Annotated in this window: 42 protein-coding genes (1 of these 42 running past the window's edge); 6 read left to right on the plus strand and 36 right to left on the minus strand. The window is 36.7% G+C overall.

Annotation, left to right across the window (positions count from 1 at the left end):
• The 3 genes in view from namA to JUJ52_RS04140 are tightly spaced (at most 16 nt apart) and all read left to right on the plus strand, a layout consistent with a single transcriptional unit that may run on beyond the window.
• On the plus strand, window positions 1–977 hold the 3' portion of the coding sequence (gene namA, locus JUJ52_RS04130; protein WP_205388511.1) for an NADPH dehydrogenase NamA. 49 nt of this gene lie to the left of the window's left edge; 977 of the gene's 1026 nt are visible here — the last part of the coding sequence; its start codon lies beyond the left edge, outside the window; the stop codon is at window positions 975–977.
• 16 nt (window positions 978–993) lie between these two features.
• Window positions 994–1911 (plus strand): ribonuclease Z, encoded by a 918-nt coding sequence (rnz, locus tag JUJ52_RS04135; RefSeq protein ID WP_026681085.1) that lies wholly within the window; start codon window positions 994–996, stop codon window positions 1909–1911.
• 13 nt (window positions 1912–1924) lie between these two features.
• Window positions 1925–3295 carry an aldehyde dehydrogenase gene (locus JUJ52_RS04140; protein WP_026681086.1) on the plus strand — a complete coding sequence of 457 codons (1371 nt, stop codon included), beginning with the start codon at window positions 1925–1927 and terminating at the stop codon, window positions 3293–3295.
• A gap of 335 nt (window positions 3296–3630) precedes the next feature.
• On the opposite strand, the gene JUJ52_RS04145 is transcribed toward JUJ52_RS04140, so the two are convergent.
• The 4 genes from JUJ52_RS04145 to mce form a co-directional block, all read right to left on the minus strand.
• Window positions 3631–4878: a DNA polymerase IV gene (locus tag JUJ52_RS04145; protein ID WP_205388510.1), complete on the minus strand. Its 1248-nt coding sequence runs from the start codon at window positions 4876–4878 to the stop codon at window positions 3631–3633.
• Window positions 4879–4982: 104 nt separating this feature from the next.
• Window positions 4983–6107, minus strand: a complete 1125-nt coding sequence (locus JUJ52_RS04150) for a M20/M25/M40 family metallo-hydrolase (protein WP_026681088.1) — start codon at window positions 6105–6107, stop codon at window positions 4983–4985.
• Window positions 6108–6129: 22 nt separating this feature from the next.
• On the minus strand, window positions 6130–7680 hold the full coding sequence (locus JUJ52_RS04155; protein ID WP_121605069.1) for an acyl-CoA carboxylase subunit beta: 1551 nt from the start codon (window positions 7678–7680) through the stop codon (window positions 6130–6132).
• Between the two features lie 5 nt (window positions 7681–7685).
• Window positions 7686–8108, minus strand: coding sequence for a methylmalonyl-CoA epimerase (mce, locus tag JUJ52_RS04160; RefSeq protein WP_026681090.1), 423 nt, complete (start codon window positions 8106–8108; stop codon window positions 7686–7688).
• Between the two features lie 414 nt (window positions 8109–8522).
• Here mce and prli42 point away from each other — a divergent pair, with 414 nt between their 5' ends.
• Window positions 8523–8630 carry a stressosome-associated protein Prli42 gene (gene prli42 / locus JUJ52_RS04165; protein ID WP_121605068.1) on the plus strand — a complete coding sequence of 36 codons (108 nt, stop codon included), beginning with the start codon at window positions 8523–8525 and terminating at the stop codon, window positions 8628–8630.
• A gap of 328 nt (window positions 8631–8958) precedes the next feature.
• Here prli42 and JUJ52_RS04170 read toward each other — a convergent pair whose 3' ends face one another.
• The 10 genes from JUJ52_RS04170 to JUJ52_RS04215 form a co-directional block, all read right to left on the minus strand.
• Window positions 8959–9939: an aromatic acid exporter family protein gene (locus JUJ52_RS04170; RefSeq protein WP_026681091.1), complete on the minus strand. Its 981-nt coding sequence runs from the start codon at window positions 9937–9939 to the stop codon at window positions 8959–8961.
• Window positions 9940–10039: 100 nt separating this feature from the next.
• Complete coding sequence (locus JUJ52_RS04175) at window positions 10040–10471, minus strand: BrxA/BrxB family bacilliredoxin (RefSeq protein ID WP_026681092.1); 432 nt, start codon at window positions 10469–10471, stop codon at window positions 10040–10042.
• A gap of 108 nt (window positions 10472–10579) precedes the next feature.
• Window positions 10580–11851, minus strand: a complete 1272-nt coding sequence (locus JUJ52_RS04180; protein ID WP_026681093.1) for a dihydrolipoamide acetyltransferase family protein — start codon at window positions 11849–11851, stop codon at window positions 10580–10582.
• Window positions 11852–11871: 20 nt separating this feature from the next.
• The gene (locus tag JUJ52_RS04185; protein ID WP_205388509.1) at window positions 11872–12855 is read right to left on the minus strand and encodes an alpha-ketoacid dehydrogenase subunit beta; all 984 of its coding nucleotides are present in this window, start codon (window positions 12853–12855) and stop codon (window positions 11872–11874) included.
• A gap of 16 nt (window positions 12856–12871) precedes the next feature.
• A complete protein-coding gene (locus JUJ52_RS04190) occupies window positions 12872–13864 on the minus strand; it encodes a thiamine pyrophosphate-dependent dehydrogenase E1 component subunit alpha (protein ID WP_026681095.1) in 993 nt (330 codons plus the stop codon).
• A gap of 23 nt (window positions 13865–13887) precedes the next feature.
• Window positions 13888–15309, minus strand: coding sequence for a dihydrolipoyl dehydrogenase (gene lpdA, locus JUJ52_RS04195; RefSeq protein WP_026681096.1), 1422 nt, complete (start codon window positions 15307–15309; stop codon window positions 13888–13890).
• A 24-nt stretch (window positions 15310–15333) separates the two neighbouring features.
• Window positions 15334–16413, minus strand: a complete 1080-nt coding sequence (buk, locus tag JUJ52_RS04200; protein ID WP_026681097.1) for a butyrate kinase — start codon at window positions 16411–16413, stop codon at window positions 15334–15336.
• Between the two features lie 31 nt (window positions 16414–16444).
• A complete protein-coding gene (gene bcd / locus JUJ52_RS04205; protein ID WP_026681098.1) occupies window positions 16445–17539 on the minus strand; it encodes a branched-chain amino acid dehydrogenase in 1095 nt (364 codons plus the stop codon).
• Between the two features lie 11 nt (window positions 17540–17550).
• Window positions 17551–18465, minus strand: coding sequence for a phosphate butyryltransferase (yqiS, locus tag JUJ52_RS04210; protein ID WP_026681099.1), 915 nt, complete (start codon window positions 18463–18465; stop codon window positions 17551–17553).
• A gap of 117 nt (window positions 18466–18582) precedes the next feature.
• Window positions 18583–20646 carry a sigma 54-interacting transcriptional regulator gene (locus JUJ52_RS04215; RefSeq protein ID WP_205389763.1) on the minus strand — a complete coding sequence of 688 codons (2064 nt, stop codon included), beginning with the start codon at window positions 20644–20646 and terminating at the stop codon, window positions 18583–18585.
• A gap of 139 nt (window positions 20647–20785) precedes the next feature.
• Between JUJ52_RS04215 and JUJ52_RS04220 the strand changes: the two genes are divergently transcribed.
• Both JUJ52_RS04220 and JUJ52_RS04225 read left to right on the plus strand, forming a co-directional pair.
• Window positions 20786–21034: a DUF2627 domain-containing protein gene (locus JUJ52_RS04220; protein ID WP_026681101.1), complete on the plus strand. Its 249-nt coding sequence runs from the start codon at window positions 20786–20788 to the stop codon at window positions 21032–21034.
• Window positions 21035–21172: 138 nt separating this feature from the next.
• Window positions 21173–22519 carry an aspartate kinase gene (locus JUJ52_RS04225; protein WP_205388508.1) on the plus strand — a complete coding sequence of 449 codons (1347 nt, stop codon included), beginning with the start codon at window positions 21173–21175 and terminating at the stop codon, window positions 22517–22519.
• Window positions 22520–22838: 319 nt separating this feature from the next.
• On the opposite strand, the gene spo0A is transcribed toward JUJ52_RS04225, so the two are convergent.
• The 22 genes from spo0A to spoIIIAA all read right to left on the minus strand — a co-directional run bounded on the left by spo0A (window position 22839) and on the right by spoIIIAA (window position 41397).
• Window positions 22839–23615 (minus strand): sporulation transcription factor Spo0A, encoded by a 777-nt coding sequence (gene spo0A / locus JUJ52_RS04230; RefSeq protein WP_026681103.1) that lies wholly within the window; start codon window positions 23613–23615, stop codon window positions 22839–22841.
• A 308-nt stretch (window positions 23616–23923) separates the two neighbouring features.
• Window positions 23924–25219, minus strand: a complete 1296-nt coding sequence (spoIVB, locus tag JUJ52_RS04235; protein WP_051388309.1) for a SpoIVB peptidase — start codon at window positions 25217–25219, stop codon at window positions 23924–23926.
• 239 nt (window positions 25220–25458) lie between these two features.
• Window positions 25459–27216: a DNA repair protein RecN gene (gene recN, locus JUJ52_RS04240; protein WP_121605067.1), complete on the minus strand. Its 1758-nt coding sequence runs from the start codon at window positions 27214–27216 to the stop codon at window positions 25459–25461.
• A 24-nt stretch (window positions 27217–27240) separates the two neighbouring features.
• Window positions 27241–27690, minus strand: coding sequence for a transcriptional regulator AhrC/ArgR (ahrC, locus tag JUJ52_RS04245; RefSeq protein ID WP_026681106.1), 450 nt, complete (start codon window positions 27688–27690; stop codon window positions 27241–27243).
• 31 nt (window positions 27691–27721) lie between these two features.
• Entirely contained in the window at window positions 27722–28552 is an 831-nt protein-coding gene (locus tag JUJ52_RS04250) for a TlyA family RNA methyltransferase (RefSeq protein ID WP_121605066.1), read from the minus strand.
• An 18-nt stretch (window positions 28553–28570) separates the two neighbouring features.
• Window positions 28571–29146 carry a hypothetical protein gene (locus tag JUJ52_RS04255; RefSeq protein ID WP_121605065.1) on the minus strand — a complete coding sequence of 192 codons (576 nt, stop codon included), beginning with the start codon at window positions 29144–29146 and terminating at the stop codon, window positions 28571–28573.
• Window positions 29147–29843: 697 nt separating this feature from the next.
• Entirely contained in the window at window positions 29844–30728 is an 885-nt protein-coding gene (locus tag JUJ52_RS04260; RefSeq protein WP_121605889.1) for a polyprenyl synthetase family protein, read from the minus strand.
• 2 nt (window positions 30729–30730) lie between these two features.
• On the minus strand, window positions 30731–30961 hold the full coding sequence (locus tag JUJ52_RS04265) for an exodeoxyribonuclease VII small subunit (RefSeq protein ID WP_026681110.1): 231 nt from the start codon (window positions 30959–30961) through the stop codon (window positions 30731–30733).
• Between the two features lie 5 nt (window positions 30962–30966).
• Window positions 30967–32307, minus strand: a complete 1341-nt coding sequence (gene xseA, locus JUJ52_RS04270) for an exodeoxyribonuclease VII large subunit (RefSeq protein ID WP_026681111.1) — start codon at window positions 32305–32307, stop codon at window positions 30967–30969.
• Window positions 32304–33158: a bifunctional methylenetetrahydrofolate dehydrogenase/methenyltetrahydrofolate cyclohydrolase FolD gene (gene folD, locus JUJ52_RS04275; protein ID WP_026681112.1), complete on the minus strand. Its 855-nt coding sequence runs from the start codon at window positions 33156–33158 to the stop codon at window positions 32304–32306. Before folD ends, xseA begins: the two co-directional genes overlap by 4 nt.
• Window positions 33159–33176: 18 nt before the next feature.
• Entirely contained in the window at window positions 33177–33557 is a 381-nt protein-coding gene (nusB, locus tag JUJ52_RS04280) for a transcription antitermination factor NusB (protein WP_026681113.1), read from the minus strand.
• A gap of 147 nt (window positions 33558–33704) precedes the next feature.
• The gene (locus JUJ52_RS04285; protein ID WP_026681114.1) at window positions 33705–34091 is read right to left on the minus strand and encodes an Asp23/Gls24 family envelope stress response protein; all 387 of its coding nucleotides are present in this window, start codon (window positions 34089–34091) and stop codon (window positions 33705–33707) included.
• 24 nt (window positions 34092–34115) lie between these two features.
• Window positions 34116–35477: an acetyl-CoA carboxylase biotin carboxylase subunit gene (gene accC, locus JUJ52_RS04290; protein ID WP_026681115.1), complete on the minus strand. Its 1362-nt coding sequence runs from the start codon at window positions 35475–35477 to the stop codon at window positions 34116–34118.
• Window positions 35478–35490: 13 nt separating this feature from the next.
• Entirely contained in the window at window positions 35491–35988 is a 498-nt protein-coding gene (accB, locus tag JUJ52_RS04295) for an acetyl-CoA carboxylase biotin carboxyl carrier protein (RefSeq protein WP_026681116.1), read from the minus strand.
• A 242-nt stretch (window positions 35989–36230) separates the two neighbouring features.
• Complete coding sequence (locus JUJ52_RS04300) at window positions 36231–36851, minus strand: SpoIIIAH-like family protein (protein ID WP_080668668.1); 621 nt, start codon at window positions 36849–36851, stop codon at window positions 36231–36233.
• Window positions 36852–36866: 15 nt separating this feature from the next.
• Window positions 36867–37505 (minus strand): stage III sporulation protein AG, encoded by a 639-nt coding sequence (gene spoIIIAG, locus JUJ52_RS04305; protein WP_026681117.1) that lies wholly within the window; start codon window positions 37503–37505, stop codon window positions 36867–36869.
• Window positions 37502–38122 carry a stage III sporulation protein AF gene (spoIIIAF, locus tag JUJ52_RS04310; RefSeq protein WP_026681118.1) on the minus strand — a complete coding sequence of 207 codons (621 nt, stop codon included), beginning with the start codon at window positions 38120–38122 and terminating at the stop codon, window positions 37502–37504. Before spoIIIAF ends, spoIIIAG begins: the two co-directional genes overlap by 4 nt.
• A gap of 10 nt (window positions 38123–38132) precedes the next feature.
• Entirely contained in the window at window positions 38133–39308 is a 1176-nt protein-coding gene (gene spoIIIAE / locus JUJ52_RS04315) for a stage III sporulation protein AE (RefSeq protein ID WP_205388507.1), read from the minus strand.
• 29 nt (window positions 39309–39337) lie between these two features.
• Complete coding sequence (spoIIIAD, locus tag JUJ52_RS04320) at window positions 39338–39730, minus strand: stage III sporulation protein AD (protein ID WP_026681120.1); 393 nt, start codon at window positions 39728–39730, stop codon at window positions 39338–39340.
• A 6-nt stretch (window positions 39731–39736) separates the two neighbouring features.
• Complete coding sequence (spoIIIAC, locus tag JUJ52_RS04325) at window positions 39737–39943, minus strand: stage III sporulation protein AC (RefSeq protein ID WP_026681121.1); 207 nt, start codon at window positions 39941–39943, stop codon at window positions 39737–39739.
• An 18-nt stretch (window positions 39944–39961) separates the two neighbouring features.
• Window positions 39962–40474: a stage III sporulation protein SpoIIIAB gene (gene spoIIIAB, locus JUJ52_RS04330; protein WP_026681122.1), complete on the minus strand. Its 513-nt coding sequence runs from the start codon at window positions 40472–40474 to the stop codon at window positions 39962–39964.
• A gap of 2 nt (window positions 40475–40476) precedes the next feature.
• Entirely contained in the window at window positions 40477–41397 is a 921-nt protein-coding gene (gene spoIIIAA, locus JUJ52_RS04335) for a stage III sporulation protein AA (RefSeq protein WP_026681123.1), read from the minus strand.
• Window positions 41398–41813: the final 416 nt, after the last annotated feature.

Genomic DNA, 41813 nt, shown 5'->3' on the forward strand with positions numbered 1-41813 from the left:
CATTAAAGAATCGAATTGTTATGTCTCCAATGTGTATGTATTCGTGTATACAGGAAGATGGAATGCTTACGTCATTTCATAAAACACATTATATTTCTCGTGCCGTTGGTCAAATTGGGTTAATTATGCTCGAAGCATCAGCAGTCCAAATGGAAGGTAGGATCTCCGCACAAGATTTAGGCATATGGAGTGATGACCATGTTTTAGGATTAAAACAACTGAATGAAGAACTACATAGTTACGGAGCTAAGACGGCTATACAGCTTGCCCATGCAGGAAGAAAAGCTGAACTATCTTCTGCTATTTATGCACCGTCTGCTATCGCATTTAATGATACTTTCCAAGAGCCGCTAGAAATGTCACAAAATGATATTGACGATACAATTAATGCATTCAAAGACGGTGCGAGACGTGCCGCTGAAGCTTCGTTCGATGTTATAGAAATACATGGAGCACATGGATATTTAATTAATCAATTTTTATCACCATTGACTAATCACCGTACGGATGCATATGGAGGAAGTAAAGAGAATCGATACCGCTTTTTAAAAGAGATTATTGCTTCGATCAAAACTGTTTGGAATGGGCCAATTTTTGTACGAATTTCCACAGATGAGTACGATAACAACGGAAATAGCCTAGAAGATATACTCTACTTTTGTTCTCAGTTAAAAGAGGACGGTGTCGACTTAATTGATTGCAGCTCTGGTGGAGTCGTCCCTGCAACGATCAATACTTACCCGGGTTACCAACTTAGACGCTGTGAAACAATTAAACAAGATGTCTCTATTGCTACTGGAGCAGTTGGTTTAATTACCTCAGGAAAACAAGCTGAAGAGATTATTCAAAACAAACGAGCAGACTTAGTCTTTATCGGTAGGTCATTACTGAAAAATCCTTATTGGGCTAAAGAAGCAGCTGCTGAATTAAACTATGACTTAAAGGCACCTAAGCAATATATCAGAGGCTGGAAATAATACTGGAGGTTATACGATGGAGTTGATTTTTCTTGGAACAGGAGCAGGTGTACCCTCCAAACAAAGAAACGTGTCATCCGTAGCACTTTCCATGCTACAAGAATTAAATAGTGTTTGGTTATTTGACTGTGGAGAAGCAACCCAACATCAAATTCTCCATACATCAATTAAGCCAAGAAAAATTAATAAAATTTTTATCACTCATTTGCATGGTGACCATATCTTTGGTCTACCTGGCTTCTTAAGTAGTCGATCTTTTCAAGGTGGTGAAGATCCGTTAACTATTTATGGTCCTAAGGGAATTCAGCAATTTGTTGAAACGAGTTTAGGTGTAAGTGATACTCATCTTAATTATTCATTATTGTTTGTGGAAATTGAGAATAATATGGTAGTGAAAGATAGTCACTTTTCAGTCCATATACAAGCGTTAGATCACGCAATTCCTAGTTTTGGATTTCGTATTATGGAGCAGGATAAACCTGGAGAATTACTAGTAAATAAATTAAAAGACATAGGGATTAAACCTGGACCTATTTACAAACAAATAAAAGAAAATGAAGTTGTGGTAACGGAAGCTGGTAGGAAAATTTATCGAAAAGATGTTATTGGACAGGATAAAAAAGGGAGAGTAGTAGCTATATTAGGTGATACAAGGTATTCAACAAATTACATATCTTTGGTTAAAGATGCTGACGTTCTAGTTCATGAAGCCACATTTAGCCATGATAAGTCTATTCTTGCTAAGCGATATTTCCACTCAACAACGACGCAAGCTGCAGAACTTGCCAAAAAAGGCAACTGCAAGCGCCTAATACTTACTCATATCTCATCAAGATACCAAAAGGAAGAAAATGAGCAACTTTTACAGGAGGCCCAAATGATCTTCCCACATACAGAAATTGCATATGACTTCTCTAGTTTTTTGATTAATTAAAGGAGGGCTTTCTATGTCACAAATTGAATCGATTATTGCTGACCAACGAGCATTTTTCTTAAATGGCAATACGATGAATTTTAATAGCCGCAAAGAACAACTTCAGAAACTTAAAAGTATGCTAAAGGAAAATGAACCTGCTATATATAAAGCATTAAAAACAGATCTAAATAAATCCAAACATGAAACACTAACAACTGAATTAGGATTTTTAATAACCGAATTAGATCATACACTGAAGCATTTAAGAGATTGGATGGAACCTATTAAGGTTTCTGCTCCAATCACCCATAAAGGAACAAAAAACTTTATTATGAAGGAGCCTTACGGAGTTTGTCTGATCATGGCACCTTGGAATTATCCTTTACAGTTAGCGCTCGCACCAGTAATTGGTGCACTAGCTGCAGGTAATTGTGCTGTAATTAAACCTTCTGAAGATGCACCAGCTACTTCAGCATTATTGCGTGAAATGATTAGGGAATACTTTGATCCATCTTATTTAACAGTCATTGAAGGCGCAAAAGAAATTGCTCAGGAGCTTTTACAACAGCGTTTTGATTATATCTTCTTTACTGGTAGTACCCAGACTGGGAAAATTATTATGAGAGAAGCAAGTAATCACTTAACTCCTGTAACACTTGAATTGGGAGGTAAAAGCCCCGTTATCGTTGATAAAGATGCTAATATTAATCTAGCAGCAAAGCGTATTGTCTGGGGTAAATTTACGAATGCTGGCCAAACTTGTGTTGCTCCAGATTACTTATATGTACACGAAAAGGTTAAATTTAAATTATTAAAAGCCATGAAGAAATATATGAAGAGCTTCTATGGTAAAAGCCCTTTATCAAATAAAGACTATATCCGAATCATCAACGAAAAGCATTTCGATCGGTTACATACTTATTTATCTACAGGAACTATTCTACATGGCGGTGAATCGAATCGAAACCTATTAAAAATTGAACCTACGATTCTTGACAAAATCACGTGGGACGATCCAATTATGCAGGAAGAAATATTTGGACCAATCCTTCCGGTACTTACGTTTAAGGATATAGAAGATGCAGTTGGAGTAGTTAAAATGCAAGAAAAACCTCTAGCTTTATATTACTTTGGAGAAAATGAAAATACGCAACAACAAATTATGCAGTACTTATCATTCGGTGGTGGTAGTATAAATGATACACTTTACCATCTAGCTAATCCACATCTTCCGTTTGGTGGTGTTGGTGCAAGTGGCATGGGAGCATATCATGGAAAATATAGCTTTAATACGTTTTCTCATAAGAAGAGCATCTTAAAACAAACAACAAAATTTGATATTCCATTCCGTTATCCCGGTGGAAAACTGTCACAAACAATTATAAATAAAATTATGAAATAATGACAATGTAAAAATCTCGAGTAATATACATTAAAGAAAAAGCCGAACTTAAATTCGAAACACACTGGTGCGGGCCCTGGTAGTTAGAGTAAAAATCTAACATCTAGGGATAATCACCACTGGAGAAATCGAATTAGTTCGGCTTTTAATTGGATCATCTTGTATATTATTCATTATTCAACTATACTATTTAAATCAGCAATCTGTGTAGAAATATTGAAATATAGCTGATTTCCACTACATTGTTAATTTCATCATTTCATATAAAATGGTGCTTTCTATAGCCTACTATCTTGTTAAGACAAGTATTTAGCTCAATATGTACCTGCCTCATTTTAACGCTTAAAATCATCCAAGAAATCTTTTTGAAAGCTCGTACTTGGACTTTGATTATCCGTATTGGTAGTATTCCATGAGATAAACGGATTTTTTCCGTATTTCTCAGATAGCTCATTAATCGTTTTATATAACTTTTCTTTTCCCGCCACTTTTTCATATGAAAATAGATCGAGTTGCTGTGCAATATTTTGCTTCTCTTCTACATCCTGTACAGTAATTCCCAATAGTCTAATTGGTTCTAGATTCCAATGCTTTTGCAATAATTCATTTGCGATTATTAAGATATCTTCTTTTGACTCAATATAGTTTCTTAATTTTTTGCTTCGTGTAATAGTCTTCCGATCATGATAGCGAATCATTACTTGTATGCTACGTCCAACTGCTTGTTTTCGCTTTAATCGACGTGCTACATTTTCGGCGAGGTAATGCATCAATGCTCTAATTTCTGTTTCATCTGTAGTATCCTGCGGTAGTGTTTTTGAGTTACCAATACTTTTAAATTCATAGACAGCATCAGGATCTACAGGACGTTGATCCACACCATTTGCTCGATTTTTTAGTCGTTCACCATTAATTCCAAGTATTTGTTTTAATTCGTAGACATTCCCACGCGCAAGATCACCTATTGTCTCTATCCCTATTCCTTTTAATTTAGTGGCTGTTTTCCCTCCTACTCCATACATTTCTTCAATTGGTAACGGCCACAGCATTGAGGGCATCTCACGCTTTCTTAATACTGTAATTCCCATTGGCTTCTTCATGTCGGATGCCATTTTTGCAAGAAATTTATTTGGTGCTATCCCAATACTGCATGGCAAATCGAGCTCTCTAGCTATTCTTTTCTGTAAATTGGCTGCTATATCTAAAGGTGTACCCATTCCTTTACTTTCCGTTACATCCATATAGCCTTCATCGATAGATACGGGTTGTACAAATGGAGTTATTTCTGAAAGCATTTTGAAAATCTCTCTAGAGGCTGTTCGATAGCGTTCAAAATTAGGGCGTAGGACAATTAATTCAGGACATAGTTTTTTAGCCTTCCATAGATTCATTGTCGTTTTTACCCCTTTAGCCCTTGCTTCATAACTGCTTGTTACAACAATTCCTCGTCTCTCTTCAGGATTACCAGCAATGGCTACAGGCCTGCCCTTAAGTTTCGGGTTATACGCCATCTCAACTGAAGCATAGAAGCAATTCATATCAATATGGAAGATAACTCTTCGCTTCGTAGCTTGATTCGTCATACATATACTGCTCCTTAATACGGACAATTTAATATCACTTTTAATCCATTATAACATACCAAAGAAAAAACCCTTTAAGCGTTGCACTTAAAGGGTTTACTTTGTTAATTTTTTGCTGCTTCCTGGATAATTGCTGTAACTAACTCTGTTACTTTAACCAAATCTTCTACTTTGATCCGTTCATTTGTTGTGTGGATTTCTTCATAACCAACAGCAAGATTGACAGTCGGGATTCCGTGACCTGCTATAACATTTGCATCACTACCCCCACCACTTTTTAGCAATTTACTTTCTCGACCAATGGCCTTGGCAGCATTACGTGCAACTTCAACTACTAAATCGCCTTCCTGTTGTTTATATCCAGGATACATGACCTTAACCGATACTTCAGCGGTACCACCAAATTCTTTAGCAGTATTTTCAAAAGCATCCTTCATTTTTTTAACTTGTACTTCCATTTTTTTCGGATCCAATGACCGGGCCTCAGCTAAGATCTCGACATGATCTACAACGATATTCGTTTGCTTACCGCCTTCAAATCGACCAATATTAGCTGTTGTTTCATCATCAATTCTTCCGAGTGGCATTTTAGCTATTGCCTTCGCAGCTAAGGTTATAGCTGACACTCCTTTTTCAGGAGCTACGCCAGCATGAGCTGTTTTTCCTTTAATTACGGCAAATACCTTTGCTTGGGTAGGTGCGGCTACAACGATATCACCTACATCTCCATTACTGTCTATTGCATAACCGTATTTTGCATGGAGCATGGATGGATCCAGTGCCTTCGCTCCTACTAAACCAGATTCTTCACCTACAGTTATTACAAATTGAACATCACCATGCTCTAAATTATTTTCATTAACTGTACGGATAGTCTCTAGAATTGCGGCCAAACCCGCTTTATCGTCCGCACCTAAAATGGTGGTTCCATCCGAAATAATGTAACCATCTTTAATACTAGGGTTAATGGCTTTACCAGGAACTACAGTATCCATATGTGAGGTAAAGTAGATTGGGTCTACACTATCTTTGGTGCCTTTCCAATTACAAATTAAGTTACCAGCACCATGCCCTGTTGTTGATTTACTGGCATCCTCTATAACCTCTAATCCTAAATTAGAGAACTTCTCCTTTAACACTTTTGCTATTTCTGTTTCTTGTCCTGTCTCAGAATCAATTTTAACTAGTTCAAAAAATTCTTCTAAAAGACGTTCTTCATTAATTAGCAAAACAAATCCTCCTATACATCAATTATAATGGGATATTACCGTGTTTCTTACTAGGACGATCCTCTGTTTTATTTTGGAGCATTTCCAAAGCTTCAATTAGCTTTAATCTGGTGTCACGAGGATCAATAATATCATCCACCATTCCTAAACTAGCAGCCTCATAAGGATTTGCAAAACGTTGCAGATATGTACGTATTTTTTCTGCTTGTAACTGATCCGGATCATGACTCGTATCAACTTCGTTAGCAAACATAATAGGGACAGCTCCCTCGGCCCCCATAACAGCGATTTCTGCATTCGGCCATGCATAGACAATGTCTGCTCCAAGTGATTTACTATTTAATGCCACAAAGGCACCACCATATGCTTTTCGCAGAATCACTGTTACTTTTGGAACCGTTGCTTCTGCATATGCGTAAAGTAGCTTAGCGCCATGACGTATAATTCCATCATGTTCCTGTTTAATACCTGGGATAAATCCAGTAACGTCTTCTATGGTTACCAAGGCTATATCAAATGCATCACAAAAACGAATAAACCGAGCCGCTTTATCACTTGAATTGATATCTAATCCACCAGCTAAATACTTTGGTTGATTACAAATCATCCCAACCGTTTGCCCATTAATTTTTGCAAATCCAACAACAATATTTTTAGCAAAATGTTGATGCACCTCAAAGAAACTACCTGAATCAACTATATTGTTTATTACTTTTTTTACATCATAAGGTGATCTGCTATCAAAAGGAACTATCTCTATTAAATCACTTCCATTGGATAATTCACAGTAATTTGCAATATCTTCTGCTTTTTCTTGATCAAAAGCAGGCAAATAATGAATTAATTGACGAACGGTTTCCAATGCTTCTTCTTCCGTATTTGTTTGAAAGTGAGCATTTCCACTCTGTTTATTGTGGATGGAAGCTCCCCCCAGTTCCTCTCCTGCTATTTGCTCTCCAGTAGCTTTCTCTATTACTTTCGGACCCGTAATAAACATTTGTGATGTTTGTTTAACCATTATAATGAAATCAGTAAGCGCTGGTGAATAAACTGCTCCACCTGCACTTGGTCCCATAATTACCGATATTTGAGGTATTAAACCAGAATACTTAACATTTCTGTAAAAAACTTGACCATATCCATCTAAAGAAGATACACCTTCCTGTATACGAGCACCACCAGAATCAATTAATCCTACAATCGGAATTCTATTTTTTGCAGCTAAGTCCATAACAGCAGTAATCTTCTTCGCGTGCATTTCTCCTAGTGCTCCACCATAAACGGTAAAATCTTGAGCAAATAGGTAAATAGATCTACCATTAACTTTTCCGTAGCCAGTTACGACACCCTCACCATTACTATCAACGGCTATGCTGTTACACGAAGAACAAACTCTCTGTTTCATGAAAGGATTTATTTCTACAAAAGATTGCTTATCTAGTAACACTTTAATTCTTTCCCTTGCTGTTAATTTCCCTTTTTCATGTTGTTTACGAATCCGCTCTTCTCCACCACCAAGCTTTATTTGCTTTCTCTTTTCATATAATTCCGTGATTTTATCATACATATCCACGATGTTCACTTCTCCTGACATAATTCAAATAATACACCATTTGCTACACTTGGATGAAGAAATGCTATTTGTTGCCCATCAGCTCCTATTTGTATTTCTTCATCTATTGCCTGAATACCTTTCTGCTTCAAAAGGTCTACCCGTTGCTGGATATCGTCGACTGCTAGTGCAATATGGTGCAAGCCTTCTCCTCGTTTGTTAATAAATTCAGCTACTGTAGAAGTTGTGGTGATTGGTTCGATTAATTCTAAATAAGCTTCTCCCACTTTTAAAAAGGCCACTCTAATGGATTGCGAATCGATTGTTTCCATTTGTGTCAACTTAAGACCTAAACACATCATGTAAAAAGGCAAAGATTCCTCTATATTCTTAACTGCTATTCCAATATGCGTAATGTGATTGACAGCTTTCGTATCAGACGAATTCATTTTCAGCCCCCTATTTGTATGTTTATATAAAGTGAAACTTCCATCCAGCTTTTACTAAAACAAATACGTACAAAGGCTTAAATCGCCACGTCCTGTGGCAACGCCTTTGTGACCTACTTCCATGTAGGCCCGAACCAATCGGACATTTACTGGCAGTCGTTTCCTCACTTATCATTAGTGATTTCATTTTATTGCTTGATGTGAGGGTTTTACGACAAGTTACATGTGAAATACATTCGTATGTTGATTCATCCATAAGCAATCACCTATACTAGCTTATTGATCATTTTCACGAGAAAGAACATTGGAGCTGAAAAACGCTTAAATAGTGAGATAAATGTTTATTACCACTTGTCCAAAAGTAGTTTTCAAGGTAAAATAAACGTAGTATTTTAGGAGTGAAGGAGGATTTGTATGTCCCAAAAATCAAAGCGTGCTCGAAGAACGAAAATTATTGTATATATTATGATAATTGCAATGCTCCTATCCACTTTGACAGCAGGTCTAGCATTGTTTATATAAGAATATTAACTATGGGATATCATTAAGAAGGACACTAGCTCATAATTTCCTGAACTTATACCGCTTACTAATGTTTGTCCATAACGAATTACGTCATAAAATGAACAAAAGCGCAAGCGCCCGAATAGAAACGTAGCGACTGGAGCGAGTCAGCGGAGTTAAAGGAATCACGGTGATTTTGCGAACCGCTGATGACTTAGATTAGGACGATTCGTGAAGTCGGCTAGATTCTGGGCGCTGGAGCTAGTCGCGGCTCAACGCGCTCATATTTATCTACACGGTTTTCCTAGACTATTAAAAAAGACTGTACCACACATGGGTCCAGTCTTTATGCTTCTTTGCTTGTTCTTCTCTTAGGTCTAACATCACTTTCTTTAAACCTTTTTTTCAATAATAGATAGTCTTCAATATCATGTAATAATCGAAAAAGGTTTGCTCTCGTTTCAAATTCTTCTCTCGAACATGGAAGGTCCTCTCTATCGAAATCCTTTCGCAATTGCTCTAATTCCTCTAGGTAGATAATTGCTGTATTCCCAGGATGTACAGCTTTCGATAGCCCTTCAAAGAAGGAGGCAATTTTTTCCGTTATCGAGTCTTTTTTGGGCAATTTAGTTACAAGTGGAAGCATTCGCTGTAATAATTCAAATTGTCTTGATCGCATACGAAAATAATCACGATATGGGTGCTTATTGCGTAATATATGATTTTCTTTATCACGCTCTACTAAGTCCGCTGCTTCGACCAGTAGCTGTTCAATTCTTGTTATTTCATTTCCATCCCATACAATATTCCTATTGCGTACATATAATGCGATTTCATATAGCACGGACTGAAAATTTTCTTCCAATTCTCGTTGCTTTTCTTTTAACTTTTTATCTAGGCTTGGCATATATAAGTTTAGTAATAATCCAGTTCCAATACCAATGATTATTAATAGAAATTGATCAACTAAGAAATCATAATCTAAATAATGTGCACCGTATAAATTTAAAATAATAACTGAGCTTGTTGCAATACCCTGTGTAATATTTAAATACACCGTTATTGGGATAAAGATTGCTAGTAATAAGCCAACCACTGCTGGATGATAGCCTATATAATGAAAAAATAGAATGGACAGAATAGATGCAATAATACATGCTAAAAAGCGATTCCATGCACTTAAAAAAGATTGTTTTCGTGATGGTTGGATACATAAAATGGTAAGAATACCAGCTGATACAAAATTTGTTACTCCTAATAATTGAGCTATCCAAATAGCAATAGGTGTTCCTATAGCTGTTTTAATAGTTCGATAGCCTATCTTCACGTTCCATTCTCCTTTACCGTTCCACTCAGGTTACCGGAAAAAAAGGCTGACCTACGATAACATAGAGACAGCCCTCATTTCATATCTAATCAAACAATTTTTAGACTTCTTCACAATGCTTATCAAATATCGTTTGAAGCTTACTTATGACATCCATAGCACTATGTCCTTCAATATCATGTCGTTCTAACATGGTTACTATTTTACCATCTTTCAAAAAGGCAAATGAAGGTGAAGAAGGTGGATAACCTTCAAAATATTGTCTTGCTTTTTCTGTTGCTTCTTTATCTTGGCCAGCAAATACTGTCACTAATTGATCTGGGCGTTTATCATAATGTATGGAATTAGCAGCAGCTGGTCTTGCGATTCCACCAGCACATCCACATACTGAATTAACCATTACTAACGTTGTACCCTCTTTAGTAAGTGCTTGATCCACTTCTTCAGGTGTTGTTAGTTCTTGATAACCAGCCTCTCTAATATCCTTACGCGCAGCATCTACAACATCATTCATAAATATGTTAAAATCCATTAAAAATCAAACCCCTCACTTGAAGTAACTTTTATACTATAGATAGGATACCAGCATCAGTTTGATATTTCAATTAAATACGTTCTCCGAACAAGGAATTATATTGTTCTAATACACATTAATTGTATTTTCATTCATATTCTCTAAAATTTCTTTCACACGTGCGAGGAAGTTGCCGCAAACAAGACCATCCAATATACGATGATCTAAAGATAAGGATAAATTAACCATGTCACGAGCTGCAAACATATCATTAACGATCATTGGTCGCTTCACAATAGATTCAACCTGCAAAATTGCTGCCTGTGGATGATTGATAACGCCCATGGAGTGGATAGAACCAAAGGAACCAGTATTATTAACGGTAAATGTACCGCCCTTCATATCATCGCCAGTTAATTTGTTAGTTCTTGCCTTTATTGCTAGTTCATGAATTTGCTTAGCAATTCCTTTTATACTTTTATCGTCTGCATGATGAATCACAGGCACGAATAATTCTTCGTCTTTCGCTACCGCGATCGATAAATTAATATCCTTACGCTGAATAATCTTATCTTCTGCCCATGTACTATTTAGTTGTGGGAATTCTTTTAAGCTTTGAGCTACAGCTTTCACAAAAAATGCAAAAAATGTTAATCCGTAGCCTTCTTTTTGCTTGAACGAATCCTTTATTTTATTTCTGTATGTAACAAGATCTGTTACATCTACTTCAACAGTCATCCAAGCATGAGGAATTTCTTGTTTAGATCGAACCATATTTTGGGCGATCGCTTTACGCACTCCTGTAACTGGGATTTCGATATCACCTGTTTGCATAGTCGGCTGTGGTTTCGACGGAGATTCTTTTGCTTGTTTATTTTCAACAGTTGGTGTTACAGCTTTATTGTCATGTTCTGTAGGAGCTGGTATCTTACCAGAAGAAATTAGCTTTTCGATATCCTTTCTAGTAATTCTACCTGCTTTACCTGTGCCTTCTACCTGTTCAAGATCTATATTATTTTCTTGCGCCATTCGTAATACAGCTGGAGAATAACGTTTTTTCATAGACTGATCTTTTGCATCATTAGAGCTGTCCATATCGGTTTGCTGCTTATTCTCCTTGCTCGGTTCTGAACCTTTTGCGGCACCAGCACTACTTGCTTCCGTATCGATATAACACATTAAATCTCCAACTGCAATGGTGTCCCCTTCTTGAGCAACTAATTCCTTAATTGTTCCAGTAAAGGAGGATGGCACTTCTGCATTTACTTTATCTGTCATTACTTCAGCAATAGGATCATACTTATTCACTTTATCTCCAACATTAACGAGCCAAGAACTAATCGTCCCCTCTGTAACACTCTCACCCAATTGTGGCATATTAATTTTTTCTTTCGCCATTTGTGGTCTACCTCCTTTAATTAAAATTCTGCAAGTTCCCGCATTGCTTTTTCCACTTTGTCTGGATTAATCATAAAATATTTTTCCATTGTTGGCGCATATGGCATTGCTGGTACGTCCGGTCCAGCAAGTCGTTGAACTGGCGCATCCAAATCAAACAGGCAATTTTCTGCTATAATTGCTGCTACCTCACCGATAATACTACCTTCTTTATTATCCTCGGTTATAAGTAAAACCTTGCCTGTCTTTTTAGCAGCTTCAATAATGGCTTCTTTATCCAGTGGGTATACTGTCCTTAAATCTAGAATATGAGCATCAATACCCTCTTCCGCTAGCTTTTCAGCCGCTTGAAGCGCAAAATGAACACATAACCCATACGTAATAATGGTAATATCTGAGCCTTCACGTTTCACATCAGCTTTACCAATCGGTAATACATAGTCATCCTCGGGTACTTCTCCTTTTAATAAACGATATGCACGTTTGTGTTCAAAGAACAATACTGGATCGTTATCACGAATAGAAGCCTTTAATAATCCTTTAGCATCATATGGTGTTGATGGCATCACTATTTTTAGCCCAGGCTGATTGGCAAATACCGATTCAACTGATTGGGAATGGTATAATGCTCCATGCACGCCGCCTCCATAGGGAGCACGAATCGTCATTGGTACATTCCAATCATTATTTGAGCGATAGCGAATTTTAGCTGCCTCTGATATTATTTGGTTTACAGCTGGCATGATAAAATCAGCAAATTGCATTTCAGCTACAGGCCTCATCCCGTAAATTGCAGCACCAATTCCAACACCTGCAATAGCAGATTCCGCTAATGGTGTATCTAAAACACGTTCCTCTCCAAATTCTTCAAATAGTCCATCAGTAGCACGAAATACGCCACCTTTTTTACCTACATCTTCACCTAAAACAAATACATTTTCATCTCGTTTCATTTCTTCTTTCAAAGCAGTTGTTACTGCCTGGATATATGACATTACTGGCATGACAATTTCCCCCTTTCTACTCTTCGTACACGTATTTTAAAGCATCTTCGGCAGGCGCATAGTCCGCATTCTCAGCATAATCTGTAGCCTCATTAACCTCCGCATTAATTGCATCATTTATTTGTTTTTCTACTTCCTCTGTTAATATGCCCTCATCTTTCAAATACTTAGCAAAGGTAATAACAGAATCTTTCTTTCTTGCTTCATCTACTTCTTCACTTTCACGATATAATCTATCATCATCATCACTTGAATGTGCAGTTAACCGATAGGACACCGCTTCAATTAACGTTGGACCTTCTCCAGCTAAAGCCCTGTCCCGTGCAGCTTTCACAGCCTCATAAACAGCAAGTGGATCATTACCATCTACAGTATATCCAGGCATTCCATAGCCTTGTGCCCGGTCAGCTACATTTTTACTTGCGATTTGTTTTTCAATCGGAACCGAAATAGCATATTTATTATTTTCTACCATTGTAATAACAGGTAAGTCGTGAACTCCTGCGAAATTTAAACCTTCATGGAAATCCCCCTGGTTAGATGAGCCTTCTCCTAGTGTAACAAATGAAACAATCGGTTCTTTTTTCATTTTAGCAGCAAGGGCTACGCCAACTGCATGGGGAAGTTGAGTCGTAACAGGAGACGAGCCTGTCAGAATTCGATTTTTCTTCTGCCCAAAATGACCTGGCATTTGACGACCACCAGAATTGGGATCTTCAGCCTTGGCAAACCCAGATAGCATCAATTCCTTCGTTGTCATCCCAAAGGCCAATACAACGCCCATATCACGATAATAAGGTGCAACATAATCACTTTTCCGATCTAATGCAAAAGAAGCCCCTACTTGTGCTGCCTCTTGTCCCTGACATGATATAACAAATGGGATTTTACCGGCTCGATTTAACAACCACATTCTTTCATCAATTTTCCTTGCTAAGAGCATTGTTTTATACATTTCTAATACCATTTCATCTGTAAGCCCTAAAGCTTTGTGGCGATTTTGTGCCATCACTTAGTCCCTCCTTTTATAAATTAACCATGTATTTGTTTACCATCTACTGCAAGTGCAGCTTCACCAATCACTTCTGCTAAAGTTGGATGTGGATGGATGGTGTGTCCCACTTCCCAAGGTGTAGCGTCCAGCACTTTAGCAAGGCCAGCTTCTGAAATCATATCAGTCACATGAGGACCTACCATATGTACACCTAAAATATCATCCGTTTGCTTATCTGCAATTATCTTTACAAAGCCATCAGCTTCACCATAAACCAGTGCTTTACCAACTGCCTGGAAAGGAAATTTGCCTATTTTAACTTCATATCCATTTTCTTTTGCTTGTTTCTCAGTTAAACCTACACTTGCTGCTTCTGGACTAGAATAGATACATGACGCTACCTGTGAATAATCAATTGGCATTGGGTTCTGATCAGCCATATGCTCCACAGCGACAATTCCCTCATGGGAAGCAACATGCGCTAGCTGCATACCACCAATCACATCACCAATTGCGTAAATATGTGCTTCCTTTGTTTGATAGAATGAATTCGTTTGGACAAATCCGTTCTCTACAATAATATCTGTATTTTCCAAGCCAATGTTATTTGTATTTGCTTTCCTACCTACAGAAACAAGCATTTTCTCTGCATGAAAGCGTTGATGTTTTTCATTGATTTCTGCTTCAATTTGAACTCCATCTTCTTTTAAAAGTGTATCAGCTAGTACTTTTGCACCTTTGACAAAATTAATTCCTTTTTTCTTCAATAATCTTTCTACTTCTTTGGCAACAGCAGTGTCCTCAGAAGGTAGAATATCTTCTAAGTATTCAATGACAGTTACTTCCACATCAAAATCCGCCAGCATCGACGCCCATTCTATGCCAATAACGCCTCCACCAACAATAATAATTGATTTTGGTAGCTCTTCTAACTGTAATGCGTCATCAGAGTTTAATACCGTTTTATGATCAATATCTAAACCAGGCAACGTTTTTGGAGTAGATCCAGTTGCAATCAAAACATTTTTTGGAACTAGCATGGTGTTCTCATCACCATTCGCATATTCAATAGAAATCGTTCCGGGCATCGGAGAAAATATACTTGGTCCTAGTATTCTTCCGTATCCATTATAAACATCAATCTTCCCCTTCTTCATTAACCCTTGGACACCCTGATGAAGCTGATCGACAATAGCTCCTTTTCTTTTTTGAACTCTCGTGAAATCAAGCTTTGTGTCCTTCGTTTCCACACCGAATTCATAAGCGTTTTTAGTTTGTTTATAGACTTCAGCACTTCGCAATAATGATTTTGACGGAATACAACCACGATGGAGACATGTACCACCCAATTCTCCCTTTTCAACAACTGCTACTTGCATCCCTAGCTGAGAGGCTCTTATGGCTGCTACATAGCCGCCAGTACCACCTCCAAGTATTACCAAATCGTAATCCTTAGCCATTTTTCAACACTCCTCTATCAAATTCTAATTAGGGTACGTTTTTGCTATTTCTTCCCCTCTGAGTATCCGAAGAACACCAGCATTTAAAGCTTGTAGCTCATCTTCGCCTGGGTAGACAACCGTATCAGCTATCCAATTGATCCGTCGAATAATCGACTCAGTAAACGATTTTCCATGTGCAAGGCCTCCAGTTAAAACAATTCGATCAACGTCCCCTGATAACACTGCACTCATGGAACCTATTTCCTTAGCTACCTGATAAGCCATTGCTTCATATATTTCCTTTGCCTTTTCATCGCCTGAAGCAATCCGTCGTTCTACCTCGATGGCATCACTTGTATGAAGATAACCCATCATTCCACCTTGCCCTACAATCTTTTTCATTACTTCTTCTCTATAATATTGCCCTGAAAAACAAAGTGCAATTAAATCCCCTGCTGGTACAGTACCTGCGCGTTCCGGTGAAAATGGTCCCTCTCCGTGTAACCCATTATTTACATCAACTACTTTCCCACGTTGATGTGCTCCGACAGTTATGCCACCACCCATATGCGTTACTATGAAATTCAAATCCTCATATTGTTTATTCATATCATTTGCGACTTTTCTAGCAACTGCCTTCTGATTTAAAGCATGGAAAATACTCTTTCTTGGTATTTCAGAAAAACCAGAATACCTAGCAATTTCCGCAAGTTCATCGACTACGACTGGATCAACAATATATGCAGGAATATTAAGGTTTAGAGCAATTTCATTTGCTATGATGCCCCCTAAATTGGAGGCATGTTCACCATTATAGCCAATTCGCAAATCAGTTAGCATTTGCTCGTTCACTTCATATGTTCCACCCTCGATCGGCTGAAGTAATCCGCCGCGAGCACAGACAGCACTTAATTTAGATATATTTATCCCTTCATAATCAAGCTGATTAAGAATGATATGTTTTCGATACATATGCTGTTCGATAATGGATGGAAATTGGTTTAATTCATCGGATTGATGACGAATTGTTTTTTCAAAAATACATGTTTCATTATCAAAAACCCCTATCTTTGTAGAAGTAGAGCCAGGGTTTATCACAAGATTTCTAAACTTAGCTAGCAATACATTTTACCTCCGTTGTCTAAGTTGTACCTTATCTTCTACTAAGAATATGATGTCCATTCAGCAAGAATTGACTTCTAGAATTACGTTCAGACTCAATTCTCTCCTCAGCCATCCGATCAGCCGCTACATAGGTTGGAATGTTATCTCTTTTGGAAATAGCAAATACTTTTTGTAGACTGTCGTAAATGGTTTCCACTTTTTTCATTGCGCGATCATGATTATAACCATGTAATTCATCCGCTACATTTATTACACCACCAGAATTAATGACATAATCAGGAGCATAAACGATTCCTTGTTCATGAATAATATCTCCATGCTTTGAAGACTTTAATTGGTTATTGGCTGAGCCTGCAATGACTTTCGCTTTTAATCTAGAGATTGTATCATCATTAATTGTAGCTCCTAATGCACATGGAGCGTAAATATCACAGTCAACATCATAGATATCGTCCGGATCAACAGCTGTTGCGTCGAAAGCTTCAACAGCTCGATTAATTGCTTCTTTATTTATATCTGTAACAATTAATTGAGCCCCTTCTTCATGTAAAAATTCGCAAAGTGCATAAGCTACATTACCAATTCCTTGGATTGCAATGGTTTTACCTTCTAAAGAATCATCACCATATGCCTCTTTTGCAGCAGCTTTCATTCCTTTGTAAACACCATACGCTGTTACCGGAGATGGATTACCAGATGAACCTGATTCTGGAGAAATACCTGTTACAAAATCTGTTTCCATATGAATTAAATCCATGTCATGAACAGTAGTTCCTACATCTTCCGCCGTAATATATCTTCCATTTAATCCTTGAATATATCTTCCAAATGCCCGAAACATTTCTGGATTCTTATCTTTTTTTGGATCACCAATAATTACTGTTTTTCCACCGCCCAAATTTAATCCAGCTGCAGCATTTTTATATGTCATACCTTTAGCTAAGCGTAATGCATCTTCAATCGCTTCTTCTTCCGATTTATATGTCCACATTCTTGTTCCACCAAGAGCTGGCCCTAAAGTTGTATCATGAATAGCGATAATAGCCTTTAAACCAGAATTTTTATCTTGACAAAATACTAATTGTTCATAATCATATTTTTCCATATAAGTAAATAGTTCCATGTTTATTCCTCCTAAAATGTATGAGCTGATACAAGAGCTAAAGAAAGTGAATATACTTTACTTTCAGCTGAATCTGCTCGTGATGTAAGTATAATCGGTGCTTTTGCACCACTGATAATAGCTGCCACTTTTGCATTAGCATAATAAACAAAAGACTTGTATAGTGCATTTCCCGCTTCTATAGATGGTGCTAATAGTATATCTGCATTACCAGCTACCTCTGATTTGATCCCTTTTTGCTGAGCTGCTTGATACGACACTGCATTATCAAAAGCTAATGGACCGTCAATCAGACATCCTTTTATTTGGCCTCTTTGTTGCATTTGGGTTAATACAGCAGCATCCATCGTCGACTGCATAGCCTCGTTTACCACCTCAACAGGAGTGATAGCAGCAACTTTCGGGACATTAATACCAACAGCGCTAGCAACTTGAACTGCGTTTTGAATAATCTCAACCTTTTGTTGTAAATCTGGCGCAATATTCATAGCTGCATCTGTTAGAAACACTACTTTTTGCTGATTAGGGATTTCAAAAAGCGCGACATGAGATAATACTTTTCCTGCACGAAGGCCATATGCTTTATTTAATACAGCTTTCAAGATATCTTTTGTAGCTATTTTCCCCTTCATAAGGATATCTGATGCCTTATCATTTATAGAGAGAACTGCTTGCTTAGCAGCCTCATGATTATTTTCTACATGACGAATAGTCATGTCGCTATTCCATTGACTAGGTATTAAACCTATATCAGTTGCTAATTCGGTTATTTTCGATTCATCCCCAAATAGCAAGAAAGTACATAAATCTTCTTCGAGTGCTTTTTTCACTGCCAGAAGCACTTCCTTATCAGCCGCATTTACCACCGATACGGTTCGCTTTCTTCCTTTTTTTACTTTAGCTTTTAATTCGTTTAACGATTCCATACATACCTCCTATCTCTGCCCCAAATATAATTAAGCAAAAACCGTGCCAACCTACAAACAATGAAAACGCTTCAATTTGTAGTGCAACCACCTTGCAAATTATTGCAACAATGCAAATTATTGCAGGTTATTTCTTTCAATTTTATACTTATCCATTTTATAGTATAAATTTCTTATCGAAATATGGAGATCTTTTGCTGTTTTCGTTTTATTGTAATGATTTTTTTCAAAAACGTGTTGTATATATTGTTTTTCATAATGTTCAACAGCTTTTTGTAACGGTAAATCAGTCGTAAGCTGTTCGCTATGATGGGAAATACTCTCCGTCTTTGTTGCTAATTCTGGAAGGTGCTTTAGCTTAATGATTTCTTCATTCATATCCATGTATATCATTGCTCGTCCAAGCACATTCTCGAGCTCTCGGATATTACCTGGCCAATGGTATCTCTTTAATTCAGCTAATACTTCATCTGAGACAAACCGAACATTTCTCCCATAATCTTGATTAATCTTCAAAATAATATGCTCCGTTAAGACCGGTAAATCAGACAATCTTTCCTCTAAGGAGGGAATGAAAATGGGTAATCGATTTAAGCGATAATAAAGATCCTCACGAAATGTTTTCGCCATGATCGCTTTCTCTAAATTTACATTTGTGGCGGTAATTATTCTAACGTTAATTGATATTGGTTGTGTGCCACCTACTCTTACAATTTCATTTTCTTGAAGTACTCGTAATAATTTTGCTTGCATATTTAAAGAAAGTTCGCCAATCTCATCTAGGAATATACTTCCATAATTCGCTTCCTCAAATAAGCCTTTTTTGCCACCATGCTTAGCTCCTGAAAAAGCCCCTTCTTCATATCCAAATAATTCACTTTCTAAAATGGATTCTGCAATGGCGGCACAATTGACTCTTATAAATTTATGGTGCTTGCGGTCACTCTCATTATGTATAGCATGGGCAAATAACTCTTTACCTGTTCCTGATTCACCACGAAGTAAAACAGTTGCTGGTGTTTTTGCCCCTACTTTAGCTTGCTCTAGGGCTAATTTCATTTCAGAAGAGGTTCCGATAATATCATCAAAGGTATATTTCGCTTCCAAATTCCGAATAATTTGTCTTGCTCGCTTTAACTCAGTTGTCAGTGCGTGTATTTCGGAAACATCATGAAGTACACCAACGCTACCTTTCATTTTTCCATCCACAATAATTGGAGCTACATTCACATATACCTCTTTCTTTTTAGGGCCAACTTTCATCGTAGCACCTCGGACAGCTCTTCGAGTCTGAAGTACTCTCATATGCATGCTTTCTCCCTCAGAAATATCTGTAGTAGCTGGTTTGCCTATAACATCTGATTCTTCTAATCCAGTGATTCTTGTATATGCTGGATTGATCATAATCCCAAAGCCATTTTCATCTACTACACTAATTGCCTCATCAGAAGAATGAATAATCGCCTCCAACATCGTTTTAATTTCTTTTAGGTCTGTGTTTTCTTCAGCCAAATTCATGACTTCCGTAATATCTTTAAATACTGCAAAAGCACCAACTAATAAGTCATCTGCATTAATAATCGGTATTCGCGTTGTAATAACTTGTTTTTTATTTTCCAGCGTTAATTTTTGATTAACCTCTCTACGTCGATTACGTAATACCTTCGGCAACCTTGTATTTGCAATTACACTCTGGATCGACTTACCTTCAAATTCTCGTTTCTCTTTCCCTACAATTTTTTCAGCGCCTTTGTTGACAAACGTAACGATTCCTTCATTATTAATAACAATCATGCCGTCTCTTATATTATTTAAAATGAGTGCTTGATTACGCATCTGAAGCTTCACTTTCTCCAACAATGTTTCCTTCTCATCAAATAATTCGTAAATAATATATGCGACACTTCCAGGAATAACTACCGTTTTTCGATTTCGTAGCTCAATTAATTTGTCTAATACCTGATCGTCACCAGTTGCTTCAATTATTATATCAATATCCTGATGAATCCAACTTGTCCACTCCACGCCTACTGGGATGTTATATTTTCTAGCTAACTTTAAGCCAGGCGCATCTTTGTTTGTATCAATTACTGCTACTATTTTCATTGTCTGTGTAGCATATAAGATATTTAGAAGGATACTCCCACCTTTACCAGCACCAACAATTAGTACCCGCTTCATTTCATCCCACCTTGCATTTTTTTGCATAGTACTATGATACGTCAGTCTGCACGATTTAGCAAACCGATTCTCTCCACTAATTCCTTTTTATATAATCTTCTGCTATACTTAAGAAAGAGCATACATAAGGGGAAATATAATGATTAGAATCATCGCCGCACTCACATTATTCATTCCTGGAGTCATATCTGCAATCGGAATAAAGCTTATGCGAGATGCATTATTTGATTCCTTTTATCCGATTTTCATTTATACAGGTGTGCAATTTTTTGTTGGATTTATTTTATTTCTTGCTGGAATTGCCTTTATCGGCGGATTTATTATACATCGAGACCGTAAAAGGCAACGCTTAAAGCAAGAGCAGAAAAAAATAATAGAGGATGAATAAGTAACATGAGATGGGATATTTTTCCCATCTTTTATTTTTTCATCCTAAATAAACAAATTCTTTCACCTTTCGCAATGTGCAAAAAAAACTGAATTTATGTTATGATTTTAATTAAAAATATCATCGGGAGGAATTAGCGTGAAAGTAGCAAAATTTGGGGGGAGTTCTGTAGCAAATGCAGATCAATTAAGGAAAGTAGGGAATATTATAAAAGCTGATCCTCAAAGAAGATTTATTGTAGTGTCAGCTCCAGGAAAAAGATTCAAATCAGATAGGAAGATAACTGACATGCTGATTGAATTAGGTGAAGTGCATTGTAATAATGGACAAACAGATGAATATGTCTACCCTATCATGCAACGCTTCAATGAAATTGTCGAGGAATTAAATATATCAGGAGAAATTCTTGAAAGTATTTCTCAGTCCATCCAATCTATTTTGCATAGTAAAAATTCAGACCCAGAAAAAATGGATGCATTGAAATCGATAGGTGAAGATAGTTCGGCAAAAATTTTAAGTGCTTACCTTAATCATATTGGTATTTCAGCTAAATATGTAAACCCCCAAGATGCAGGTATCTTAGTAAGTAATGAACCAGGAAATGCAAAAATATTACCTGAAAGTTATGAAAAAATTTACAATCTTAGAGACAGCGAAGAAGTTTTAGTAATACCAGGTTTCTTCGGGTATACGAAAAATGGAAAATTAATAACCTTCTCTCGTGGAGGTTCAGATATAACTGGATCCATTGTAGCTGCAGGAGTCAAAGCGGGTCTTTATGAAAATTTTACTGATGTTGATTCTGTATTTTCCGTCAATCCGGCGTTCGTGAAAGATCCTCAAAAGATCACTACATTAACTTATAAAGAAATGCGTGAGTTAAGCTATGCTGGCTTTTCTGTTTTCCATGATGAAGCATTAATTCCTGCATACAAAGATGAAATACCTGTATGTATAAAAAATACGAATAACCCAGAAGCACCTGGTACATATATTGTTTCTGAAAAGAAACCAAGCGAGAAGTGTGTTGTTGGAATTGCTAGTGATACAGGCTTCTGTAGTATTTATATTAGCAAGTATTTGATGAACAGAGAAATTGGCTTTGGTAGAAAGCTTTTTCATATTCTTGAGGATGAGGGTATCTCTTTTGAACATGCACCTTCAGGTATTGATGATATGTCTATCATTCTTCGTGAAAGTGGGCTGCCAATTGCAAAAGAAAAAAAAATATTACAAAGAATTCAAGCAGACTTACATCCAGATTTAATTTCCATTCATCGAAACTTAGCTATGATTATGATTGTTGGAGAGGGTCTTGTTAGAACCATTGGCCTTGCACAAAAAGCAACAACAGCTATTGCAAGTGCTAATGTAAATATCGAAATGATTAACCAGGGTTCATCTGAGGTATCGATGATGTTCGGTATCAAAGCTGAAGACTTAGATAAAGCTGTAAAGTCACTGTACCATGTCTTTTTTGAATAAAAACACTAACAAAAGAATGGGTCGAAAGCATTTTTAGCGATATAAAACCCGAACTTTATAGATAAAGTTCGGGTTTTTGGTTTGTGGATTTTGTGGTGACAGATAGTTCATTCATCCCTCGTCAACATGCTTCGCTTTCCGCGAGAATGACCCATAGCCTCCTCAGTTAGCAATTTCTTTCGGACTCGTACTGTCTCTCTGGATAGGAAAGCCTTCAGCAACAATACTTCGCACGTAAAAAACACTCTTCTGCCTAAAGGAGTCTACGGTTATTTTGGACTACCCTAAAGTATGCTTACAATTTATTATAATAAATCGTTCAACTGGCTTTATGCTCAAGTCGTAAGTGATCGGCAACCATCGCAATAAACTCAGAATTGGTAGGTTTTGCCTTTGTAATACTTATGGTATAACCAAATAGAGCGGAAATGGAATCAATATTCCCACGACTCCAAGCCACTTCGATAGCATGGCGAATAGCTCGTTCTACTCGGGATGCTGTTGTATTATATTTTTTTGCAATATCAGGGTATAGTACCTTGGTAATTGAACCTAATAATTCAATATCATTATACACCATCGTTATCGCTTCTCGTAAATACATGTAGCCTTTTATGTGAGCAGGGACACCAATTTCATGAATAATATTGGTAATACTTGCTTCTAAATCCTGTTTTTTCTTCTCTTTACGATTCACTTTTGACACACCAGTAGATATTGCATTATGACCTTGTACTTGCCTGATTTGCTCTGATAAATTATCTAGATCAAATGGCTTTAAAATGAAATAAGATGCTCCTAAGTCTACGGCTTTCTTCATTACCTCTTCCTGTCCAAACGCTGTAAGCATAATAACATGAGGTACTTTTCCAGATGAAGAACGTATCGTATTTAATACAGCAAGACCATCTACATGTGGCATAATAATATCTAACACTAATACATCCGGTTCTAATTCCTCTAGCATTGTTAGACAGTCTCTCCCATTATATGCCGTTCCGATCACCTCAATATCTCCCTGTTCTTCGAAATAATCCTCCATTAATTGAATTAATTCCCGATTGTCGTCGACCAAACATACTGAAATTTTTTCCACAAAAGCTCCTCCTTTTATGTAGTACAAAACTTTTCACTATTTTACATATTCTACACAATTGCTAAATATCCTTTTTTTATTTAAAAAACTTTGGTTTTTTTAATATTTTCTTTAATTTACTCATGTTTTCTCCTTTTTACGATATGATTCGATATTTATAGACACTCATGTCGAAAAATATTTACCTAATTATACCACATTTAATAAAGATTGGACAAAAGTTTTCGGATTATTAGAAATAATATTGCTATATGTTAAGACAAAAAAGAAAAAGACTTGTAATGGAATACTCCATACAAGTCAAGCCTTTAACTAGCTTTATTTGTTTGTTTTTCTTTTTTATAAATATCAATACCCGCATCTTGTAACATCCACTCAAGATGAACACCATAACCAGATGTAGGGTCATTTACGAAAACATGGGTAACAGCACCGATAATTTTTCCGTTTTGAATGATTGGACTTCCGCTCATCCCTTGTACTATTCCCCCAGTTTCATTAAGCAATTCTTCATCTGTAATTTGTATAACCATTCCTTTGGTTGCAGGAAATTTTTGCGGCACGCTACTTACAATTTCAATGTCATACTCTTGGACCTGTTCACCCTCAACAACAGTCAAGATTTTTGCAGGGCCTTCTTTTACTTCATGAGATAAAGCAACAGGCATAGGCTCATCCCACTTTCCATTAGACATTTCATCGTTTAATTTGCCAAATATTCCAAAAGGGCTATTCTTTGTAATCGACCCTATTTTATGATCTTCCGCAGAAAATTTTGCTTGTTTTTCTCCCGGAATTCCGTTATTTCCTTTTTCAATCGACGTTACTGATGAACGAACGATAGAACCATTATAGATCTCAATCGGTTTTTTTGTATCCATATCTGAAATCACATGTCCTAATGCACCGTATTTTTTTGATTTAGGTTCATAAAACGTCATTGTTCCAATACCTGCTGCCGAATCTCGAATATAGAGCCCGATTTTATAGTCGTTTTCCATACTATCTAGCGTAGGCTTTAGCTTTGTTGTTATCGTTTCTTTTCCTCTTTTTAACTTGATATCAAGTGAATTGCTTTCTTCACCTGCTTTTTCTACATATGGTTTAACATCCTTCATCTTTTTTATCTCATTTCCATTTATCTCTAAGATAACGTCCCCTACTTTTATATTTGCATTTTCTCCTGGGGAAGTTTCTCCTTGCTTACCATTAACTAAATGGTGTCCAACAACTAAAACACCCTTTGTGTGTAGCTGTACACCTATGGATTGTCCACCAGGAATAACCTTTAAATCGTCTAAAACATTTACATCAACATTCTTTATTGGTAAACCTGCAAATTCATAAAATGCTTGACTTTTCTCGTAATCATTGGCATAAACTTTATTTGAATTTGTAGTTTGTATTGTTTTTGTTGAGCCTTTTAGGTCGACATTTTCTCCTAGCGTCGGCAACGTAATTGGAGCATTATTATTTAGCGTGATAATCTCGCTAGGGATCGATAAATACTTCTGAATCGGGGCAAAAAAAGGAAATGCAAACACAATAATAAGGAGCACAAAACCTATCCAAAATCGAAATTTTCTTGTCTGTTTCCCGTTCAAATTATTTCACTCTCCTCGTTCCAACCCAAAACCACTTGTGTTTTTCTGTACTCCTAATTTGACCTACTAGCATTTGTTTTAAACTGGTGAAACATAAGTGTGCTACCTAACATTACCTTTGTTTAAGAAGCTTTCGTATGTATATGTAGACTTCTTGCGGAGGGTAACAAAAATACATGTATGATATTACTAACGATGGAATAAAGTAAATACCAATGCATATAAAAAAGCCAGATATTCTATTTTCTGGCTTTATCCTTCATATTATGCTTCTTTTTTGATTTATAATTCACAGCCATTTCCAACATTTCACGTGCATGCTCTACGGCTGTATCTGTAAGTTTGGTTCCCGTAATCATTCTTGCTAATTCATTTATTTGATAATCGATTGATAATTCACTAACCATCGTATGCGTTCGATCGTTCTGTGTCTGCTTTTCAATTAATTTATGCGTATCAGCCATTGCAGCTACTTGTGGGAGATGTGTGATACAAAGCACCTGTGATTCCTTAGAAATATGATGAATTTTCTCTGCTATAGCTTGTGCTACTCTGCCACTCACACCTGTATCTACCTCATCAAATATAACACTCGTAACACCTTGATTTCTAGCGAATATCTTTTTAAGTGCTAACATAATTCGTGACAGTTCGCCACCAGAAGCAACTTTACTTAGTTCTTTTAATGGCTCGCCCGGATTCGTAGAAATCATGAATTTAACCTGATCATATCCTTTTTGATGGAGATTTATTGCATGATATTCATCACTACGGATATATTGATCCATGTTTTCATGTTCGAATGATACAGAAAATGCAGCTTTATCTAAATATAGTCCTTTTAATTCATCATGAATTTCTTTCGTTAAAGCATTCGCTGCCTTTAAACGAAGCGCGTGTAATTCTTCCGCTTCTAAATAAGCATCCTTTGCTTTTTCATTTATTTGTTTTTCTAATTTTGATAAATGGGAATCCTTATTTTTTATTTCTTCCATTTCCTCTTCAATTTTAGCCATGTACTCTAATATTTCATCAACGCTTGAGCCATACTTTTTCTTTAAGCGGTTAATTTCGCTAAGTCGAGCTTCTATTTCATTTAACCGCTCTGGATCATACTGCATAGACTCTAGATAATTTCCTAAATCATGGGTTAGCTCTTCTAAGCCAAAGAAATAATTCCCAATTTCCTCTGCTTTTCCAGCAATAAATGTGTCGTACCTACCATTATCCTGTAAAGCTGTTTGTGCAGTTGTAACCCATTCAAGCCCTTTTTGATCACCATATAGAGCGTTATAGGCTATTTGTAACGCAGCGTAAATGCGTTCATAATTGGCTAAAGAGCTTCTTTCCTCTTCTAACCTTTGATCCTCGTTAGGCTCCAAATCCGCAGATGCCAGTTCCGTCATTTGAAATTCAAGCAAGTCAAGCCGCTGTGCTGTTTCTTGCTCGTTTTCGCTTAGTTTGCGATAACGAGTTTTTAAATTACTTAATTCCTCATATAAGCGAATATACTCTTCTTTAGCTCGTCCTATTTGTGCAGCATTATACTGATCCAATAAATCAATATGATTATCTGGGTCCATTAGTGATTGTGTTTCATGCTGGCTATGAATATCAATTAGCGCTTTTCCAAATTCACGTAGTATTGCCAATGTAACTAGCTTGCTATTTACGCGACAAATACTCTTCCCATTCGCAGTTATCGTACGCCGAAGAACAATTTGCTCATCTTGAATTTCAATACCATACTGTCTTCCGATTTCATAAATAGCATGCGACTTATCATCTATTGTAAACAAACCTTCAATATCAGCTTTTTTCGTTCCATACCTGACAAACTCAACGGAACCTCTTCCACCCGCAAGTAATTGCACTGCATCTATAATAATGGATTTCCCAGCACCTGTCTCTCCGGTTAATACAGTGAGACCATCATGGAAGGTAATTGAAATTTTATTAATTATAGCAAAATCCTGTATAGATAACTCTGTTAGCACGCCATCACTCACCTCATCCCAACTCTACAGCATCTCTATAAAACGTTCTTTAATAATTTCCGAGTCTGCTTCTGTTCTGCAAATGATTAAACATGTATCGTCTCCACAAATTGTCCCCATGATCTCTTCCCAATCCAAATTATCAATTAACACACCAACAGCATGGGCATTTCCAGGCAACGTTTTTAACACAATAAAATGGCTAGCATGTTCAATTTTCACAAATGCATCCATAATTAATCGCTTTAACTTATCTAACGGATTAAATCTTTGATCAGCAGGTAAGCTATACTTGTATTTCCCGTTCGTTGCTGGAACCTTTACTAAGTGCAATTCTTTTATGTCACGTGAAACAGTCGCCTGTGTAATATTATAACCTAAGCGTTTTAAGTGATCGACAAGTTCATCCTGTGTCTCTATTTCATTTTCTGTAATTAATGCACGAATCTTTATATGACGTTGTACCTTACTCATAGGGCGCCCCCATTTCCCATTTCAAGCTCATTTACTTTCTCTCTGCTTTTTGTAGTTCAGCATGTGCCTTTTTAACTACATCTTCTATTTCGACATCCGTAACTGTAATTCCTTTTTTTTCTTTTTGCCAGCCAAAGTGTGCCAGAAATTCTATGTTGCCATCACCGCCAGTAATCGGTGAGTGAGTTATATCAAATAGATCATATGATTCACTCATAGCAAAATCAACAATGGTTGACAATACAGACTGATGTACATTTTCATCTCGAACAATACCTTTTTTTCCTACTTGTTCTTTCCCAGCTTCAAATTGAGGTTTAATTAAAGCAACAATATCACTGTTTTCAGTAAGTAATCGTTTTAATACTGGTAAAATAAGCTTTAAGGATATGAATGAAACATCAATTGTAGCAAAATTTGGTTTACCCTGTGTTAACATTTCAGGGGTGACATATCGAAAGTTTGTACGTTCCATAACTACTACACGATCATCATTTCGTAACTTCCAATCGAGCTGATTATAACCAACATCAATGGCATAACATAGTTGTGCCCCATTTTGCAAAGCACAATCAGTAAATCCTCCGGTTGATGAACCAACATCCACCATAATTTTATTTTCAGTAGAGATATCAAATGTTTGCAATGCTTTTTCTAGCTTCAGTCCTCCCCTACCAACGTACGGTAGTAATTTACCCTTAACGGTTAACGGAGTTTCTTCATCAATCTTCATTCCTGGCTTGTCCAATCGTTCATGTTCATTAAATACAAGGCCAGCCATGATCATACGTTTTGCTCGTTCTCTCGATTCCACTAAGTTTTTTTCTACTAATAATACATCTAATCGTTTTTTTTTACTCATTAGTCGTTTCCTTTATTACTAATTTTTGGGTAGTATTCTTATTTTTAATTTATTTTCTATAACAGATATTACTTTTCCAGCGAAGAAAATAATCGAGGTTGAGGCATTTATCGCAAAAAATTTGCCTAGCGCCTTACCTCCAACAGTAATAGCAGCAACTACACTTGTCAGTAGAACAGAAATCGTTATTTGAACGGTCGATCCTTCTCCATGACCTAATAAATTTGCCATTTGTAATACAACAATGGCTGAAGCTGTTCCACTCACTATACCTGAAATATCTCCTATCACATCATTACAAAAGCTAGCAAACCTATCAGCATTTCGGATAATGATAACCGCTTCTTTAGCGCCTGTTACTTTTTCTGCGGCCATTGCATGAAACGGTGCCTCATCAGCAGCTGTAGAAGCAATACCTAACATATCAAATACAACGCCGACAAATACTATCATAAATACAAGAAGTAAACCAATTATCCAAATAACTCCACTCAATATAGATGACGAGATAATTGAAAAAATAGCCGCTAACACAAAAGTGATAACGGCAATAGTTAGACTAAATTTAATCGATCGTTTTACGTGTGATTTCATTTCATACCTCTATTATATAAGATATTCATTCTTTTTATGTAAGAGAAGGAATGGTCATGTAAAAGGTAAAAACTGTGGCTTAGGTCCAGTAGGTTTTCCCAGTTGATTACCCCGTGTTGCCACGAAAGGCGGTTCCCCTTTAAAATCAACTTAGCTTCGTCGCCAAAAGCTAGACTGGATTACCACTTAGTCCACACTATAATCCCTTTTATATGTCATACGAACAGTCTAGGAGATTTCCTCAACAGTTCTTAACCGCTCCCTAGCCTCTTTTGCAGTGCTGATTTCATAGAGATGAAAATAAGCAAACTAGTGGCCATCTAATTTGTTATTTTAAGACTCTAATCCCCTCAGGCACCACTCAAGGCAGGCTACGCTGCATATTAGGTGTCCCTTACCATATCTGCAGGTTCATACCCCATTCCATAATGATAACTAGGCTTAGCTATCACTACAGAGATGGGCCTCCGCGGTAATCGGGTCAACGCCCACATGCCTTTGTGGATCGCCCGAAAACCTTAACTCCCAGCATAGACCCAAGGCTGGGCGCCTCAAGCCTACACAAGGAACTTCATCGATGTGCCCTTTGGCGGATTTTTAGGCCCGCCTTCAGGTACGGAGAACTGACTAGAATACTGCACCATTCCTTTGTTAGTTTAATTATAGCATATTTAAAAGGAAAGTTCTATTTCTGATTTTAATGGTCTCGTTGACTAAAATACTCCGTTAAATCCATTAACACCGATTCTTGTGCATTAGCTTTTTGTAATGCCGCTTTAGCCTTATCTACATACCACGTTTTCTTTTCGATAGCACCTTCAAGCCCTAGCAATTTTGGATAGGTACTTTTCTGATTTGATTCATCACTACCAACAGGTTTACCAAGCTTTGCTTCATCTCCCATTATATCTAGAATATCATCCTGAACTTGAAAAATTAATCCCAAATAATAAGAGAATTCTTTTAGATGCATGAGCTCTGTCCTTGATGCTCCTCCAAGAAATGCCCCAGCATAGACCGCAAACCGTAATAGTTCACCTGTTTTATGTGCATGAATTTGTTCAAGCTCCTCTAGGGTTACCGGTTGATTCTCTGCTTGCATATCTAAAATTTGCCCAGCTACCATACCTTTAGGCCCACTTGCTTCTGTTAATACCTGGAGTATTTCTACCTTTTGATCAGCAGTCAATTGAGAATCATTAGCTATTAGTTCGAAGCTGTATGTAAGCAATGCATCACCAGCTAAAATTGCTGTTGCCTCATCAAAAGCTTTATGATTTGTCAACATTCCTCGTCGATAGTCATCATCATCCATCGCGGGTAGATCGTCATGAATGAGTGAATAAGTGTGGATCATCTCTAAAGCTGCCGCAGTTGTCAGTGTAATAGCCGTTTTCTTTCCATAAACCTCATAGCTTGCTAATAATAAAATTGGTCTTAATCGTTTTCCGCCAGCTTTAACAGAATAAATCATTGATTGTTTTAACGTTTCAGGAATTTGGATGGTATCCAATTTTTCCAGAAGGGTTTTATCAATCAATTGTCTGTATTCCTGTAAATAATCTTTCATATTACGCAACACTGTCATTCTTCCTCCTGGATATGAAAAGGTTCAAGTTCCCCTTGCTCATTCATAATCTTTGTCATCTTTTCTTCTACGTGGATTAGCTTATCATTACATAGTTTAGATAGCTTCATTCCATCTTGATAGTAATCAATCGCTTTTTCTAAAGGTACGTCCCCTGTTTCCAGCTTTTCTACTATTTTCTCCAGCTGTGCCATTGCTTCCTCAAAGGAAAGTTCATTGTCCGACATTTTTATTATTCCTCCTCTACCCTTACAACATCACAAGTAATATCTCCATCCATCATCTTTACAGTAACTCGATCAGCTTTCTTTACCTGACTTACTGATTTAATAATAGTTCCATCTTCAGAATAAGAAATGGAAAAACCTCTTTTCATAATTTCTAAAGGATTTAGTAAACTTAACTTATCCAGATTATTTGCTAATCTTTCTGATTTTTGTGTGATAGTCTGTTGCATTATGTTTTGCTGTTGCTTCATTAGTTGTTTTAATTGCTGTTTGGATCTCTCCAACTGCTTGACTGGCTGTTGATAAATAAAACGTATATACAAATGCTGGTAGTTCTGATGACCCTCTCCTAAATGATTAGTCATTGATTTATTCAATTGATCCGTTCTTGTATCCAATTCCTGTTCTTTTTGTTTGAGCAATTGCACTGGATATCGAAAAGCATATGACTGTCGAAGTCTACTTAGATGTTGCTTATGTTGCTTTAACTGCTGATTTAAGTCTTTGATGAGCATTCGCTTTAATGTGGAAACCTTATCCTTTAATTCTTGTCTTGACGGAACCGCTAACTCTGCAGCACCTGTAGGAGTGGGAGCTCGCAGATCTGCAACAAAGTCACTAATCGTTACATCTGTTTCATGACCGACTGCCGAAATAATTGGAATTGTAGAGTTAAAAATCGCTTTAGCCACTATCTCCTCGTTAAAACTCCATAGTTCTTCAATGGATCCCCCACCTCTACCAATGATTAGTACATCGAATAGAGATTTTGTGTTAGCTACCTCTATAGCTTGACTAATGGACACTGGAGATTCCGTACCTTGGACAAGAACTGGTAAAACAGTAACTTCAGCGATTGGAAATCGCCGTTTAATGGTAGTAATAATATCTCGAACCGCTGCTCCTGTAGGCGAAGTAATAACACCAATATGAGTAGGTATCTCAGGTATTGGTTTCTTGTGGTGTTCATTAAAATATCCTTGTTTCTGTAGCTTTTCCTTTAGCTGCTCAAACGCTACGTATAAAGCTCCGATCCCATCAGGTTCCATTTGCTGAATATATAACTGATACTGTCCGTAGGCTTCAAACACACTAATTTCGCCTTTAATTAAAACGTTCATTCCATTTTCTGGAGTGAATTTCAACCTTCGATTATTCCCAGCAAACATAACAGCTTGTATTCTCGATTGATCATCCTTGATGGTTAAATACATATGTCCTCTTGAATGATGCTTAAAATTAGAAATTTCCCCGCGCAGCCAAACATCACTTAAATGCGGATCAGTGTCTATTTTTCGCTTTATATACTTTGTAAGCGCAGTAACTGTTAAATACTTATCATTCACAATTTCTCTAATCCTTCAGCTGCTTTTATTGTATTTTTTAAAAGCATTGTAATTGTCATTGGACCTACACCTCTGGGAACAGGAGTGATGAATGCCGCTTTTTCTTTTGCGCTTTCGAAATCTACATCTCCAGTTAATGAGCCATCCTCCAACCGATTTATACCGACATCGATGACCGTCGCACCTTCCTTTATATCGTTTGCATGAATAGCATTTGGCCTTCCAACAGCAACAATCAAGATATCCGCTTGTTTTGTAAACTGCTGTAAATCCTTCGTTCGAGAATGACAATATGTAACAGTAGCATTTTCATTTAATAATAACTGACCGACAGGCTTACCAACAATATTACTTCTTCCAATAATAACAGCATGTTTTCCTTCCATTGGAATATGTTTTGATTGGAGCATTGTCACTATTCCAAATGGGGTGCAAGGTAAAAATGTATTCATACCAGCCATCATTCTTCCAATACTTATAGGATGAAATCCATCTACGTCTTTATTAGGGTGTATTGTCTCAATAATTTGTTGTTCACGGATATGAGTGGGAAGTGGTAGCTGAACAAGGATACCATGTACCGCCGAATCTTGATTGAGCCTTTCAATCAGTGCTAGTAATTCTTCCTCAGTAATAGAAGTTGGCAACTCAATTAAATCCGAGGATATCCCTGTTTCCCTACAAGCTTTTTCTTTTCCGTTAACATATGATTTAGAAGCTGGATTATCACCAACTAATACAACGGTTAAATGTGGATATATTCCTTGCTTTTTTAGCTCTTCTACCTCTACTTTCATTTCATTTCGGAGTTCATCGGCTAACGCTTTTCCATTGATTATTTCTGCAGTCATTCACGACATCCCCTTCGTTTATTGAACAAATTTTGATAGAACACCATTTATAAATTTTCCTGAGTTATCATCTCCATATGTATTTCCTAGCTCAATTGCTTCGTTAATGGAAACATTATCAGGTATGTCCTCTACATAGCTGATTTCAAAGATAGCAATACGTAATATTGTTTTTTCAACAGACGCTATTCGATCTATCGACCAATTTTCTAGCTTCTCTGAAAGCATTTTATCAATTTCTTCCTTATTTCTTGCCACACCTTCTACGAGCATGGTTAAAAAGGCATCTTTCGTCTCATTTTCAAGAAAGTGCTCCATAGCCTCGGCTGGTTTATTGTCATTTACATCTAACTGAAACAATATTTGAAATGCCTTTTCTCTTGCTGTATGTCTGTTCATTGCTTATAGCTCCTTTTAACATATCTCTTACAAATCATAACATGATTATATCACCAATGCTAGAATCAACATTAAGACTGAATACCATGCTAATTATCAAAAAAAAGAGGTCAAAAAAGGATCTAATATTCCTTTTGACCTCTCTTCTTATTCATCTACATCGTCTGTTCCTTCCATTTGTATCCCTACAACATGAACGTTAATTTCATCAATTTCTAAAGCTGTCATATTTTTCAGCGTCTGTCTAATATTCGTTTGTAGCATTTGTGCAACCTGGGGGATAGATACACCAAAGTTTAAAATAACAAATAAGTCGATTAAAATTCCATTATCTGTTAATTCCACCTTTACCCCTTTACTATGCGCTTTCTTACCAAATCTTTCAGCCACTCCAGAGGCAAAATTACCACGCATCGCGTATAAACCATCTACTTCAGTAGCCGCTATACCTGCAATAACTTCAATAACTTCGGGAGCAATTTCTACTTTTCCTAAACGATCATCACTCACATTTAGTAATGGTTGTTCACTCATTTGCTCACTCCTTTTAGTCTATGTTTATTCCGTTTTGTCTTGTACTATTGGATTTTCTTCTAAGAACTTTGTATTAAAGTCCCCGTTGATGAATACTTCATGATCCATAATTAAACGATGAAATGGAATAGTCGTATAAACACCTTCCACAACAAATTCATCTAGCGCCCGTTTCATTCGTTTAACTGCTTCCTCTCTTGTTTTTCCATAGGTAATTAATTTCGCAACCATAGAATCATAATACGGAGGAATTCGATAATCAGAGTATACAGCAGAGTCTACTCTCACTCCTAATCCACCTGGAGGTAAATACATTTCAATAGTTCCTGCTGACGGCATAAAGTTTTTAAATGGATTTTCTGCATTAATTCGACATTCAATTGCCCAGCCTTCTAGTGTTACATCGGATTGCTTTATGGATAGCTCTTCATTATTAGCGACTTTAATCTGCTCTTTTATTAAATCAACTCCAGTGACCATTTCGGTAACCGGATGCTCTACTTGAATACGTGTATTCATTTCCATAAAATAAAAGGCATTACTTGTCCGATCAAAAATGTATTCAATAGTTCCCGCACCTTCATAACCTACAGCACGTGCAGCTTTCACAGAAGCTTCTCCCATCTTCTTCCTTATTTCAGGTGTTAACGCAGGAGAAGGTGATTCTTCAACTAACTTTTGCAATCTTCGTTGGATTGTACAATCTCTCTCTCCTAAATGAATAACATTTCCGTGTCTATCTGCTAGTACTTGTATTTCCACATGGCGAAAGTCTTCAATATATTTCTCAATGTATACACCAGCATTACCGAAAGAAGTTTCTGCCTCTTTCTGTGTAACCTCAATACCTTTTAGTAATTCCTCTTCCGATCTTGCTACTCGAATACCTTTACCACCACCACCAGCAGTGGCTTTAATAATGACGGGATAGCCAATTTCATTGGCAACCACTTTTGCTTCTTCTTCATTTTCAATAATACCATTAGAACCAGGTACAATTGGAACGTTTGCTTCGTCCATTGTTTTTCTAGCTACGTCCTTAATACCCATCTTTTGTATTGCTTCGGGAGTTGGTCCTACAAATGTAATATTGCATGCTCGGCAGATCTCAGCAAAGTCTGCATTTTCAGCTAAGAAACCATATCCAGGGTGGATAGCATCCACTTCTGTTAATATCGCAACACTCATTATATTGGTGAAATTAAGATAGCTGTCTTTACTTTGCTTCGGTCCGATGCAATATGCTTCATCTGCTAATTGAACATGTAGTGCTTCACTATCTGCTTCGGAATAAACCGCTACCGTTTCAATATCTAATTCTTTGCAGGCTCGAATAATCCGGACCGCTATTTCTCCTCTGTTAGCAATTAACAGTTTTTTAATCACTCTTTACATCCCCTTACTTAGTGTTTACACGGAATAATGGCTGACCATACTCAACTAGCTCACCATTTTCAACCAATATTTCAACGATTTCTCCTGAAACTTCTGCTTCGATTTCATTAAATAATTTCATGGCTTCAACAATACAAACAACCGTTGACTCATCTACTTTACTTCCTTTTGATACAAACGCATCTTTTTCAGGAGATGGGGCAGTGTAAAAAGTACCCACCATCGGAGATACAATTTCATGATCATAAGCTACAGCTTGACTTTGTTCTGATGTAACTTCGTTTTCAACTGGTTCATTCTTAATATTTGCCTTTACATCTGATTGTTGTACGTTCTCTACCTTAGTAGTCGGCTGTATTTGATTATCCTGAACGGATACAGGATTTTTTTGACTAGATTTTTTCAAAGAAACCGTCGTACCGTTCGTTTCATACGTAAATTCTTCTATTGATGATTGATCAATTAACTTTATAATTTCTTGTATTTCTTGTACGTTTAACATTACTGCTGGCACCCTTTCATCTTCAAGCTTATTATTAGGTACTAATAACTCCTCTTAATATTTTACGACAAGTCCAATATAAACTTCAAGGTTTAACCTTAAAAGACAGATGTAAAAATGACCTTCCGATATCTTCTCTATTATAGCAATACTCAATAATTAAAGCGAATACAAGGGTGCTTCGTCCATGACAAAAGCAAAGAATCCGAGCAATGGTTTATTGCCCGGATCTCTTCGCTTACTTACTCTTGATCTTCTTTACTTTCCTTATTCTCATCTGCATTTTCTTCAGTTGCTTGGCTATTCTCAGACGGAACAAATGATACATCTACGTCTTCATAGCCTATTTCATCTCGAACCATTTGCATAATAGAAACTGCTTGTGATTTAGGCAACTTTTCCTCAACCTTCAATTGAACGACAACTTTCTCATCGTCTTCCATCGTTCTTACTAAGACATCCTCATAGTTAGCGGAAGCTAAAATACTATCCTCTAAAATTTTTTCTTTTGAAGACAAATTTTCTAATACATCAATTTCTTCAAGAGCCTGTTCCTTTTCTGTAGGCGTAGATGAGCTGGAAGCTACAATATCTGTTAACCGCTCTTTCTGTGCACTTCGATTATCTTCTAATTCCATTCGTAGTGAAGTGAAAAGTTGATCTTCTCCCAAATTCGATATTTCATCTACTTTGGCATCCCCTTCCGTTTCATTAGAATCTGTTGGAACAGCTTCCTCATCATTGTCTTGTCCATTATTGACATATGCTATATCCTCGCTATCTGGTGATGTCATATAATACACACTTAATACAATCATCAGACTTAACATCGTAAGTAACCAAACTGTTTGTTTTTTTAACATAAAATAATTCCTCCTTTAATTCTTTGGCATTACGGATACTCTGTGTGTCGGTACATCAAGTACTCTAGAAACTGCCTCTACAATCCATTTTTTAACGCTTGCATGGTCAGCACCCTTAGCTACAACAAAAACACCACGTACTTCTGGTTTTTTTGTTTGTATTAGTAACGGAACTTCTTTTTCACCTTGCCTTACCAGTACAGTTTGTGCCTCTTCGGTCGAGTCTTCTACTTCTCTTGTACCGCCATTTTTATCAGATTCCTTTGTTGTTTGTTGCCCTTTCACGAGGTTTTTCTCATAGACTTTAATATTCGTAGATTCTAAATTAACCATGACCTCTGCTTCCGATACACCTTTTATTTTGTTTAACAGCTCCTGTAGGTCCTTTGTATAAATCGTTTCCAGTTCTTCCATGTCAGAGGTAGTAGCTGATTTGTTTGAAGCAGTTTCTTTGGCAGGTTGTTCCATTGGTTGTTCTATTTGCTGTTCCAATTGCTGTTCCTCAGCCGTTTCTGGTGAAGAAGAAAATATATTTCCAACGATGAGCAACAAGATACCTGCTAAAGCTAAAATAATAATGTATCCCAATTTTTTTGGTGGGTGCTTTTTTGTGCCGTCTGATTTTTGGAATAATTTTTCTATTTTTTCTTTCAAGGTGCCCCTCCCTCCCATTGCAACGTTACTTTTTTGTTATCGAGCTCCCATACCTCTCTTAACAATGCTTGTATTTGTTCCAACTGCTCATCTTCGTTTGTGTTATCAGGGTTGTCCGTATCAATTACAACATCATCAACTATACTCACTGCTCCCTCCCCATCTTTTGATTCTCTTAGATAAACAATGACTTCATCCAAGTTTTTGAAGGTCATCTCCTGTTGGTTACCAAATTGGAACTTAATATCCGTTATCTCTACTTGATATTCTTCCTGAAGTGGTTGTTCAGCATATTCTTTTAATTGGACAGCCATTTGTTCTAAAATATATGCATCTTGTGCGTCTTCTATTTCATTTTTTTGTGATTCAATTAAATTTTCCATTGATTTTCCTTCCGTAGTTTCCTGTTCAAACTGTGCTACAGAGGCTTCTAACGCCTGATTAATATCAATCTGAAATATATAAAAAATTGGTTTTAATAAAATTAAAATTAAGATTAAACCAACTACTAATTTAATATATTTTTTCATGGAATTAGAGGGAACTAGTAAATCAATAATAGCTGCTAAGAGTAAAAACAAAATTATTTGTGTTACCCATTGGATTAATACCTGCATGTTCGTCCCCCTATCGTAAAAGCAATGTCAAATTACTTGCTACCACAATAATTACAATTGCTAGAAAAAACATAAATGATACAGCTAGCAAACACGCTAAGATAAATACAATGTATTTACTTATTGTGTTTAAGGTAGTGATGACTGGTCCATCTCCAATTGGTTGTAATACTGCTGCAGCTATCTTATATATAATCGCAATTGCAAAAATTTTTAAGGCAGGGAATAGTGCAATAAATAATATAATTAAAACACCTACGATGCCAATCGCATTTTTTAATAGTAAGGACGCACTTAATATCGTATCTGCAGCATCTGTGAAGGTACGTCCTACTACAGGTATAAAATTTCCTGTAATAAACTTCGCTGTTTTCATAGCGACACCATCTTGTATAGCACTGGCCGCTCCTTGTACAGACATGACACTTAAAAAGATGGTTAAAAAGATACCAAGTGCACCTAAACTTACCGTTTTGAATAAGTTTGCCAAATGGGTAACCTTATAATTTTCATTCAGACTGCTTACAATAATTAATAGTGCTGATAGAAATAATAAAGGCAATATAAATGTTGAAATTAATAATCCGCATGCGTGAATTAAAAAGATAATAATTGGATGAAAAAATGATACGGCAACCACATTTCCAAAAGTTGCCATCAAACCTAAAACTAGTGGTAAAAGTGCAATCATAAAGCTACTCATTGTATCAATAGCATCTTTTGCATAAGATACTGCGGAATAAAAGCTATTTAACGCTAAAAAAATTAACACGATATAGACGACAAAATACGCTATTTTACTCACCGTACTCTTTTCAAATGCATTATGCATGGTTTGCAACATGATAGAAAAGAGTGTAAGCATGAATAGAGAACCGAGTAATTTACCATTAAGTAGCAATTCATGAAAGAGAAATTCTACGAGTCCTATTAATGTATTTTTTAGCGAAAACGAACCCTGGTCTTTAATAAATTCGTAAACACTAGTTTTCTCTAATTCAGGAAGATAACCACCGTAATCTTGTACTAGTTCCCCCCAATATTTCTGTACGCCTTCCAATGAGATGTCATCTAACATTCCGTCTTGAACATCATGAATATTCGGATTCGCTGAAATAGTAGCTTGTCCCAGAAAGAAAAAGAAAAAAGCAAATAGAAGGATACGGAATTTTTTATGATGTTTCATCCACCATGAATACTCCTTTCTGGGTTATGTTAGGTTGCTGGTAAAAAGCGTAATATAGCCTCAATTACAGCTGTAATTATTGGAACAGCAAGCAATAGAATAAATATTTTACCTGCAAGTTCAATTTTGGAAGCGACAGATTCGAGTCCGGCATCTTTGGTGATACTTGCACCAAGCTCAGCAATATAAGCTATCCCGATAATTTTCAAAATTGTTTCTAAATACATTCCATCCACTTGAGCTTTCGTACCTAGTGTTTGAATTAATTGAAAGATAGAACCGATTTGTTGAATAATGGATAAAAAAATGATGACACCAGTGATGACAATTACAAAGAATGCAAATGTTCGATTAATATCCTTTAAAATAATATAGAGAATACTAGCTACTATGCCCAATGTTACAATTTGTAAAATATCCATATGATGTTACCCTTGGTAAAGAAATACGGATTTGATCTGCTGAAAAAGATCAGACAAACCGTTTATTACTAAAACTAGTACGATAATGAAACCAATTAGCGTTGCAAATTGAGCAATTTCCTCTTTTCCCATTTGTTTCAATATCGTATGGATTAGGGCTACAATTATCCCTATTCCCGCTATTTGAAATAAGATAGAAGCATCTGTAAACATCGGGTTAACTCCTTTCAACTATAGAAGCAGTAATACAACAAATATGCCACATAATACACCTAGGCTTTTAGTCATTTTTCCGTATTTTTGATAGTAATCCCTTGCATTTTCTAGCTCGCGATCTAAATGATTAGCTGCTAGCTGAATATGCTTTTGCTGTTGAAGAAAATCATGCTGACCTAATGTTTGGCCAAATTGTAATAATATTTCTTTTTCGTTATTTCCTAGACTGGAAATGTCCATTAAATCATCTAAGGATTTCTGCCAAACAACATAAAAATCCTTACTATCTTTATTCATATTTTTATACAATTGGTCAAAAAACGAATGAATTGGAAAAGGTGTTTGTTTTTTTATGGATTCAAATGCATCTTGTAAAGGTAATTGACTGTACATCATTTCTGCCTCTAATATTTGTAGTGCATTTTTAACTTGTCTTATATGCTTTGGCCGATTTGCTAGTCGATTACTCCATTCAAATCCAATCCAAGTAGTTGTTCCTATAAATAGAAGTGCCCCTATCCATTGCATAATTACCCTCCCATTTTCTTTCTTAATATGCTATTTCCATAAGCATCATATATATGCTGAAAACTTCCTGGAGAGGAGGTACGGTCCAGCAAGATAATTCTTTGAAATATTTCTTGCTGTAAAAGCGCTTGAATAGAAGGACGACGGTTTAATTCGTCAAGTGTTTGTCCATGAATACTACATATCACTACTACCCCTGCATTAATTGCTTCTAGTAAAGCATCCACATCCCTCTTACCGCCAATTTCATCAACAACTAGTATTTGTGGTGACATCGAACGTATCATCATCATCATACCCTCTGCTTTTGGGCATGCGTCCATCACATCAGTTCGTGGTCCTATATTATGTTGCGGCACTCCTTTAATCGAAGCGGCTATTTCTGAACGCTCATCTACAACACCTACTTTTTGTGGAGGAATATGCGTCCAGCCTGACGAGATAATGCGTGTAATATCACGAATAAGTGTTGTCTTTCCAGTTTGTGGAGCTCCAACAATAAGTGTATTTAAGTAACCTTGTTGATAGAGGTATGGGACTACCTCTGAAGCTGCACCTATCTTTTCTTTGGCAATTCTGATATTTAAAAAGGTGATATACTGAATTGCTTTAACCGAGCCATTTATTGTATTAACTCTGCCTGCTAATCCAACCCGATGTCCACCTTCTATCGTCATATAACCTTCTCTTAGTTCATCTTCCATTCGATATAAAGAAAATTCACTTAGTTGATTAATCATGTGAACAAAATCACCTTTAGTTGGAATTGGATGATAGACTGTTTTATGCGTTGCATGAAATATAAGCTCTACAGGTTTATTCAGCCGTAAGCGAATTTCTTCTAATTCATCCCACCTTCTCCCAACTTTTCTACTGACTTCATTTCTTATTTGTTCCGGGAATAAACGCAATACTTCCTCCATCATCTTCCCTCACTTTTCTATATTGCTTACTAGTAAATGTATGCGCTATTGGACAAATTATGACCTATTTAAAAGTAGTTCAATAAGGGTTAAGGTAGTAGGTTCTAGTAAAACTATTAAGCATTCCGCTACGTCGATCTTTTTAACTTTAATAGTTGTATCTATTGAGGACAAACAAATCTTAACTTTTTCATTCAAGAACAAAAAGGTAAGCGCCCGATTAGAAACGTAGCGGCTGGAGCGAGTCAACGGAGATAAAGGAAACACGGTGAGCTTGCAAGCCAACGATGACTTAGATGAGGACGATTTATGAATTAGCCTTGTTTCTAGGTGCTGGAGCTGGACGCGGCTCAACACGCCCATAATTTTCCACATGGGCAAATTGTATAGTTTCCTAAACTATTATAAAAAACGGA

The sequence above is a fragment of the Virgibacillus sp. AGTR genome (assembly GCF_016919725.2).
GTDB classification, from domain to species: domain Bacteria; phylum Bacillota; class Bacilli; order Bacillales; family Amphibacillaceae; genus Virgibacillus; species Virgibacillus salarius.

What these genes read in the sequence shown, in the direction of transcription:
- JUJ52_RS04190 (WP_026681095.1), bottom strand. Translation starts at nt 13,864, where the DNA reads ATGGCACAAAATCGCCACAAAGCTTTAGGGCTTACAGATGAAATGGTA.
- lpdA (WP_026681096.1), bottom strand. Translation starts at nt 15,309, where the DNA reads ATGGCTAAGGATTACGATTTGGTAATACTTGGAGGTGGTACTGGCGGC.
- rnz (WP_026681085.1), top strand. Translation starts at nt 994, where the DNA reads ATGGAGTTGATTTTTCTTGGAACAGGAGCAGGTGTACCCTCCAAACAA.
- JUJ52_RS04265 (WP_026681110.1), bottom strand. Translation starts at nt 30,961, where the DNA reads ATGTCGGACAATGAACTTTCCTTTGAGGAAGCAATGGCACAGCTGGAG.
- yqiS (WP_026681099.1), bottom strand. Translation starts at nt 18,465, where the DNA reads ATGGAATCGTTAAACGAATTAAAAGCTAAAGTAAAAAAAGGAAGAAAG.
- JUJ52_RS04285 (WP_026681114.1), bottom strand. Translation starts at nt 34,091, where the DNA reads ATGAGTGAACAACCATTACTAAATGTGAGTGATGATCGTTTAGGAAAA.
- mce (WP_026681090.1), bottom strand. Translation starts at nt 8,108, where the DNA reads ATGAATTCGTCTGATACGAAAGCTGTCAATCACATTACGCATATTGGA.
- nusB (WP_026681113.1), bottom strand. Translation starts at nt 33,557, where the DNA reads ATGAACAGACATACAGCAAGAGAAAAGGCATTTCAAATATTGTTTCAG.
- JUJ52_RS04220 (WP_026681101.1), top strand. Translation starts at nt 20,786, where the DNA reads ATGATTAGAATCATCGCCGCACTCACATTATTCATTCCTGGAGTCATA.
- prli42 (WP_121605068.1), top strand. Translation starts at nt 8,523, where the DNA reads ATGTCCCAAAAATCAAAGCGTGCTCGAAGAACGAAAATTATTGTATAT.
- spoIIIAC (WP_026681121.1), bottom strand. Translation starts at nt 39,943, where the DNA reads ATGTTTACAGATGCTTCTATCTTATTTCAAATAGCGGGAATAGGGATA.
- accB (WP_026681116.1), bottom strand. Translation starts at nt 35,988, where the DNA reads ATGTTAAACGTACAAGAAATACAAGAAATTATAAAGTTAATTGATCAA.
- JUJ52_RS04140 (WP_026681086.1), top strand. Translation starts at nt 1,925, where the DNA reads ATGTCACAAATTGAATCGATTATTGCTGACCAACGAGCATTTTTCTTA.
- folD (WP_026681112.1), bottom strand. Translation starts at nt 33,158, where the DNA reads ATGACTGCAGAAATAATCAATGGAAAAGCGTTAGCCGATGAACTCCGA.
- JUJ52_RS04255 (WP_121605065.1), bottom strand. Translation starts at nt 29,146, where the DNA reads ATGAAATCACACGTAAAACGATCGATTAAATTTAGTCTAACTATTGCC.
- JUJ52_RS04185 (WP_205388509.1), bottom strand. Translation starts at nt 12,855, where the DNA reads ATGCCAGTAATGTCATATATCCAGGCAGTAACAACTGCTTTGAAAGAA.
- spoIIIAF (WP_026681118.1), bottom strand. Translation starts at nt 38,122, where the DNA reads ATGCAGGTATTAATCCAATGGGTAACACAAATAATTTTGTTTTTACTC.
- JUJ52_RS04180 (WP_026681093.1), bottom strand. Translation starts at nt 11,851, where the DNA reads ATGGCGAAAGAAAAAATTAATATGCCACAATTGGGTGAGAGTGTTACA.
- JUJ52_RS04300 (WP_080668668.1), bottom strand. Translation starts at nt 36,851, where the DNA reads ATGTTAAAAAAACAAACAGTTTGGTTACTTACGATGTTAAGTCTGATG.
- JUJ52_RS04215 (WP_205389763.1), bottom strand. Translation starts at nt 20,646, where the DNA reads ATGAAGCGGGTACTAATTGTTGGTGCTGGTAAAGGTGGGAGTATCCTT.
- JUJ52_RS04175 (WP_026681092.1), bottom strand. Translation starts at nt 10,471, where the DNA reads ATGGATTTTAACATATTTATGAATGATGTTGTAGATGCTGCGCGTAAG.
- bcd (WP_026681098.1), bottom strand. Translation starts at nt 17,539, where the DNA reads ATGGAACTATTTACTTATATGGAAAAATATGATTATGAACAATTAGTA.
- spoIIIAA (WP_026681123.1), bottom strand. Translation starts at nt 41,397, where the DNA reads ATGGAGGAAGTATTGCGTTTATTCCCGGAACAAATAAGAAATGAAGTC.
- spoIIIAE (WP_205388507.1), bottom strand. Translation starts at nt 39,308, where the DNA reads ATGAAACATCATAAAAAATTCCGTATCCTTCTATTTGCTTTTTTCTTT.
- JUJ52_RS04250 (WP_121605066.1), bottom strand. Translation starts at nt 28,552, where the DNA reads ATGAGTAAAAAAAAACGATTAGATGTATTATTAGTAGAAAAAAACTTA.
- ahrC (WP_026681106.1), bottom strand. Translation starts at nt 27,690, where the DNA reads ATGAGTAAGGTACAACGTCATATAAAGATTCGTGCATTAATTACAGAA.
- spoIIIAB (WP_026681122.1), bottom strand. Translation starts at nt 40,474, where the DNA reads ATGCAATGGATAGGGGCACTTCTATTTATAGGAACAACTACTTGGATT.
- JUJ52_RS04145 (WP_205388510.1), bottom strand. Translation starts at nt 4,878, where the DNA reads ATGACGAATCAAGCTACGAAGCGAAGAGTTATCTTCCATATTGATATG.
- spoIIIAD (WP_026681120.1), bottom strand. Translation starts at nt 39,730, where the DNA reads ATGGATATTTTACAAATTGTAACATTGGGCATAGTAGCTAGTATTCTC.